Raw genomic sequence first — 57,340 nt, 5'->3', positions numbered from 1 at the left:
CGACATGGAAAATGCCGGAGCAATCTGGAAAGATGAAGCTGTTGTTGTCGATGGACATATCATTTCGGCTCGTCGTCCGCCTGATCTTCCTCCCTATGGCAAAGCATTCTGTGATGCACTTGCTGAAATGTAATCAAGCACACAAAAAAAGCCCTTCGCTCATGGCGAGGGCTTTTTTTGTATCATATTAACTGAAATAGAATAAAAGTGAATATATTAATTTAAAGGTATTTCCTATACATCAATATACATCAATGGATTCAAGAAGCATTGGATCCACTTTGTTCATCAGGATTTCCTGTTGAATCATTATAGATTTGTAAACGCTGCTCAATGTCTGCACTGGTTCTCAGGGCAAAACAATCACGCGCTGCTTCTTTCGCGTCCACCGCTGTTGTGTTCAGTACCCTGTGCTTCACCCGCAGCAGAGATTGAGGTGACATGCTGAGATTACGAATACCCAGCTCCAGCCAAAGTGGAACGGAACGTTCATCTCCTGCCATCTCCCCACACACACTAACCTCAATTCCAGCAGTGCGAGCAGCATCGACCGTTGCACGCAGCATTCTCAGGACTGCCGGATGATATGGATGATACATGTGAGCAATCTGTTCATTCATACGGTCTACAGCCAGTACGTACTGCACCAGATCATTTGTCCCGATGCTGAAGAAATCCGCTTCCTCGGCCAGCAGGTCGGCAATCATGACTGCTGCAGGCACTTCAATCATGATTCCTACTTTAATATGAGGATCATAAGCAATTTGACGCTCATCCAGATCCGCCATCGCTTCACGCAGAACCTCATTAGCCTGTCTGAGTTCTTCCACAGAGGAGATCATCGGATACATAATCTTGACGTTCCCTGCCGCACTGGCCCGTAGAATTGCTGTGAGCTGTGTCTTAAACAGATCCTTGCGGTCCAGGCTGATCCGGATGGCCCGATAACCCAAAAATGGATTATCCTCTTCAGGCAGTTCGAAATAATCGAGCTGTTTGTCACCACCGATATCCAGTGTGCGAATGACCACGGATTGACCTGCCGTCTTCTCCGCTACCAAACGATACACCTCATACTGTTCCTGCTCACCTGGGAAGGTAGCACGGTCCATGTACAAAAATTCCGTGCGGAACAGACCTACACCTTTTGCCCCGTGTTTGAGAGCCAGATCCAGCTCCTTCACGGAGCTGATGTTCGATGCCAGATGCAGCACTGCACCGTCCTTCGTGATCGCATCCACTGTAGCGAGTACCTGGAGCTGTTCCTTTTTCTTCAGCTGTTTGCTGCGAATCATGGTGTAGCGTTCAATTGTTTTGCGATCCGGTTCCGTAAATACCAACCCGTTATCACCATCCACCACTAACATATCCCCAGTGTCCACTGGCATGCCAACACTCGCTTCCAAGCCGGAAACGAGGGGGATGCCAAGCGCACGGGCCATAATTGCCGAATGCGATGTCTTGCCACCGATCAGGGTCACAATGCCCAGTACGTGACTGGGATTCAGATGTGCCAGCTGCGATGGAGACAGTTCCTTGGCTACAAGTATATAAGGTTGAGTATCCGAAGGGAGCGTAATCTCCGGGGCCCCCAACAGATGCTTCAACAATCGGTTACCGACATCCTTGATGTCGATCGCCCGTTCCTTCATATATTCATCATCCAGCAAATCAAACATGGTGACAAAGTGGTCAATGGCTTCTTTTACCGCCACTTCTGCCGCTTTGTACTGTCGTTCAATAATGCCGCGAATCTCGTTCATGAATACCGGATCTTCCAGGATAGCCAGATGTGCATCAAAGATGCTGGACTCTTCCGGACCTACGACTTCCTTGAACTCATTCTTGATAAATTCGATCTCATCCTTCGATGTCCGTATTCCCTCGTACAGCCGTTCGAATTCCTGGGCGAGATCCACCGAATCCATCTTCTGGTCCGGCAGATCCCATTCCCAACTGGGCAGGACAAATGCTTTGCCGATGGCTACGCCTGCAGCTCCGTTGATGCCTTGTATCTTCATTCTACCCCTCCAACGTTCCTGTCATAGAGCACCACGGACATGACGGATGCCTGACCTTTCTTAACTTGCTTAAATGGAGCAAAACTCCATGATTTGACACGATCCGGATTCGTGATCACCATCGGTGTAGTCAGCGATGCTGCCTCTGCCCGCAATACAGCCAGATCAAACTTGATCAACAACTGCCCAGGCTCGACGGTGTCTCCTTCCTGAACGAAAGCTTCAAAATGCCCCTTCAGCTGCGAGGTATCGATACCGATATGAAGCAGGACCTCAAGTCCTTCCCGAGTTGATATACCCAAAGCGTGCATGGTAGGATACAGGTGCATAATCGTTCCGTAGACTGGTGAGACCAGCTCTCCCTTTTCCGGAACAAAAGCCACCCCATCCCCAACCAGCTTTGCAGCAAAAATCTGGTCAGGCACTTCTTCAATTGGCAGCATTTTGCCTTGAACCGGTGCACAGAACAGGACTTGCGGCAAATCCCGCTCAAGCAGTTTGGCGATCTCTTCGCGAATCAATTCCGAATACGTGCCAAATACGACCTGGACGTTACCTCCACCGAGCTTGATCAGCCCCGCAGACCCCATACTCTTCATAGCTCCAGTGTCGATGAGACGGTCGTTGTGCACCGTCAGACGAAGCCGTGTAATACATGCCTCTACTTGAACGATGTTTTCCTTACCGCCTAATGCTTCCAGGATCAATGGTGCCTGGTAAGGAATATTCCCCACCCAATCCTCCAGCATGGAGCCTTCTTCCCGTCCTGGCGTTGGAATCTTGAACGTACGAATGGCCCAGCGGAACAGGAAGTAATAAACCAGCCCATATAGTATGCCAATCGGTATGAGCTTCCAAGCATTTTCTGATAGATGGAAGTTGAGTATGTAATCAATAATGCCAGCGGAATAAGAGAAGCCGTGCCTGATATCAAGCCAATAACCAATCCACATCGCAAGTCCCGACATGACGGCATGTACGATAAACAGATACGGTGCTGCAAACAAAAAGGCAAATTCAATCTGCTCGGATACACCTGTCAGAAAGCAAACCAGCGCAGAAGTGAGAAATGTCTTTTTGATCTTCGGTTTCAGATCTTCCCTTGCCTCCTGAATAATCGCAAAGGCAATGGCAGGTATGGCAAACATCATGATGGGAAACAAGCCTGCCATAAAGTAACCTGCGGTTGGATCGCCTGCAAAAAAGCGTGGCAGATCCCCCTGAACAATGTTACCGTCTGGCGTTTCATACGTCCCCAGCTGAAACCAGAACACATTGTTAAGCAAGTGGTGCAGTCCAAAAGCCACCAATACTCTGTATAGGACTCCGTAAATGAACAAACCAAAACCGCCGAGACTGTATTCCCAAGCGGCGATCGCATTCAGTCCATGCTGTAATATGGGGGCGAGCCACAGCATGAAACAGGAGAACAGCACCGAGCACAGCCCAACGATCAGTAATACAAACCTGGAGCCGCCAAAAAATTGCAATATCTCAGGCAGCTTGATGCTTTTGAACCGATTATGTGTCACCCCGGCCAGAGCGCCGAGAATAATTCCAATTAAAGAAGCTGGCTGTATGGTGCCATCCCCGAAATGGCGAGTCACCTGATCATATATAACGATACCAGCTAAAGCGGCAAGTCCCGCCTGTCCGGCCTGGTTGGAGAGTCCCAATGCTACACCGACAGCAAACATATACGGCAAAAAATAAAAAATACCGTGTCCGGCCACGGTAGACACTTCACCAACAACTTTCAATCCCCAAGCGTCCCAGGGCAAACTGCCAACACTCAGCAAGATTGCGGCTGCGGGCAGGACCATTGTAGGCAGCATTACCGCTCGTCCGAGCTGCTGCAAGGATCCGAGCCAATTCATGGCGACCTCTCCTTTCTATCCTAGATGGTAAGCTTTACGAAACGTTTTGTCAAAGCAAAACGGTAAGCTGCTGGAAATTTGCCGTAATCTCTTTAGATTTGTGACCAAACGGCCACCACAGATACGATCTGAAGGCAAGAAATCAGTTCAAACTGAAGGAGCGCCCGCAGCTCTAAACACAGAAAAATCCCGTTAACTTCAAGTTAACGGGATCCAGATCTATTCCATATTCGCTTAACCGCGTCCGGCACCGCGCAGAACGATGGAGTCCTCTACCTTAATGCAGCGATTCGTTACGGCCGTCATTCCGTTTTCAGCCGCAATCTGTACCGCCTCATCATTGTGAATGCCAAGCTGGAGCCACAATACGTTTGCTTTGATGGCTGCGGCTTCACGAGCTACTTCCGGTGTATATTCGCTGCGACGGAACACATTCACAATATCCACGGGCTCGGGAATATCTGCAAGGGTTGCATATACTTTCTCACCAAGGATCTCTCCCTGTGCTTGTGGATTAACCGGAATGATCCGATATCCTCTGCTCTGCATGGCTTCTGCAACCATGTAGGATGTCCGATCCGATTTGTCCGATAAGCCGACGACTGCGATGTTGCCTGCCTTGCGTAAAAGTTGCCCAATTTCTTCGCGAGTTGGGTTGTTAAATTCCATGTTCAAGCACCATCCTTTTCTGCTTAAAATGCGTGTCCAAAAAGACCAGTTTTCAGTACCGAGAAGATGGGATGAAGCTAGAAATGGAGTAGCGGAGCGTAGGGAAAACTACGTGAGCAACGGACATTTCGGCTGAATTCCATATTCGATGCTGATGATACCGCTAGGCATCCTTCGTAATCAAAAGCGGACTTTTTGAACAACCTCTTAAACGTGTTATTTTACTCTTTTACCCATTGAACCGAGGCGCCAAGCGCCTGCAAATGATCGAAATATTGTGGATACGACTTGGCTACGTGGTGTGCATCCCGAATACGAAGCGGCTCCTTGGAACGAAGGCCAACCACGGTCAATGCCATGATAACGCGATGATCGAAGTGAGCATTAATCTCTACGCCGCCTTCAACGCCTTCCGGACGTCCGTGAACGATAATCTCGGCCTGACGCTCTTCCACGTTAGCCCCTGCCTTGCGCAGCTCGTTCAGGTAATCCGTAATTCGGTCACATTCCTTGTAGCGCAGGTTCTCTACATTATAAAACCGTGAGGTACCTTCCGCAAATACAGCCGCGGCTACCATCGCCAAAACAGCGTCCGTCGCTGCATCTCCGTCAAATTCTACGGCTTTCAATTTTCCGTTACCTTGTACATGTACCACATCATTCTCATGCGTCAGCGGCACTTCCATCATGCGCAGAACGTCAACAATTGCACGCTCTCCCTGTTTGCTCTGTTCCATCAGGCGCAGAATCTTCACATCCGATTGAGTAACCGCCGCTGCAGCCAGAACTGCAGCCGAACCAGGGTAGTCTCCTTGAACGGTATATGTTTGCGGTTGATAAGCCTGACCACCAGGTACGCTGAAAGACATGTAATCATCGCTTGCATGAATAATGATTCCTGCCTGTTCAAGTACTTCGAGTGTTTGACCGATGACCACTTTGGACTTGAGGTCATTCAACACTTCAATGGTGCTGTCTTCTGCAAGAAGCGGAGTAACAAAAAGCAATGCGCTCAAATATTGGGAACTGACTGATCCGGACACACGGATATGTCCGCCTTTGGCATTACCGCCTTTGATCGTGATTGGCAGTCGTCCTTGTTCATGCTGCACTTCAACACCGAGCTGGCCAAGAGCATCAATCAGGTCATCATGCGGACGTTTACCGAGTGAATCTGGATAGGTATTCACAAAGGTAACTTCAGGGCAGAGCGCAGTTACGCCCATTAGGAAGCGAAGCACTGCACCTGCGTTGCCTACATTTAACTCGCGCACATCACGAGGATGGCTGCCGAAGCCTTGAATGACGATCTTGCTGTCATCTTCTTCTAGTACGGCTCCAAGATCACGGATACATCTGCGCATCGCATCACTATCTTCGCTGTGAGCCGGATAATGAATTGTGCTTGTACCTTCTGCCAGAGCTGCTGCGAGCAGGTAGCGGGTAGTGTAGTTTTTGGAGGAAAGGGCTCCAATTTCCCCATTCAGGGTAGGGGTAGGTTTAACGATTACGTCCATGGATGAAATTCTCCTTCATTGATCAGATTAAGCTGCTTAATATATCTGTTACATATAACACGTAGTCCATTCGCCAAATTGACATCCCCCACAAAGCTTGGGTATCATTATAGGCGTTAAGTCCATACAGAAAAGAGGACCTGAATCATGACTCAAATAGCTGAAATAGAAACATCCGAGCTGCGTCGCCGCCTGCAGGCGGGAGAGAAGCTTCAGTTGATAGACGTTCGTGAGGACGAGGAAGTCGCGCAAGGCATGATTGAAGGAGCCAAGCACATCCCGCTTGGACAAATTCCGGACAGATTGTCCGAAATTGAAAAATCCGGCGAGATCATTCTGATCTGCCGCAGCGGTTACCGCAGCGAGCGTGCCGCCGAGTATTTGCAACAGCTTGGTTATGCAGGCTGCACCAACATGGTTGGCGGCATGCTGCAATGGCTGCAGGAAGACTAAGTGATCTGGAGCAGGAATCCAACAAAGAGCTATCAGGAATCGCAACAGGCAATTCACCCTATAGCTTTTGGATTTCGCTCCGCTACAGTCAGTTTTAAACGGGCCAGATGGCCCGTTTTGTTATATTCCCACCAAACCATTGCCCCTTACCCTCTGCATCACAACTGTAACTGCCCCAATATTTGAGGTCATGCTAGACATCGAAATGCAGCGAACACAAGCTTAGACGCGGTAATGCGCTAAAATAAGACGGGACACTTCAGCTGCGGATAACTCAGTTGTATCCACTGTGTAATGGGCAAATTTATATGCGTCCTTCCGTTCCTCCAAAATGCTATGGATGCGCTCCTCCGCATTGCCAGCCAGAAGAGGACGTTTTTCATCCCCGCTCACGCGCTGTACAATGACTGCCGGATCAGCAGTCAGCGCAACAATCCAACCGTTCTTCGACATTACATCACAATTGTCAGAACGCAGTACCACACCGCCTCCGGTTGCGATCACCTGCGACTTCTTTTCCAGGACCGAACATAGCATGCGGCTCTCGGCATCACGGAAATACGACTCACCTTTGTCTGTGAACAATTCCGGAATCGTACAGCCTTCCTCTTTCTCCACCGCGGCGTCCACATCGATCAGCTTGTAACCCAGCTCACGGGCGAGCAGGTCAGCTACCGTTGATTTGCCGGTTCCCATCATGCCTATGAGAATAATATTGTTAGACTTGCTCAAGGGTGTACACTCCTTTATCTCAAGCATTTCATGAGCACTTTTGTCCTATCATAACACAGCCCTGCTAAGGGGGGAAGGCCACACATTGGGTCTGTTGGAAAACAGACTTATAATAAAAAATGACCCGGAAGCATCCGGCACACCGGAACTCCAGGCCATTCTTCAAGAAAGGGTGTCCCAAACTAGCATGGAAAGCACCCAACCTCATATTAAAGCTGTAGAAGCTTCGAATGAACAAATATATATTATTCCATCCAGTTGTGGTGGAAGCTTCCCTCTTTATCCACACGTTTGAAGGTATGAGCACCGAAGTAGTCACGCTGCGCTTGCAGCAGGTTTGCAGGCAAACGCTCTGTACGGTAGCTATCGTAGTAGGACAGTGCGCTGGAGAAGCCAGGTACCGGAATACCTTGTTGTACAGCAGCCGCTACAACTTCACGCCATGCATCCTGGTAGGATTCAACGATGTTTTGGAAATATGGATCCAGAAGCAGGTTTTTGAGTTCTGCATCTTTGTCATATGCTTCTTTGATGTTTTGCAGGAACTGCGAACGGATAATGCAGCCGCCGCGGAAGATCATGGCGATGTTACCGTATTTCAGATCCCAACCATACTCGTCGGAAGCCGCACGCATTTGGGCAAAGCCTTGTGCATAAGATACGATTTTACTTGCGAACAATGCTTTGCGTACACTCTCGATGAACGCTTTTTTATCGCCGGAGAATGCTTCAGCCTTCGGTCCGTTCAGGATTTTGCTCGCAGCTACACGCTCGTCCTTCATCGCGGACAGGAAACGGGAGAATACGGATTCTGTAATCATGGACAATGGTACGCCGAGATCCAGCGCGCTTTGGCTTGTCCATTTACCTGTTCCTTTTTGTCCTGCAGCATCCAGAATAACGTCAACCATTGGTTTGCCGGTTTCAGGATCGTATTTGGAGAAGATATCCGCCGTAATCTCGATCAGATAGCTGTCCAGTTCGCCTTGATTCCACTCTGTGAAGATTTCGTGCAACTCCTCAACGGAAACATTAAGGACGGATTTGAGGAGGTGATATGCTTCACCAATCAACTGCATATCTCCGTATTCAATACCGTTGTGCACCATTTTGACGTAATGTCCGGCTCCATCCGGTCCGATATATGTACAACAAGGATCATCGCCCACTTTGGCGGAGATGGCTGTCAGAATCGGTTCAACCAGCTTGTACGCACTTTCCTGTCCGCCCGGCATAATGGAAGGACCTTTCAACGCGCCTTCTTCACCACCGGATACACCGGTACCGATGAAGCGAATGCCTTTTTCCTCCAGCTCTTTGCTGCGACGTTGGGTATCAGGGAAGTAGGCGTTACCTCCGTCAATAATGATGTCGCCCTCATCCAGGTGAGGCAGTAATTGTTCAATGGTCGCATCAGTCGCTTTACCTGCTTGTACCATGATCAAAATTTTGCGCGGGGATTCCAGGGATGCCACGAACTCTTCAATGGAGAACGTGCCTGTGAGGTTTTTGCCTTCAGCTTCTTTCAGAAGATCATTGGTTTTCTCCGGGGAACGGTTAAATACCGAAACCGTGAAGCCTCTGCTTTCAATGTTAAGGGCCAAATTTTTGCCCATTACTGCAAGTCCAATGACACCGATCTGTTGTTTTGCCATCTGGGTCCTCCATCCTTTGCTCCAATTAATTTTATTGAAATTGACTCTCAACAATACCCCCATTTTAACGGTTTTACGCATGGAAGTGAACCCCGTACCCCTGCTGCGCAACGAGAAAACACCCCAAATGTCTGAGGTGTTCATCGTATTTTCATAAATACGGTCTTCGTGCTCAGCCTTCGAGCATCAGCATGTGCCCGGATAGACGTTTTAACGTCTCTCGGCAGTTGTCTGCTTTCTCTGTATTATCCATCTGAATGGCAGCGTACAGACGCTCCAGTTCATCATCAATTTCCATCCGCAGGAGCATGAGTCGCTCCTCCCCTTCTCGCGATAGAAACATCTCTTCCATCTCCTCCGCCGTCGGCGCGGGTTCCTTTTGAAAAATGACACGCTGTTTGAATCCGGAAACTTCCACGAGACGTATTACCTCTCCAAACAAAATGTTCTCCACCGTCATCTGCTGATCCTTGAAACGTTTAACGACAGCATGCCCGCGTGTATCCCCAATCAGCTTCTCGAGCCATTCCGCCAGCTTGGCGTCCTTAATGATGTAGTCACCTGTCATCTTGTAATTCCCGCTGCGTGTCTGTTGAAAACGGAGCTTTACCAGTTTGCGCCCGGTGCGGACAGACAGGATAAAAAAGGATTCATCCTCGCTCCAATATAGTGAATACCCTTCACGAATAAGGTCTTTGATCAAATTTTGGATATGCCGACGGTTGAACCGCAGCTCCAGATTGCAATATTCAACTTCATAACTCTTATTCACGGCACTCCCCTCCATTTGTACCGGATGTGTTCCGGTCCTCTTCTTCCTGTGCTTCTTTCTTCTTCCGTATCGGCTTACCCTATTTTATACTTCATTTTATGTAAGGGTACTTGGTTATTTGACTATTTTTCATCGAATACTGCAGGGGAATCGATGTTTCCGCGGATGCACAGGGGCAAGCCCCCGAATTTCATGATATAATGGATGCGAAATGGAGGAATACAGAAGAATTTCTCGGGTTTTAACAGCCACGATTTTGATGTATTTCAAATTCCCGGGTTAGAACCGCATATGGAATTGCTGATTGAATCCACCCAAAGATACGTGGGTAGCCTGGGCATCTTCCAATCCATAACATTTATAAACAGTTACCATGTTCTGAATGTGGTGGCTTGCATAAAGCAAAAGGAGTTCCAACACCGGATTCAACCCGGTATAGGAACTCCTTTTTATGTTCATTTGGCAGGGACTGTGCGATACGGTCTTCGCGATAATACGAAATGCACAACCGCGAGCCCCGCCATAACAACAGCACTTCCGATAAATGGAGCCGGGTGACTGATGTGATCCCATAACAACCCCGAAACGATGGGACCCACAACCATGCCGGACCCCTGAAGGGTGAGGAAAAATCCCCAGATGGCTCCTCGCTCCCCCTTCGGTATGAGCGTAGCCACGAATGTATTCCAGGCAGGTAAAATCATTGCATAACTAACCCCTACCATCATAACGATGCCAAACACAACTGGAATGGATGTAATTGACGCAAATGCAAACAGACTTGCAGAGGCGAGTAGGAAGCCCATATGCAGAAATATCGATGTCCCGAATCGATCCACCATCTTACCCACTGGGAGCAGAGCAATCACCGTTATTCCGCCGCCTGCGATTAACAGCAGACTATACAGGTTTGGCGAAATATGAAGGTCTGTTCGGGTATACAACGTAATAACCGGACTGAGGAGGCCTATAACAAAGGACTGCATAAACAGGGCAGGATATACCAGCGGATTGACATTAAGTGTGCTGCGCACCCGCTGCAGGGTCCCCTGTACACTGTTTTTGAGCCTGATTAACGGTGTAAGCAGATGGGGCTTCGGTGGGTATTTAACCGCTTTTCCGGTCGTTTCCGCTGCTGTATGCTGTTGTTCTTCCAACATCACCCGGCCCGGTAGAATCATGGCGACCAAAATAACGAGGACAGCACAGCCAAGAAGGACAAGAAATACGGTGCGATAATCGTGATCGGTACGCTCAAGCAACCAGTTCATGCCTATCGGTCCAAGTCCTGTTCCACCCAGAGCGGCCATTTCCAGCGCCCCCATCGCTGTTCCGTTTTTGTTTTGAGGTCCTGACAAGGCAGTCACCCCCGTCATGGCACAGGGCCAGAGCGGTGATGTTCCCACACCAAGAATCAGACAGGCCAGAGCCAGTCCAAATGCACTTTTGAAAAAAATAATCATGATTACCGCAATCAATGTACAGATCAGAGCCGTCACCATCGTTGCACGAAAACCGATGCGTTCTGCAGCCCAGCCCGATGGTGCCCTGAACAGATTGTCACCCAGGTATTGAAGAGCAAAGGCTACACCAATCACCCCTGCAGACAAGCCTAAAATATTATCCATATACACTGGCAGGACGGCCACCAGCAGTGCTCCTTTAATCACTTCAACCAAAAAAAGCGTTAGCCACATCGCAATAAAAAATGGTGATCGCAAAATTTTGGCTGGTTTGATGTCTGTCTGCATTTCTTATTCCCCTTTCGGTGTTCACCGGCCCATCTCCTATCCATACTGTAACCGTCAGGGATACGCCCAAATCTTAGCAATTTGAAAATTTGTCAAGCCTACCGCTTGCATTCGGTTCCTAATTTGCTATACTCATCTTTGTTTGACATTTTATCAGGAAAGGTTGTGACAGCACTGATGGATCACCGCCGTACGCCGCTGTTTACCGCTTTAAAAAACCACGCGGCACTCAATCCGGTGCAATTTCATATCCCGGGACATAAAAAAGGATTGGGAACGGATACCGAATTTCGTGAATTTATCGGCGATAACGCCCTCTCCATAGATTTGATCAACATCGCTCCGCTGGATGACCTTCATCAGCCAACCGGTGTCATTGAGGAAGCGCAGATTCTGGCAGCCGATGCATTCGGAGCCGATCATACCTATTTTAGTGTGCAAGGCACGAGTAGTGCAATCATGACCATGATTCTGTCGGTATGCGAACCGGGTGACAAAATTATTGTGCCCCGCAACGTGCATAAATCGGTCATGTCTGCCATTATTTTCTCAGGAGCGAAGCCTGTATTCGTATCTCCCGCACAGGATGCCAACCTCGGTATCGATCACGGCGTGACTACAGGTGCTGTACGACGTGCGCTTGAGCGTCATCCTGACGCCAAGGCATTGCTGGTTATTAATCCAACGTACTTCGGAGTATGTACAGACCTAAAAGAGATTGTTGAACTCGCACATAGCTACCAGGTGCCTGTACTTGTGGATGAAGCACATGGCGTACTCATTCATTTCCACGAGGAACTGCCGTTGTCTGCAATGGCTGCCGGAGCAGATATGGCTGCAACAAGTGTGCATAAACTCGGCGGTTCCATGACACAGAGTTCCGTGCTGAATCTGAATACCAAAAACGGATTCGTGAATCCGCAGCGTGTACAGACCATTCTCAGTATGCTGACTTCAACGTCCACTTCGTATATCTTGCTTGCTTCACTGGATACGTCAAGACGTAATCTGGCGCTGCACGGTCACGAAATGGCGCAAAAGGCCATTGATCTGGCCCAGTTCGCGAGACGTACCATTAATGACATCGACGGTTTGTATTGCTTCGGCAAAGAGCTGCTCGGTACGGAAGCAACCTTTAACTATGACCCAACCAAAGTAACCATTCATGTTCGTCATCTCGGCATCACAGGCTATGAGACCGAGAACTGGCTGCGTGAACACTACAATATTGAGGTCGAGCTCAGTGATATGTATAATATTCTGTGCCTGATCACTCCTGGCGATACGGATGAATCGGTGGACATTTTGCTGAACGCACTGCAGGATCTGTCCCGTACGTATTATCAGGTTAACCCTGCACATGAACTTGTGGTTAAGGTTCCGGATGTTCCACAATTGATGCTCACGCCGCGTGATGCATTCTACGGGGATACGGAGGTCATTCCTTTCAAGGAATCTGCAGGACGTATTATCTCTGAATTTATCTACGTATACCCGCCTGGAATTCCGATTCTTCTGCCGGGTGAGGTTATTACGCAAGAAAATATTGATTACATTATCGACCATGTAGAGGTCGGATTGCCTGTAAAAGGCCCTGAAGACCGCAGTGTCACCAATGTCAAAGTCATTGTAGAAGCAGATGCGATTTTCTAAGGAATTACTCTAACGATCTACCCTACCCCATGGGTAATGATATTGAAGGACCAAGCTCCGGCTTGGTCCTTTTTGTTGTTTCATTAGAGCGTGAAAACAAACAAAAGACCCCTTGAGATCAAGGAGCCCCGTTGTTCTAATGCATAAGAAAAATTACTCTTGTCCTGCAACGAGCTCGTTGTATGCCGCTTCAACGCGGTTCCACTCGGCTTCGTCTTCAATATTGTAGAGCACCATTTCCTCGTCTTCTTCTTCCATACGCAGAATGATGCCGTCAGCTTCAGGATTGTTACGTTCCAGCAGGAGCGCATAAACATGGTTTTCCACGTCAAACGTCTCCACCAAAACCATCTCCACGTCATTTCCGTTCTCGTCTGTCAGAGTCAGAAGAACTTCTTCATGCTCGTGGTCGTGGTCATGGTCGTGACCGCAGCCGCAGGCATCGCCGTGTTCATGTGTGTGATCGCTCATTGATATACCTCGCTTTGTAAATAGAAATTGTGTAACCTTGCATATCGTAACATGTTCGCAAGGCTAGGTCAATTTACTCAGCAACGTTATTTTTCGCTTCATTCGTTTAGTGCGGTAATGATTTTCTCTGCCACCAGAACGTAGTTACTGTTTGCATTTTCTTTAATATGAAAGCCCACCTGGTATTTGCCAGCACGACTGAAATCATACGTAAAATCGTAAGTCCGGAACCAGAAATTATCTTTCTGGGTTTTGAGCTCCTGGGACTGGATATCCTTCACCTGGCCACTCGGATTGGTAATTGTCACCTTCACTGCAGCCACATCCGTTGTTAAGCTGTCCACTTGAGAAAACACATTGAATTTCAATTTGCCAACGTTCACGTTGCCAAATACGGTGTCTCCCTTAAACAGAAAAATATGTACATTCGGCTTAATCACCGTTACTCGCTTGTTGCTGTTATCCCATTTGGCGATCCCCCCTGCTTCTCTCACAGGTACATAGGTCGTTCCATCGATCAGGTAACCTCCGTCAGCTGCTTCCTTGCCGTTAATGAGAACCCGAATCTTTTCGTTTACGGAATCCGCAAATAATAAAGACCCGCCGAGCAAGGAGAATACCGTGACACACAGCAATATTCTCTTCCATTTCATTCCGTCAATATTCCCTCCCCTGCTGCAAGCTGTTGTACATTTATACTGCAGGTTCAACTACAAAGTTGCGCTGTTTTTCATCATTTTTCATTTTTTATCCAGAAAATTTTCCACCCCTTGGAACGATCAAAAAGAGGCCCCTCTCCTTCGAGAACGCCTCTGTAGTATGGTTATTGTGAATGCGAGCTTATACGAATTATTTCTCGGAAACTTCAGCCTGGAAGGATACTAGGAAGACGTGTGCCGAGTCAGGATGCAAGGAACGCCTTTACCTACTGCTCCTGCCGTCCGCATGCGTGCAGCGTATTCCATGCCTCGTGTACAGGGTGTCTTGCACCGCTCGCACACATCTGAAGTGACCAATTTCATGGACACACGGAGTTTGTCACTCTTCAACGCTGATGCTTTTTTACCTTTTGCCTTTGCCATCCCGGATTCCCCATTTCCGCAAGTGCTTACTGATGTAGTGCATCATATGGGGATTCGCCCGGTTTGGTGTCAAAGCCGAACAACTATTCATAAGTAATGGTTAAATAAAACCACCGTTTACACGCAATGTCTGTCCGGTGACCCACTGCGATTCAGGGCTGACAAGAAAAGAGATGACACTTGCAATGTCCTCCGTTTCGCCCAAGCGACCAAATGCATTCATTTTACGCAGCCCTTCCAGCTGCTGTTCTGTCTTGCCAGCGGCAAACAGTTCCGTATTCACCGGACCAGGTGCCACTGCATTAATTGTAATCTGTTTGGGGCCAAATTCCTTCGCGAGCTGACGGGTAATTTGCTCCACTGCACCCTTGGTTCCGGCATATACACTGTATCCCGGAAACATCTGACCATTCACGGAGGTGGAGAAATTCACGATTCGCCCTTCGTTCTCCATCGTTTTTAGTGCTTGCTGACAGGCAAAGAACGTACCCTTTACATTAATGGCAAATTGCTGGTCAAACTCTTCTTCAGTAACGTCCGCCAAAGGTGTCGTTTTCATCACTCCAGCATTGTTGATCAGAATATCCACTTTGCCCAGCTGCTTCACCGTTTCGGCGAATAAGTGCTCCACGTGATTCTTTTGTGCCAGATCTGCGTGGATCGCGATCGCACGGACACCCTTTTGCCGAACTCGTTCTGCCACTTCTTCAGCCTTGTCTGGACTGCTCGCATAGTTGATGACGATGTCTGCGCCAAGCTCGGCGAGCTGCAGCGCTATGGTCCGTCCAATTCCACGCGATGAACCTGTGACGATGGCGACTTTACCTGATAACTTTGTCATGAGATTACTTCCTCCCTGTATTCAGATGAAATACACCTTGCTCAATCAGCAACCATACCTGCTCGAATTCCTCATGGATGGTCTCACTACGCCATTCATACGCATGTGCCGGATGATGAAAGCGAGCCGTTGCGTGTAAAATTCCTGCAGCGACCTTGTCCGGTTTCGGAAAACGCAGCTGCTGATCCTGCTGTATAATTTCGGTGAGATGTTGTGTTAACAGCTCCACATGTCTGTAAATGAGTTCTGCCGATTCCTGTGTAACCTTGGCATACATATCAAATAACTCTGTGTCTGATTCTGCATAGTGCCGTTTAAGTTGAATTAATGTTTCGATATATTTTTTGAGATGTTGTATTCCTTCACCAGTATCGGTCTGCACGCTTACGACCTTCGCAAGTGGAGCGATAATCTCATCTTCCAACCACTGTGCCGTTACCCCTTCGAGCAATTCCTTTTTGCTGGCATAATGCCTGTAGATGGTTCCATGGCTGACCCCAAGCAATTTGGCTACATCTGTAACAGAGGTTTTGGCAGCACCAAACCGCCTGATGGTTTCCTGCGTGGCTGTAATGATCTGCTCTTTGGTTAGAAATTCAGAAGACTTGTCTTTGGTCATATCCTTAAGATGGTTAGAACTAACCACCCACTAGTCACCTCCGTCGTATAGATAGATTATCACAGTTTATAACAAATGACAAATATTGATTTTTGTCATTTGTTATTTGTAATTTTAATGGTAAGCTTTTTCACACAGCAAAAAAGAGCCCCAGCACTGGACTCTTCATCGAATCGCTTATTTATTCAGAAAACATACTTGAACAGCAGGAATAGGACAACCAGAATTCCTCCAAGAATCAGCCAGTTACTGATTTCCCACCAAATACCTTTACCTCCACCAGATATAAGCTGTTGTTCACGCTCTTGGTGACGCTGACTGTGTGTTTCTGTCTCTGAGGCATGCGGTGGTTTGCTAAAATCCATCATATACATTCCCCTTTCCAGCAGCTATTTTCCGCCTTCAAGTTCCAGTATAACCCAGAATTGAGTTGAAGAATTAATGAATCTCCCATCGTGGATACGGTCATCTATTCAGCGGATAACTCATCCTCTGTAACCCACTTGTGATTTTTCACTGGATCTCCTCCAGTTGTCGGCGTGTAATCCACCATATACACTGTCGTCTGTGCAGCGGAATCAATGGTGGCTGTTGCCCCTTTCATACCAGTCATATGGTCGGCGTCCAATACAACCTCTACACCAACTTTATAGGGCTCGTCGCTGTGCTCCTTCACTTCCTCGTGGATTACCCACTTGTGATTCTTCACCAGTTCTCCCCCCGTTGTCGGTGTATACGTAACAGCATAAACGGTCGTTTCATATGCTCCAACAATTGTGGCTGTTGCCCCTTTCATACCGGTCATATGGTCGGCATTCATGATAACCTGGCTGCCAACCGGATACGTAGGATCCACCTTTTTCATAAGTCCTTGCGGCAGCTCGCCTGAATCCGAATGGTGCATTTCTCCTGTAGTGGCTGTATGACTGCTATTGTTCCCTCCGCTGCCATTGCTGTTATTCTGTTCCGCATTTTTACCGCAACCACTTACCATCAGACTTCCGGTGATCAGTAGAGATACTATCATCATTACGTACTTTTTCATGTCAGCACTCCTTTAAAATACGAATCTGGATATCTTATAATATACCCCATGTGGGTATATTTCAACCTTCGGACTCCAAGGTTACCCTTAGATCCCTATAATGAAAAACACCTTCAACTCTGTCCTATCCCTTTTTTTTTGCAATAGCAATGGGACAGACATTTGAAGGTGTTTATCATAAATCCAAATTCGTATTTATTATTACGCCATTTCCAGAGTTACATTTACATTGCCTCTGATTCCTTTGGAGTACGGGCAATAATCATGAGCAAGTTTGACAAATTTCTGTGCGGTCTCTTCATCCAAACCCTCAATTTTCACTTCCAGCTCAACTTCCAACTTCACTCCGTTGTCCGAAGGATCTGTCACAAGCATAACCGTTGCAGATACGGTGCTTCTCTCAATTTCCACGTTGTGTTTCTTCAATTGAAACTCCAAAGCAGAGTTAAAGCACGCACTGTATCCTGCTGCAAACAGCTGTTCCGGATTTGTAGCAGTAGTCACTTTACCACCGAGCTCCGGTGGTGCAGCTACATCCAACATAAAGACGTTATCTGGTGATTGCACAATCCCTTGGCGTCCACCTGTATTAATTACTGTTGTTTCATATAATGTTTTCATTTGTAATTTCTCCTCTTCATCATTAAATTTTATTTGATAAAACTGATCTTGTTTACTGGTTGTTTACAATTTGATTGTACACAATTTAATTGTGTTTGTAAACAATTATTTTGTTATAAAAAAAGAAGCCACCATTTTGGCGACTTCAACACTTTGTTTTCTTATTTTATTGCCTCTGAGCCTGATAAAAGTTTTATGCGAATCTTAAAAAACAAGAAAAAAGCCCTTGCTACGCAAGGACTTTTCGTTATGATCTGTAGTGGGCTCGAACCACTGACCCCTACCCTGTCAAGATAGTGCTCTCCCAGCTGAGCTAACAGATCATGATAACCTATTCTGTTCGAATGAAGTAACAGTATCATACCAAGTAAACGCGTACAATGTCAATGGTTTATTGGTTATATTTTGTTGAGATTGGAGCACACTAAGGAATGATTACCATTTCATTAAAGAGGTGACTTCCATGCCACACGCAAACTCCCATAAAACCCAGACCCATAGCAAAACATTGGGCTTCATTCTTCCCCTCACCATACTTATTCTGATCTCCGGCTGCAGCCTGGAACGGGACGAACATACCGTTCAATTTCAACAACTACAGCAACCGAATGTAACGGATGACCTGCCTGTTTGGCTCGATGTCTACTCGAAATCTGTTCATGAAGAGGTCTATTCACCTCAGGGAAACAGTGAACTTTTGCCCTGACACTATTGCCTTTTATCACTCATCCTCGTCCCACTTTCTGGAGTAGGCTTTTTTGGTTACGTAATATAACAAAGCAATCATTCCGGCAGACATCAAGAGTGTAATGGTCATAATTCCTGCCACGCCCATTCTCTTCGCCCCTCTTCCAATATGTTCCAGACTCAACTATACAGGAAAAGCAATTTTTTGTATAATGCAGTCTGATATGTCGCTCAAGAGCAGAAAGAAGGAATGGAATTGGCAGCCGAAATTAGTTATGTAACGACAGATGAACAACTCCAGCAAGCATTGGGCATCCGCCATGAGGTTTTTGTCATCGAGCAGCAGGTGCCTGCCGAGATTGAAATCGATCAATATGATGTCATCAGCCCTGATGTACATCATGTTTTATTAAATACCGACGGACAGGCTGTAGCTACAGGACGACTTATCTATTACAGCAAGGATACAGCCAAAATGCAGCGAATCGCTGTGCTTCAATCCCACCGTTCATTCGGTTATGGACGTGTACTCCTGCTAGCCATGGAAGAGCGAGCACGGGAGCTTGGCTTGACTTACTCTGTACTGGATGCGCAATGTCAGGCCCAGAAATTCTATGAGAAGCTCGGATATGAAGTGATTTCGGAGGAACCTTTTTATGATGCAGACATTCTGCATGTACGCATGAGAAAGAGCCTGTAAACCTCACCTTCGGTGAATCTACGTATTTACAAGTGTTCTACAATGTCATGCATACTTATCTTCAATTCGGACAGGCTAAAGGGGAACTCAAATTCTCATTTCCTCAGATAAGGAGAGTGTGACATTATGAATCAGACGACACGTGAGAGCTTCACAGCAGTACAAAAAAATGGTGACGGTGATCTGACTGGCTTTCAAACCTCATCTGGACGCATACTGGATTATCAGCAAGCGCTGGCAGAAGTACAGGCAGGAGCCATAGCGGGTGTGAATGTGTTTAAAGGCAAGGACGGGGAAATGTACATTCGTGGCGATGCGGACGGTGATCCGACCAACAATCTTGATCAACTCCCCACTTTCTGATATATGAACGCTGTGCAATAACGAAGCAAGCGCCAATCCGGCATCCGGGTTGGCGTTTTTATTTCGCAATTTTGTTTAGCTAGTATTCCAAAAAATATTTAACGGCATCTCCGGCAGGCTGATTCTTGCGAATCGGCTGCGGATCCTGTTCCCATGCCTGCAAGATTTGGATTCCTTCCAGGGTGGACTTATTCGTCCAGTTAATATGCTGCCTGCGCTCCAGTTCAAGCAAGGATTCGTGAATGAGAGCCCGGCTTCGCCCCGTCTTGTTCTCCAGCTCATCCATTCGAGGCATACGTCGTCGCTGCCCCGTATAATTAACGATAATTCGTAAAATCTTCCGTTCAAAATCGTTTAACATATGCCCGCCTCCCCGTCCTTATGTAGGATAGGACGCCATGCCAGAATACCTTGCTCCAGAAATGTCCGGGGTGATCCATCTGCTCCTGCGGACGCTCTGATTCTACCACCTCGCACACTGTTAATACGAATTTGACGCTGCGTAATATGTCCTGCACGATCCATGTACACGAGTTCCACCATCTGGCCAATATATTTTCCCAGCATAACCATCCCTCCAATAAGAACGTTTGTTTGTATTACCTATTATATGCGAACATAAGTTCTTTATTCAATAACTAAAAAAAGGATTTTATACAGCAAAAAACCAGGCTTGTCCCCGCTATCAGAGATGCCTGGCTTTTTTTATTTTTTAGTGTCGATCCGATTCACTGAACTGCACCTTTTTTAACTGCTGCGTAGACGGATTAAAATCTACATTGACATACACCGCAAACTCTTTGCCATCTTTGCCCCTCACCCATAACTTAAACTGCTCGCGGGATTGATTGGCTGTCAGCGATGTACGTCCAATATGCTTGTAATCCAGAATGTCCACATTATATTTGGTCTGCGTTTCTTTTACTGCGATGATTCCCCACTTCGCATAATCTGGAACGGGAGCCGCTGAACTCGTGGCTAGTCCCGACAAACTCAGCATAATCGTCATCAGTGTAACGATAAGTAATCTCATATTAATCACTCCTTGGGGCTTGTTTCCGTTAGCCTGCCCATGGGAGGTATATTTTACACCATCAGTTGAATGATTAACCTTATAGGTTGTTGCACCCAACGAATAATCTGAAGTATTGTTTGATGCCGATCCAAGGGAGGATTGAAGCTTATTCCCCAGTCACCTGACAATAAATGATTCGTAGGGTCCGGATTGGACGGTGTATTCAACCCATACTTCTTCTCTAAAGCTTCCCTCGTTTCTTGATCGACTTCGACTTGATGATGAACATAAGCAGAGACCTGCTCCACATGAAGAAGTAAAAGTATACCTATAGTAAAAACAGCAATAAGCCAACGTTTAAGCAAAAACTTGTCCTCCTTTTTCATTACCTTAGCGAAAATCCCCAGTTACACTGATTGTAACCCTAATACATCCCCGTTGGAAACTAGATCCTGAATAGGATATATACGTCTTTAGCCCCAAATATGCTGTCTGCGGTTTGATTCTCCCATTCTATGTGTAATAGCCCTTGATAGACTGAATTATGATCTGAACACCCATTTCGAGGAGGTTATATGTGAATGTTCAAACGAATGGATGAAATCTTGATTGAAATCCCCAATGTCGAGAAGCCCGATCCCAATGCAGCCGCATCCATACAGGAACTGCTGGGCGGCAAATTCGGAGAAATGTCAACGTTGAACAATTACCTCTACCAGTCGTTTAATTTTCGCTCCAAGGAAAAATTGAAGCCCTTCTACGACCTCGTCATGAGTATTACAGCCGAAGAATTGGGTCACGTGGAGCTGGTATCTCACGGGATAAACCAATGCCTCAGAGGTTCGACCGCTTACAAGGAACCCGATGATACACCACTTGGTTCCGTGAAGGATGCACGTCTATCCTATCATTACCTGGCGGGGGCCCAAGGCGCCATGCCTTTTGATTCTATGGGCAACCCGTGGACCGGTGCAAATGTGTTCAACAGTGGTAATCTGGTCGAGGATCTGCTGCATAACTTTTTCCTCGAATGCGGCGCACGTACACATAAAATGAAAGTATACGAAATGACAGACCACCCTGCTGCCCGGGAAGTGGTTGGGTTCCTGCTAGTACGCGGCGGCGTACACGTCGTTGCCTACGCCAAAGCGTTGGAAATTGCAACAGGCGTGAATGTGACCAAGCTGGTTCCTATTCCTTCATTGGACAACAAGGCTTTTACCGAGACCCGAAAATATGAAGAAAAAGGCGTACACACCAAGCTGTACACGTATAGCGATAAAGACTTTAACGCCATCGGCCAAATCTGGAAAGGAACACACCCTGAAGATGGACAACCACTTGAAGTCATTCAAGGTGTTCCGGAAGGCTTTCCGATTCCCGAAGCCCCTGCGGTGGAAGAAGAATTCGCCCCAGGCATTTCACATGAGGACTTCGCGGAAATTGCACGTCGTCTGAAAATGGCGGGGAATATTGCGGATTGATACAGCATGACCATGTCATAATATATAAAGCCCTCATTTGCTAGATAAGCAGATCTGAGGGCTTTTGTTTGTTTTATGTGCTTCATTCACTTTGTTGTTCTTGCACTGATTCCACTGGCTCCACATCCCGAACTTGGAGATCAATCTGCGCCTGATTATCATCCACTGACATGGCATCCCGCATGCGAACCGTCCAGATTCCTTTATCGGCATGAAACTCAACGTCTTCAATGACCGGCAAACTTATCTCTTTACCAACGGCTAAATAAATTCCGCCGCGAATGGCATCCGCTTCACTGATTTTCGCGCCGTCGGGTGTTGCCGCAGCATACTCTGCAATGGACTCTGCTCTTGCACGACCTGGATAAGGCTCATTTTCAGGACCTCCATCCGTCCACACCTCAACATAAGTACCAATCTGAGAATCAGGCACATTGGAGAACCATTTTGCCGGATAAAACTTGCTGGTTTCTCCATTCGTTCCAATTTCCTCATATTCAGGATTTACAACAAGGATGGAATCTTCTTTGCGATCCACCACATAGCCGGTAAACCCTTTCTCTCTCGGAGCATCCGTTTGCGGCTGTTGCCCTTCCTTCTGAGCCTGTACCGAACAACCTGTAAGAATTAAAATGATGAGCATCATAAGAACGATATTACGACTGGACACTTCCATTCCCCCTCTATAGGCAACATGTAGTGCAATCTATTTCTCTTATAGACGGCTTCCCACTACCCGATGTTGCAAAAGAAGAGCATGATTATCGATCAATTTCTTTGGGATCTTTTGTACGCATACCTTCCCCAAATGATCAAACCTGCGCAACACAGCAGAACACAGTATCCCCATGCAAAAAGCATGGCGATTCCCAGACCGATATTGGCATCCAGACGTTCATCGGTTAACTCGGTATAAAAAGCAAAGCCCAAGGGCACCGCCCCCACGATAAATAATACGGCCATCAAACCGCCCCAGCGTCTGAACACCGGCTTTTGATGTGATTGCGACAGTTTTTTAATGCCCCGATACAGGATGAACAGAAGCAAAATGAATATCAGCCACGTGCCAAGAATTTGTGCCATCTTGTCCGCCTCCTTCGAATATAATCCCAACTAACCATTGTAGAAGAATCATTTCCTGCTTATCCATTATATTTCGCCCTTCTCCGGTACATTAATCACATCCATATCCATTCAAACAAAAATGCCTTCGTCCGGCTCTATTCGAGCCAGATGAAGGCGTTTTGTTACCATGTGAAGAATTGCTCTATCTGGTTCTGCTCAAGAGATAGAGGAAGTATGGCGCACCGAGGATCGCAACCAGAATTCCCGCTGGAATCTCGGAAGGCTGCAGAATGACACGGCCCAGCGTATCCGCAATGAGAACAAGAAGAGAACCGACCAAAGCGGATGCAGGCAAAAGAAACTGATGTTTTGGACCCACAAGGCGTCTCGCCAGATGCGGTCCGATCAAACCTACAAAACCAATCCCACCACTGACTGATACACAAGACCCGGCAAGACCTACGGCAGCAGCCAGCAGGATGAGTCTTTCACGATTAACCGATGCACCTAGTCCACTGGCGGTCTGATCCCCAAGGTTCAGGACATTCAGCACACGAGCCTTATAGAGAACGACCGGAATAAGAATAATCAAAAATGGAAGCAATGCCGTTACGAACTTCCAGTTTGATCCCCAGATGCTGCCTGCCATCCATGTCGCCACAAACTGATACTTCTCCGGACTGAGACGAAGTGTAAGTACAATCATAGCAGAGCTGATCCCAGCAGCTACCCCAATTCCTGTCAGAAGCATACGGGTAGGCATGATGCCCTCTCCCTTTTTATACGAAAGGACATAGATGAGAAATGCAGCAAAACTGGATCCAATCAAGGCTAGAATCGGCAGCAAAAATACAGGGGCAGCCGTTGTTGTAGGGAAAAAGGATACAAATAACATAACGACGAGCCCGGCACCCGCATTAATCCCGAGTATCCCCGGGTCAGCCAGTGCGTTACGGGACACGCCCTGCAAAATACATCCGGACAAGGCAAGCCCGGCACCAACCATGATTGAAATTACGATCCGGGGCAAACGGAACTCAAACAGGATTAGCTCCTGCTTCGGTGTTCCCCCACCGAATAACGTACGCAGCACCTCAAAAGGGCTCAGCTTCGTGAACCCCGTATTCATGCTGATTATAAATGCGGCAATAATCAATGCACCAAGTACAATCATGACAATGGTGCTTTTCGTTCTCTTTTTACGCTCAGCACCAGTGAGAGTTGAGGATCCCATAATTACAGAGACCTCCTTTCTTTACGGGCCAGATAGAGGAAGAACGGTACCCCGATCAAGGCAACCAGAGCACCGATTGGCGTCTCGTATGGCGGATTGATCATCCGTGCAGCCAGATCGGCGAACACTAGCAGCAAGCTGCCCATGACAGCTGAACATGGAATGATCCAGCGATAATCAACCCCGACGATTTTACGTGTAAGGTGGGGGATGATAAGTCCAACGAAACCTACTGCACCAACCACGGATACGGCCGTACCCGCAAGAATAAGCACAACGATAAGACCAATCAGCTTAATCAGGCCAGTACGCTGTCCCAGTCCGACGGCAATCTCTTCGCCGAGACTAAGAAGCGTTATGGAGCGAGAAATAATCAAGCCTACAATGAGTGCAGCCAGGACCCAGGGGAACATGACCTCAAGTTGAGACCATTTTGTCCCCGCAACACCGCCTGCTGTCCAGAAGGCCAGATCCTGTCCAATTTTGAAATACAATGCAATCCCTTCACTCAGTGCTGACAACATGGCAGATACCGCTGCTCCCGCCAACACAAGTCTAAGAGGCGTAAGGCCCGATCTGGACGCTGCTCCGAATCCGTATACAAGGAGTACGCCAAGCCCTGCCCCGATAAAGGAATACATAATGATATACATGTACGGCATGCCAGGGAAAAAAGCGAAACACACAGCAAGGGCAAATCCCGCACCGGAATTCAGCCCAAGTAAGCCCGAATCCGCAAGTGGATTGCGGGTCATCCCCTGCATGATTGCACCCGCTACAGCGAAGCAGGCACCAACCATCGCTCCGCCAAGAATACGCGGCAATCGAATCTCCCAGATGATCTGATGAGGAGTAAGATCCGGGTTGAAGTTAAAGATAGCTTGCCAGACTACGCCGAGTTTAATATCTGCGGCACCAAAAGAAATGGACAAAGCCATACCCAGGGCGAGCAGCACGAGACCGCCAGTCAGGATCAAGGTAGCAGCCCAGGGACGAGTATGTATTTTGGCTGTCGGAGATTCCGTATTATGACTTGCCGATGAAGCCTTCGAACTCATATGCGCCCACCTTCGTTATGAGTGGAGTAGACAGATCCTATGTACATAACAATCACCTCTCTATTATTGCCGTTCTTGTAATGATATTGATTCTCATTCCCATACATCATTGTATGTCAACAATCTCTCGCTGGCAATGGACAAATGGGACAAGTTTATTGCATTAAACATTTTTTAGATCCAAAAAAAGCCACACCGAGCATAAGAGCTCAAGTGCAGCTTGTTTTTTTGATGTTAACGGCTATGTACTCCAGTCAATGCGGCCAGTACATCGGGAACATCCGTAATGATCGCTTCTACCCCCATCTGGATCAAAGCCTGCATCTCTGCAGGATCGTTTACGGTAAAAGGATGTGTCGAAATTCCATGAGCCTGCGCAGCAGCTACTTCCTCCTGTGTTACAGCCAGCTTATATGGATGCAGTGCTGATGCCTCCAGTTTGGCTGCATAGTCGTAAGGACGATAGAGTTTTTCCATGTACAGAAGTGCTGTCCGAATCTCGGGAGCAATCCGTTTACATTTCACCAAGGAAGCATGATTGAAACTGGAAAGGATCACTTGCTGTTCCAAATCCCAATTTCGAATGGCTTGCACAATCTTTTCCTCCATGCCCTTGTAACCGACAATTCCATTTTTCAGTTCCAGATTAAGCAGAATCCTTTTTCCCTGCACGAGATCAAACAACTCTTCCAGTGAAGGGATGCGCTCTTGGGCGAAATCGGAATGGAACCAGCTACCTGCGTCAAGTGTGCGCAATTGCTCGTATGTTGTGTCCTTAACCCAGCCGGAGGCACCTGCAGTCCGGTTCAATGTCTCATCATGAATCAGTACCAATCTGCCATCACTGGACATCTGAACATCCGTCTCAATACCCGTGGCTCCGAGCTGCAGACAACGGTTAAACGCAGCCATCGTATTCTCGGGGCAGACGGCGGAAGCTCCCCTATGTGCAATAATTTCAATCGCCATTACTCAGCACCTCCTGTATTCGAACATCGACTCTAGCATTTCCACTATACGACCAGTTTGTCAGCACCGTATTAACAGAACGTTTAATGCGTGTTCGATTCCATATTGGACGAAGATGGTTTGGGGAAGATGTCCATTCAGACTGGGGATTCACTCATTTTTGCGAACTCAATCTGCAAATCAACATAACATAGTATGAGCGATAGAAGTTCCGTACCCCGCCATAAGGAGGTTGACTATTGAAGCCCTTAAGGAACAAGCCCCTTGCCCCGCGCTCTCACATCTCCCAGTCACAGTCGGCTTCCAGGCATTCCAGTCCCTCTGTGCACATCAAAAACCAGTCTAGCAAAAAAACAGCGTCGAATCAGCGGAACACGAATTACATCTCTTCCAGAACCTTGGATCAGCTGGCTGTTGTCGCTGCCATTCTCTCCTTAATCGCAGCTGCCATAGGGCTATATATCGCCTGGAAATCACTGAGTATACCAGACGAGACCGCTGTTGTGGTATAGACCAGTGCAACTTGTAAAACAGCTCTGCATGCCAGACGGTTGACCCTGCTCCTAATTGTCATGCGGGAGCAGGGGTTGTTTATTTTACGTTCTAACCATTTCTTCGCAGGAAAATCAAAAAAACCGTTCCCCTGAAACGCCGACAGCTGCCGGCGTTTCTTTGGAAAGGCTGATTCCTCATCCGGTGCGCTTCAGAAGAAGCCGTCCCATCCGGGAATGGCTGACCGAATTACAGAATGAAGGTGCGGGAGATAATAACCAGCAGAATGAACAATACCAGAATTGCTCCTGTAGATGTCCATGCTCCGCCGCCGAAGCCTCCGCATCCATACCCGTAACCTGTGCCTTTGATTTCGCTCATGAGTGACACTCCCCTCTTAAGAAAGTACACTATAGACTATGTCTCAGGCCGCAACTTGCTTGGGCAGAACGGAATTTTTTCCGCGGATGCCGGTGGTTAATTCAACTCTAATCTCTTGGATTACTTTTGTTCATTAAGCTGAGTCCATTTCTGAGTTAACTGTGCAGGAACGTAAGCCGACATCTTCGCAAGCAGTTCGGCCGGTTCGGATTCAAGACTCCACAGGCTGAGATGAGAAGTATTCGAAAATCCTTCATGGACACTATGCTCCACCAGTTTCATCAAAGGTTCGTAATAACCATTTACGTTTAATAAACCAACCGGTTTGCGGTGAATACCGATTTGGGCCCAGCACAGCACTTCGAACAATTCCTCAAAGGTACCCATGCCACCAGGAAGTGCGATAAATCCATCAGACAGTTCCGCCATCGTTGCCTTCCGCTCATGCATCGTCCCTACTTCAATCAGCTGTGTAAGGCCCCCATGCACAATTTCTCCACGAAACAATCCGGTTGGCATAACACCAATGACTTCTCCGCCATTCTCCAGAGCTGCATCGGCCACCGCACCCATTAATCCCATGCATGACCCGCCATATACAAGGGAGAATCCGTTATCTGCAATCTGCTTGCCCAAGTTGATTGCCTGCTGTGTATAGTCCGGATGATTCCCAGGGTTGGAACCTGCAAAAACACATATACGTTTCAAAGGGCTTCACTCCTTCTTGTTGTCTATCTCATTAGTATATAACAAGAATGTCATTGCTATGTTACCCCCTCGTATTGCCTGGTGACAAAAAAAACCCGACCGTTTGCAGCCGGCCAGGTTCCCATGTTATTACACATCATTTAGAAGGGGTTGTTACATTTAATATAACGGCCGAAGATTAAATCTATATGATCTTTACATGAAATGAATATTAAATATAAAAGTCATATTAGCGTATGCCCCGCCTGGAACGCACCACAAACATATGCTTGTCCTTGCGAAGCAACCGGCCATCTGCAAGCTCGACCTGATCTTCATCATGACGAAGAATCGTGGTGGACAGCGCTACAATTTTGGCCCGCCGCCATATCATGACCTGTGATTTGAAATAGATCGCATTGTCAAACTGAATGGCCTTTTTCATCACATATCCGACCTTATGCACCTCAGAACGTGCTTTCTTCAAGGGAAGGCTCTCTTCGGGCAGAGGTCTGATCATTGCGATATTGTCGAACGACACCTTGATCCGCTTCGGTCCGATTCGTACACAATCCGATTCTTCATCCCACTCTACCAAAGTCCCCTTCAGTGGCTCTCGTATCCCCGTCGCCCGATATACTGCTACTTTTCGTCCAACCCAATGTCGCAATGTCCTCACCTCCGCTTATCTAGTTTTCCGGTATAGTCCAATCAATCGGTTGAATACCTTTGGAGGTCAGGAAATCGTTGGCTTTGGAGAATGGCCGACTGCCCAGAAAACCACGATGGGCTGCAAGTGGACTGGGGTGTGTTGATTCCAGCACCAGATGTTTGTCCCGGTTAATAAAGGCGCCCTTTTTCTGCGCATGACTGCCCCACAGCATGAACACCATCGGTTCCGAGCGTTCATTCAACGCACGAATCACCGCATCGGTGAACTTTTGCCAGCCCAGTCCCTGATGAGAATTCGGCTGGCCCTCGCGTACCGTAAGTACATTGTTAAGCAGCAGTACGCCTTGTTCTGCCCAGTGTACCAAGTACCCCTGTTTGGGGATTGGCAAGCCCAGATCTGCATGAAGTTCCTTATATATATTTAGTAGTGAAGGCGGAATGCGCACACCTGGCATGACCGAAAAGCTTAGTCCGTGTGCCTGTCCAGCTCCGTGATAAGGATCCTGACCCAGAATGACTGCTTTGACCTGATGATAAGGCGTCAGTTTGAGCGCCGAGAACAGATTCTCTTTGGACGGATATACCGTTTGCGTTTTGTACTCTTCTGCTAATGCATAACGTATATCGTTAAAATACTCCGATTCAATCTCTTCTCTAAGAACTGTGTCCCAATCGTTTTCAAACATATGTATGGGCTCCTTTCCCTGATGAAAACATACCCGTGCTGCCAAAACCTCTGGCTGCCCTTGTGTTGAGCCTGATTCAAGGCTCATAGACTATCCATCATTTTAACATACCTCCGGGCGGCAGGCCAGAAATGTGCTATAGCGGCATATCTGTTCAGGCTCTGACTGATATACTCTGAATATTCTTAAGCCATTTTCACGAGTTATAAACCAAAAAAACGAGCCCCCAGATGGCTAAACCAACCGGGGACCCGTTTTTTTTGTTCATGCATCCACTTTGCGAAAACCATGCACTACTTCTGCATTTAGTACTTGATTAAATCCAGCGTTTCGTCGAACAGGAAGCCTTGCTCTTCGATCTTGCTTTCATTGCCGACAACACAGCGATTTCCTTGTTCCAGGATTGCAGAAACGAGGGCAGCCGAATCGATGATATGGGCTTCCGTTGTGCCCAGCACTTCATCTCGTTCCTGTTGAAGATCTGCTTCGGTAACGTTCGACAAGTAGCATTCCAGTGAAAAGTTCCCTTCCGAATACGGTGTTCTAGGTGTATCCAGATCCTGAATGGCACCGATAATATATCTCGTCATTTCACGATCATCCGCTTTGAATTTTTGCAAATACTGCGGAATGTCTTCATAAACTTTATAGGTTTTCTCAAGATTAGGGTCCCTGTATGAGGCTAAATAGCTGTCTCCATTCCGTCTGAAACCGCTCATGCAGCCGTAGGCACCACCCTTGGCCCGAATATTGGTCCACAGATAGTCAAGTGACAAGATCCCCTGAAGAACCCGCAGCGAGCCTGTATACTGGAATCCCTTGGTAAGGAAGTTGCCTGTCTGAACAACATATTGCACTTCCGAAGGTGACTTGAAGCCCTCATTGTGATGAACCTCTTGGAATCCAGCGTGCTCCTTCGCCACATCATGTGTATACAGCTTGGATTTCAGGTCAGACACCTGCTGCTCCAACCCTTCATATCCTTTCTCATCTGCGGTATAGCTAACAAGCAGCAGCTCAGGTCTGAAAATCATGCCTGTCAATTCTTTAAGACGAGTGGCAAGCTCTTCTTTTCTCTCATCATAGTTCGCCTGAAGCTCTTCGAGCCATTGATAAAAAGCAATCCCGCTAACAGCTTCCCGGAAGGCAGCCACCGCTGAATGTTTGGCAGAGGATCTGCCCATGGCCGCAGAATGTCCACTGTTGATCAAGCTGCGCTGCAATTGTCCCTTCAGTTGGGAAATGATCTCATACAAGCGCTTCGAGTCGTCGAACCGGGAAGTCAGAATGATCTCTTTGATCATGTCAAACGCAAATCCCAGCTTGCTGTACAGAACCTTCGCCCCGAATTCGAAGTGAGCCCGGTACGCGTTGTACTGTTTCGCATCAGCGCTCGCCCCTACACTTGCACTGATTCCGCCTGAGTGGATATGGATTTCATTGGATAACTCGTTGAACGAGAAATTCTTCGTATCCACATAACCGAGCACACTTTTTAGCAGACCGGCATAAGGCAGCAGATGCTGCGGAATCTCTTTGACATCAAATAAAAGCTTCAGATAACCAATCCCGTTGGTGTATAGATTGTGATGCAGGATCGTTGTGCCCTCTACCGTGTTTAGGGTTTGGTACAGGGTGGATGCTTTGGGTTCGATATCTTCAATCGACAAGGTTGGAATAACCTGCTGTTGTTCTTTGGTCGAAGGCTCATTTTGATAATCCGCGAGCTCTTTCGTTTTTTGCACCAACTCTGCGATTTCGGTCTCATTCAGACTGGCCTGATAGGATTTCAGCCGGGTACGCAGCGCCTCTTCCTTCCGCTGATTCAACCCTTTGTCCGGAGTCACCGCAACAAATGAGGTATGTGTATTTTGCAGCAAATACTGCTCAATCAACTGCTCGAAGTATCCTTGATTCATTTTGGTTCGCAGCGTTGCAAATACGTCATTGGCCTCCAGGTGAGCGAATGGCGCCTGATCATCATAGAGCCAGCTCTGAAGTGTATAGAAGCCATAGATGAGTCCTTTCGGCATTCTTCCAAAATCGGCTTCACGATGGTTGAATTCATAAGAGTTAATCCCCGCAAGCAGAGCCTTGGGATCAATTCCTTCCTTAACTACACGCTGAAGCACTTCATTCACTGTATCCAAAAACACCTGTTTGCTCTCCAGGTTACTCTTCTTCAAACCAATGGTCAGTACAGGCTGATACAAGCTGTCGTCATACGAGCCATAGACTTCTTTGGCAATCCCCTTATCCAGCAGTGCCTGCTTCAGAACAGCTCCCGGCGCACTCAGGAGTGCATACTGCAAAATTTGAAAGGCAATATTCAGTTCCTGATCAAGAGTAGTCCCAATCACGGCATTATACGTCAAAAAGCTGTTATCCACTTCCGACTCGGTACTTCCCGCGGAATACGTTTTGACCACATCAACCCGCTCGCTGAAGGCTTCCTGTACCCCAATCTCCGAGTCAGTCTCAATACGATCGTACTGGTTCAGATAGGTTTCATCCAGCCATTTCAGCTTCTCTTCCATATCCATATCACCGTACAGGTATATGTAGCTGTTCGAAGGATGGTAGTATTTCGTATGGAAATCGAGCAAACCCTGGTAGGTCAAATCTGTGATCTCATCCGGAATGCCTCCAGACTCGCAGGAATAGGTTGTATCCGGGAAAAGTGAATTCAGGACGGCTCTGCGTACAACACGCTCCGGAGAGGAGAATGCCCCCTTCATCTCGTTGTACACCACACCGTTATATGTCAATTCATCCTCAGGCGAGGCCAGATTGTAGTTCCAGCCCTCTTGCAGGAATATTTTCTCGTTCTCATAAATGTTGGTATTCAGTACCGCATCCAGATAAATATCCATCAAGTTATGGAAGTCATGATCATTGCGGCTGGCGATCGGGTAGATCGTTTTGTCCGGGTACGTCATTGCATTCAGGAAGGTATTCAGTGAACCTTTCAACAGCTCCACAAAGGAATCCTTTGCAGGAAACTTCTTGGACCCACACAGCACGGAATGCTCCAAAATATGAGGTACACCCGTATTGTCACTCGGAGGTGTTTTAAACCCGATACTGAACACTTTATTGTCATCCTCATTGGATAAAACGACAATTCTGGCACCTGACTTTTTGTGTTCAAGCAGGTAACCATCTGATTTCAGTTCCTCCATCCTGCGTTCCTGTAAAACCTGGTAAGGCTGAAGTTGTTTCAACATATGCTGATCCTCCATCAAAAGAAATTTATTTTGCTTCCTTGAGTTCCGCAAGATAAAGGTAATTTATGCCTATGGATAGTATACACCATCGTTTCATGTCTTCCTAACTTACAGCCTGAGGCAACTAGACATCTCCTGATATGTATTATGTACAATTTCAGTTTATGAACCCGAAAGGTAGGATTTTCTATTCAATATACTCAAAAAGGGTATAAAAAAAATCGCATCGACAGCTTGTTCAACAAGCGTCATGCGATCTTCTTCATAAGGATGCCGAGGACCGGGATCGAACCGGTACGGTAGTCACCTACCGCAGGATTTTAAGTCGCAACGCTATGTTTACGCCTCTAAACCCGCATTCCTACGCTACTCTATCGTTAAATTGGCGTCCAAACACACGAGGACCCACCGTTCATTTATACGTTGTGATATCGTTTTACCCTTCCGCTACTGTGCGTTTGGGTCTCGTTTATTATACGAAATACTAAACGTAATAGCAAACGGGGATGCTACGTTGTGTTTACGTCATTACCGCGCTATACTAAGAACAAACGTTCTGCATGCGCAGACTAAAACGCCTTACAACGGAGGCCTGCCGCCCATGATCGATATCACTCTCGCTGACCACGCGCTAATCAAATCGCATATCATCCTCCCACGCGTCCTCACCGCATTCGAACGGGATATCGCGCTCATTAACGCTACGCTCAAGACGCCGGGCCCTTATGTCGACGCAATTGCGGAAGCTCAGCGCAAACTCACCGCAGACATCTACGAGGTGCGCAAGGGCTTCCGGACGCGCGGTATCAAAGTCTACGAAGAGGTATCGGACAGCGACGGCGTAGTGGCGCGCTATAAATGTCGCAGATATCAGGCGGAGATGCGGATACGGTGGTCGATGATGACGGCGGAGGCAGGCGTGTTGATGCGAAAGTATCTCGGATTGAATACGGATCAATACGTGGACCCGACGGTGCCTGAGCGGCTGCGCGGTCTATAACGCAGAAAAAGCGCCCACCTCCGAAGAGATGAGCGCTAAGTCTTGCGTTATGAAGTTACTAAATCGCCGTCAGCTGTTCGTGTGACGCGCGTTTTACATTTCGGGCACTTATAGCTTCCGTTCATAAGTCGGTACACCTTACCGCAATGCGGACAGCTTATCTTTTCTGCGCGAAAATATTGAATGTTCGTCCATACTGTTGCTATTGGGAGTACGATGAAAATCAGTATCAAAAATATAATTAGAAGCAACTGAATCCCTCCGTAGGTATGTATACGCGGCGTCCCGCGCTCTTATACGGTATTATACGTCATCGAGCGAAGAAACGCCGCAACTATTTTCCGTTAATTTCCCGATTTCTTAATTGCTTTAGCTCCGATATCATACAACTTACACGCGGCCAAACCCGTCATTACGCCCGTCATGATACCCTCAACTACGGTTTCAACCGGAATGTAAAAGAGACCCGCCACTAGGCCGAGTCCCATCGATAACATCGGAATGAACTTCACCGGTACATATAACTTCGCGAACTCTCCGATCGCAATAATCACCGCTACCACTACGCCAATTTCGTACATATTATGCGCCCTCCTTCGTAATCGTCACCGTTTTAGTCTTCGAATCCCACGTTACCTTCGCGCCCAATGCTTCGGCTACTGCACGCGCAGGTGTATACGTTGTGCCTGCGTCAAGCACGCCGTCCGTCACCTTTTTACCGTTCACAACTACGCTCACGATTACGTCTTTCTTCACGTCAGCATCCGCCACCTTTTCGTTTAATTTCGCTTGCACCGCCGCCTTAAACAAACCCCAACCGGTCCATGCGCCGCCATCGTACATTAAGCGCGGACAGATTTTGCGGGACCAGTCGTAGTGTCGACGCAATCTATCTACGCCCCACCCGCGCTCTTTCAGCATCGACGCAACGAGAGTCGCCGCGTTATCTAGCGTCTTTGCGTAGTTGCCGGACTCGCAGATCTCGATACCGATTGACGTACGGTTGCCGGAGCTCGCACCGCTACCGTCTCCGGAATGCCACGCGTTCTCATTAAGCGGAATACATTCGATAGCCTCGCGCTCATCAACTACGATGTGAAACGAAGCCTGACGCGCGTTGGTCGGATTTGTAAGCCATCCGCGCTCATTCGCCGCAGTAGAGTTCGCGTTGCCCGTATTGTGAATCGTAATAGTTGTTGCATTCATAACGTAGCCGGGCCGCCGGTTATACGCGGTCCCTTTCGGAATATAATCTTTGCGGTAATTCACGTTATCGCTCCCCTTTCATTACGGACTTGATCTCCGTTACATCAATCGCCAGAGTTTCGTATTGTGACGCCAATGTTTCGAAGCGCCCCGTCAGATCCTCGGCCAATCGCATTAGGCGCTCTTCCCTACGTAACGCGTCCGAATACATCTGATCCTCGCGTTCTTTGGCGGCGACTAGCATGCGTTCTTCCCGCGCCTTCCCATCGTCTTGTATGCGCGCCATCTGACGCCAAAGTAAGAAGCCAACAACGACGAATAGGACTGCGAACAGCCCCTCCTTTAACGCACTATTAAATATCGCTTGCTCCATCGTCGGCCCCCTTATCTAGCGCAGCCAATGCCATACCGATTTCGTGATCAAGTGCGCGGAGTATTTCCGCCTGGCCGTCCGGATAATGTGCGAGTATTTCTGAGATGACTGCGGTAATTTCCGGAACTGGTTGCGCCAGGTCGATCGTACATTCGAGTAATACACGTGACTTCATGCGCTGTTCCTCCGTTTCTGTGAACGCAAAAAAGGCCACGCCTGACGGCGAGACCTCTGCGTAATGTATTCGTTTATTTAAGCGCGGCGAGTGCGGCTTCGGCTTGCGCGATGTCTGCGTTAGCTTGCGCTATTCTCTCGTCGTACCCTGCGAGCTGCGATTCGCGTTCAGCAATTACCGCCTCATCCGCTTTTACTGACTTCAAACGGTCCACATCCGCTGCTACTTCCGCGCGTTCTTTGAGGTTTGGCGCGAGTATACGATCTTTTAAAATAGACAGTGTCTCTTGTAAGCTTTCCGCAGAACGCCCGGAGTACTTGTTTTCGGCAGTCGCTTCCGGTGATGCCGTTTGTTGTACATCCGTCGTAGTTACTGTAATTGTTTTTCCGCTCACTTTGATATCCGCTCCTAACGCCTCAGATATTCCGCGAACAGGTACGTTAGCCTTCCCGTCAATAATTGCGCCTTTATCCGCGAGCTTTTGGCCGTCAACAATAACGGTATACTCTCCGGAGACTTTCTTACCTACGAGTGACTTTACGCTATCCGCAAATGCGCCGGCAGATGTCGAAAGAACAAATCCGATCAAGATACCGCCGGCAATGTATGCTACTTTTTTCATGATTAATCCTCCGCGAATTGGTATATGGTTCTTATTTCCTATAATACCATTACGCGGCGGAAGTTGTGAAGGTACCGCCTCCAGATGTAGCATTCTGTGGGTTCCCGTGGTTGTGGTCAGGTACTGATACTGTATGCCTGTGGCTGAGAGATGCTTTCCCACTTAACGAGTTCCATATTGAATCTAACTCTGCCCTCAGACCTGAAATGTTTCCGATCCCGAGGTTAAGTCCGGTCACCGTACTCCTAAATTCCGCAGGTCCCGCGATAATTGGCGCGCCTTGTAACCGTATAGGGTTACCGGTGTTGTTCGATCCGATAAACACGTCGTTACTGAATACGGTAAGCTGCCCGTTATTCTGGTACGCGTTAATCTCACCGGCCACCGCGCCACCTGACCCGTAAAAGGATATCGCAGCGATTCCGCTATCAGATCCGGTATTAATTCTGATACGATTTGTACCGGCCGCGTCATAACTTCGGAGTCCTTGCGCGTCTAGCTCGATTCGACGGCCGCTTATTGCTGTGCGGATCAACGCGCCCGTTAGAATACCACCCGTGATTTGACCCTGCGCAGTGATGTCTCCGCTAAATACACCATCTTTCCAATTGGACGCATTAAGGTTAGATTCGAAAATGTTTGCGCTGTTCGCGGTCAAGCGGTTCATGGTAACATTACCTTGGAAATCCAAACGGAAAGGCGCGGAGCTAAAGACTGCGTGGCCGGCCGACATTCCCGCTGTTTGATTCAACAAGATTATGTTATTGCCACTACCAACGCTAAGAGACGAGAAGTTACCGATCTGCCCAATTATCCTCTCACCGTGAACACCGTCCGCGGTTATTGCGGCTCTTAGCGTATTCCATCCGTCAGTCGAGACGCCGACTCCAGCGGAAGTTAAGCGCACCTGACGGAGTGGATTCGTCTTGTCTTGCGCAAGAATACCGCCTTCGGGCGGATACACAAGCTCCGTCTTCGAGTTATCAATATCCGCAATCGCCTGTTTCGCGAACGACTCGAATACCTCCGTCCGGATTGTTCCCGCGCTCATAATATCGTTGACGATCCGTTTGGCTCGGTCGAGATCCGCAATGATGTCGCTGAAATCCCGCGTCATTACGTTAGCAACCGTAGCCTGCGTATGCTTATCGCGATCGAACGGATACTCGGTAAGCTCCGTTACGCGTGAGGTAATGTTCGCGAGGCCCATTTCCGGATCATAACAGTAGACGACGTCACCAAGCGAAACGGTCGATTCTGACGCGTCGATCTTGTGAATGTCCGCTGCACTTACGGAAAGCTCAAGCGCGGGCACCTCGTTATCCGCGAGAGCCTTACGCGTCTTCCGTACGAGTTCCGCGACATCTGTAATATTTTGCTCGATAATCTCTCCGTCATAGAACGCGATATCTGACGTAGCCCAGGCGCCGGCATATTGCGATACAAGGTAATTCGACTGCAGCACGCCGTTAACGATAGCGCCCGGAACTGACGCCAACCTTGCGCGCTCATCTGCTGTAAGAATGGTCGCAGGCTGTCCGATCCATGTGCGTCCGTCTTTCATCTGCGCGTACATACGTGTGACTAACGCACTTCCGTCGTCGCCGTACGAAGAGGATACGATGTTTTTATTAATCCGATACTGATGCCCGAAGTCGCCGCCGATCTTCTTACGCAAGTGAATGACGAAGTTATCCGGATCGACTTCCGCAACGTACATTGAGATTACCGCGTTCAACGCTTCGAGCGCGTTGGTACGGCCCCAATCCTTCACGTCGTATAAATCGAATGTATCGTCGATTGAGAACGTAAAGCGTCCGTTAGTGGCCGCGCTGATCGAATCGGTAAGCCGCGAAATATGAACGCCGTACGCCTCCGAAATATACGAAGAGTACGGCATCTTATAGTCAGCGAGTTTAAACATGACGTGAGAACACGATACTTGCGCAGTTAGCGTTTTACCTTCGCGATTACGTCTGCGTGAGTTGATGACGTAAAGTTGGCCGCGCTCGTCTTGAACGTGGCCTTTTAGCGCTATGAGCTCGCGGTATTCATCGGACGACATCGGTACATTAAACGTCAGTGTATAATCCGAGTTAATGCGGCGCTGGCGCTGGACATCGTACGCGGACGGTAAGACTCCGATGGGGTTGCGCGATTTATCGTATATGCGTAAGATTGCGACTCACCTCCTTTACTTGAACTGCAGCCGTTTCAGCTCTCTACGCATTAGGGCCATCTCCAAAAATTGACACTCATCAAATCTTATTCCCCACCTACTGCCTGCCCGTATTGCGGGGGAGACTATATTACCGGCTTCATCCACGATTTCTTCACTATCTCCCCACTCATCGAAGCAGAGAAGTCCGTAATGGGTAGCATCCAGCCCCTTAGCTTCAAAGACGTCTTTTATGTCTTGTGCTATGAGTCCTACATGCCACCGCGCCCCGTCTCCTTTACTCTGTACCGCATCGTTGAACTTAAATCTAGAGTATTGAACGTTAGACCAGGCATCCAGCACTTCGTCAGGAATATCTCCGATCTGCTGTTTCTCGTCTCTGTCAGAGGTGCTTATCGTTCCCGTAGCCGCGTAAACCTGCGTCCATCTGTTTGAGGTACCTCCGAGAGATACTAGATTGTCGCTATATGGACGCAGGGATGCTGAGGTAACTTCTGCAATGTTAGTCCCACCAACCCTCATTGACATAGATGCCCTAGAAGGTACCCACAAAACCTCTACTGCGCTCGTATTTCCGGCAGACCCTAGTGCTAAACTTGGCGAGGACGTACCGTCAGAAACTACGTGAATTTTCGAGGCTCCATCTCTATGGAACATGGCAACTGACGACGACTCTGCTGTGGCGGTAGAATTTACGACACCTCGTTTAAAATACTCAGTCATGCCGCTCACCTGACGCTCTTGCCTAAACTCTAATACGTTATTCGAACCTAAATCATTGACGGAAAAAGTGCCGTCTGAGTATAGGGCTTCTATTTTATTAAACGCACAGTTTGCATCCAGAGCGATGTCGCCGTTGGTCCAGTTACCTTCCGTACGGACGCCCGTAATAAGCCAACTATCCACCCGCTTTAGATTCATTGCACTCATTGCGGTTGTGGAATCACTAGAGCTCTCCATAGATACTCCGTACCACTGCCAATGATTAATTGCTGCGGAGCCTACAGTTCTCTCGGCATATATATGGTAATCCACCGTCCGCGTGGAAACCATCTGCATACGCCCTCCGATTACCGTATTTTCTGCTGCGTATCCCGTGCCGTTAACATATATGTGCCAACTTCGATTGCAACGATGCACATAGGGGTGGATGAAAGTGCAGTAAGCTACTCGACACGCTTCTCCAGGCGCCATATATATGCCCTTGTCGTGATGCGATGATTTTAATTCTACGAATACAGCGTTAGAGGCATTCACAAAACTGTATCCTACGCTATTAGCAGGTACTGCAGTGGTATTCTCTCTTGTTACGCTGAGGCCGTAGATGCTTTTTTGGAAGGCATTTGATGGTGTCCCAATCGCCACACCGATTTGCGCGGAGCTCCATAAAACAGCGCCAGTCCCTTGGACGTTGCAATTTTCAAAAACAACGGTTTGCGACGAATAGAATGTTGCCGCAGGAAAAAAAAGAACTCCGTTGTTAGCAGTACAATAGTCAGATGCGGCCTGTATTGCTTCGAAATCGTCGGTGACACCGTCCCCTACTGCCCCGTATGCAATGACATTTACCGCGTGCATCGTTTGGCCCGACAATTCATCCACCTTCGCTTGAGCTCCTGCAGGAGTCTCCGCGCCAATGTCCGTAGGCGTCAACGCGTTAAACTCGTCTCTCAACGCAACCAAGTCCGGAATCGGATCGGCACCATCGCTATTATGCGAAGATCCATGCGCGCCCGGCGTCGCCTCTCCTGTAGCCGTGACCGTCAGCGTCTTCGTTGTGGGATTCGTGGACACTGTAATTCCCGTTCCGCCGGCAATCGTCAATGTATCGGACTCCGCGCCAGCTATAACGTTATTCACTTGCGCGAATGCGTTCTGATTCGCTTCGGCTCCGGCTTCCAAGCCGTCCAATTTCTCGCGATCCGACGTGGATAGATGCGCGACGGTATCCGCTTCATGCTCGTCAAGGTTCGTTTGTACTGCGTCAACTTCCTCTTTACGTGCGATATCGTCCGGTGCACTTGGTGCAGATACTTTCGCCCGTCCCGCGCTGTCTCGTTGCATGATCTTTCCTGCGGTTGCGGCCGATGTTGATCCGTGCGCAGTCTGTGCTGCTACGTGCGTATCGTGTGCATCGAGCTCCGTTTTAATGGCGGAGTAATTTGCGTTATGCTTCGCGAGATTCGCCATATCGAGCTCTTTATTAATCGTTTGCGGATTAAATGCCATTGTCCGCGCTCCCTTCGTTAGTAGAGGTATTTGTAACGGAAGACGAACGCAAGTGATACCGCAAGTCCTGCGCCTCCGACCGTAATCGTCGTTGTTCCTGGATTCAACGCAAAAAAGACGCCATTACTCGATCCGTAGGCGTTGACTCCGTTTTTCTTAACCGTATATTTTTCGCAATTGATTTCCCACGTATCGGACGCGGTACTTGTTGCGTTGATTACTATCGTTTGGCTTCCGTCAGACAACGTAAGATTCGTAAACGCGCCGCTAACTTTAATCACGGGCGACTGCGGTAATGTTCCTTCGTTACGTACGGGCATCGTTCCTGCCCCGCTAAAGAACTGCGCGTAATCCGAATATACGTAGCCCTGCCCGTATGAGAGCCCCTGCCCGTATTCGTTTACCGCGGTATCCCGCAAAGACTGCGGCCACGGGTCGTTCATCTTGAGCGGAAGGCTAATCGTCCGACTTCCGGTTGCCTGCACGGAAAGAGTCCCGCTATAAACTACCGGATATCTCTTCGCGGGCAAATCGTGAAACTCGACGTATATCTGCGGACCGTGAACGCTCATCATTGCCGCCAGTTGCGCAAGTGCCGCGTGATAATCCTGCGCGAAGCAATAAAGCGTTACGTTTATTACGCGAGGACCGAACGTTGATCCGAAGTCAATTACGCCGTCTGATCCCGCGAGCTTAACCGTATTGTCCTCCGTTTCAGGAAGAACGGGCAGGCTCCGCTCGGTTAAAGCGAAGCCGATCGTTTCGAGGTCGATCTCGTTTATCTTAATGCCCCATTCCGTCATTAGCGCGTCTTCACCCCCTGCGTCTGTAATCGTTGAACAGCGCGTGCTCTCTCGTCATACATCATTTCGGTATCCGCGCGATCCGTAAGTGTAACGCCATTAACGGACATGTCGATTTGATTCACGACTTGCGTAGGTGCTGCGGTAGTATCCGAAGGGCCAGCCGCGATCATTCGGAAGACATTTCCGATCTGCTCCGGGTTAAGAACTATTTCGCCAGCATGCGCAATCACCGGAACAGCCGACCCTGCCGCGCCTTGGACAACGCCACCTTTAGCGAATTGCTGTAGCTTACCGGTATCCTTTCCGATGCCGTAAAGCTTACGGAGCTCCTCGTTACGTGCCGTCAGACGCGCCATCTCAGCCGTATCGCCCTTCGCCTTAGCCGCGTCCCATGCGTCCTTATTCGCGTTATATTCCGCAAGGTCAGACGATGAGCCTGCGCCAGCTACTCCGGTATTCAACGTAGCCATCTTCGCGTTATACTCGGTGACGAACGAATCCAGTGACGCGAGGATTGTTGCGTTGGCTTCCGCGTTAGCATTCGTACGGAACTCCGCAATGGCCGCCTCGATAAACTTAACGTCATCCGCGTGATTCTCGAACGCATCGTTAAGCGCGTCGTACTGGCGTTGTGTGGCGGATTTCTCTTCGTCAAAAGCCGTATTACGCGTATCCTTTTCGTCCTGAAGTGCGGCCTTCTGCGATTCGAGATCCCGTTTACGAAGTTCGCGGTCGTGTTCGAGTTCCATGCGCGCAAGCTCTTTAATCAAGTCTTCGCGTTCCTGGATACCTTCCGGACCGACTGCGGAGCCTAGTTCGTCGATACGCGCCAGTTTTTCGGAACGTTGCGTCTCATAGTCCGCGTCAGAGTTGTACTCCGCTTCCTTCGCGATCAATGCGTCAATAGCCGCGATCTTCTCGTCGACTTCCGCAACGTACGTCTTCTTACGCTCCTCAATCGCAGCGAGATCGGCCTTCAACGCGGCATCAATATTCGTCTTCTCCGTTTTCAGGAGTTGATCCGCAAGCTTCTCCGTTTCCGTGACGAGCTTCTTACGCAGATTGTATAGTTGGTCCTCCGCCTTCTCGTAATACTCCGAATCCTTCGCGTGACGATCGCGTACTCTCGTCCAGGCTGCGATCTTCATCTGCGTGATTTCGAGCTCGGATTTGCCGGCGGATTCCATTCGGCGTTCTTCCTTGCCGATCCACTTTTCGGACGCGCCATACGCATCTGCTACCGCTTGCTCATTCGCCTTAACGAGTTCCTTGCGCGCTTTGTACAGCTTCTCGTCCGCGTCCTTATATTCGTCAGAATCCTTCTTATAACGGTCACGAACGCGAGTAAGTGCGGCGATTTTCATTTCAGCGATGGCGACTTCGGACTTACCGGAATCCTCCATGCGGCGCTCCTCTTTATCGATCCATGTCATCGAGAAGTCATAGCGCGATTTAACGCTGTCCTCTTCCAGGCGCTTGAGCTGCAGATTAAGTGTGCGCGCGTCCTCGACCGTTTCCTTAAGATGCTGAGCGTGAGCTTTCTTAAGCTTCTCGTACGCCTTAATCTGCTGATCCGCTGACCAATCGTACATTTCCGCTTGGTAACGGATAGTTGCAAGATCGGCATTGTACGCGTCATCCCGTAGATCCTTTGCGACCTCTGCGGCGGACTTTCCGGTTTTGGCTTTCGAGGACTTCGCTTTCTTACCGGCGGCTTTCTTGGATTTGTCTTCTTTGAGACTAATTCCGGAGCTACCTTTAGCGGGAGCGTACGCTTCCCCGGAAGAAAGAGATTCTTTAGCACGCGAGATATCGAGTAGCGCCTGCTGCGCTTTTACCTGTTTGTCATAAAGCCCGTCGAGGATTTCGCTATCTCCGTTTACCATCCTCTCAAACGTTGGGTTAACGCTTATGCCGCCGATACCCGTAACGGTCTTCTTAGCGGGACCAGACTGAATACCTCCGACCGCGTTCATCGCACGTGCTAGGCTTTCGTAGTTACTGATCTGTGCTTTAACCGACGCCAAGTTTGCCCGAGCCATTGCCTCCATGTTACTGACGTACGCGTTCACAGCTTCCGCAGATTGATCAATGAATGACCTCTCTGCTGCAATATGCTCATCGATAATTCCGATATTCTGAATCCTTACTTGACCTGATTCATCCATAACGCGGTTCAGATCTGGATACTTTTTACGTAATTGATCGACCGTGCTGGCTAATTCCTGTTTTTGCGCGTCATCAAGTTGTTGTGCGGAGGATAGTTCATTGTAACGTGCGAGAAGTGCCTCGGACGCTTCTACTTGTCTGTACTTTGCAGTTACATCCGCTATCTCCGCCTCTTTCATCTTCAACAACGCCGGAGTCGATTCTTCAATAGTACGATTCAAAATATCAAGTTTGCTTGTCGCATCTTCCACGCCGTCATAGCCGAGTCCGCGCAGTTTGTCGTCCATATCCGCAAGCTGCTCGTTAATATCGATCATTTCGTCGAGAAGCGCAGGCGTTCCGAGTCCTTGTTCCTGCAGCGATTCGATTTCGTTCAGACGCGATTGTAACTGTGCGCGCTCCTCAAGAACCGTATTCAATTCCGCGGTCTGCTCCTGTAACGCCTGTACTTCGGAAACAGTACGGTCGAGCGGCGATTGAGACAACGTATTATTGAGTGCGCGTTGCGCTTCGTCATGTTGACGTACAGCATCCGCCGCCTCGCTATTACTCGAAATCAGCGCCGTCACTCCCGCGGCCACAAGTCCGAGCGTTACGGAAATTGCGAGCAGTATCGGGTTGCTAATCGTTAAAGCTTTTAACGCGATCGATAGAACGCCGATTGCTGTCGCAAGTGCGAGCGCTCCTGTTGACGCCGTAGCAAACGCGATGATAGCGTTCTGCAGTACCGGGTCCATATCGTTGAATCCGAGCAATAATGCGGAGATACCCTCGGCTGCTTTACGTACAACTGGCGCAAAGTTATCGCCGACCGTAATACCGACCGCTTCGAGCGCAGATTGCATCTCTTGGATTGCGCCGTTTAGCGTATCCATTTGCGTCTCTGCGATCTGTGCCGCCGTACCGCCCGCGTTATTAAGCGATTCGGTAAACGCGTTAAGATCGCCTTCGCCCGCCTTAATCAGCGTTAGGAATCCGGATGCTGCCTCCTGTCCCGCGACGATACTTGCGGCTTGAGCCCGCTGAGCTTCCGTTAAGTTAACGAAGCCCTTTTCGAACTGTCCGATAATATTCGCGAAGGGTAAGAAGTTACCGGCCGCATCCGTTACGGTTACGCCCAACTGCTTCATAACGTACGCGACATCATCCGTTGGACTTGCGAGCCTAAGCATGATTGCGCGGAGCTGCGTACCGGCCATCTCGCCTTGAATACCGGCGTCAGACAATTTCGCAACTGCTGCGGAAGCTTCTTCGATGGAAACTCCGAGGTTAGCTGCGATTGGTGCGACGTATTTCATCGCGTAACCAAGCTGCTCGATATTCGTATTCGAGTTCGTCATCGTCTTCGCCATTACGTCAACAACGCTACTGGTTTCGTCCGCTTCGAGCTGGAATCCCGTCAGGATATTCGAAGCGATATCCGCAGTACGGGCGAGTTCCATCTGTCCGGCCGCCGCGAGGTTAAGTACGCCAGGCATTGCTGCCATGATCTCGTTTGTCTTAAATCCCAATCGTTACATCGAGGCTCTTTATCCTCGACTCTCCGCGTTTCCCCGGAGTATCGGACTATATCTTCACCGTTGCCTCTACGCATTACGGTGCCTGGCGCTCGTGGGCGTTTCCTCATGTCCAAAGAGTTAGAGTACTCCGCCTAGTCTCTACACGTTCCTGTGATTTCTCAACAGGCTTCGCTCGGTATTAGCATCCCATCCAACGCAAATAAGGCAGAATCAACTCTGCCCTTTAATTTGAAATACTCTATTAATTGCGTTAGGTCGTTTTGTGTGTAGCCAAAGGAATCGTGAAACTCCTTATGACACTCGTCACACACCGTAACTCCGTTATACATTTCCGTTCTTAGGTCCGTGTGCTCGGCGAAATTATAAATGTGATGCGCAATTAGGTTACCTCCCTTACTGTCACCACAGCAGCGACAAGTAAAAGAGTCTCGCAAAAACACATTAGCTCGCCATGCAAAATATTCAGGGTACTTGCGCGCGTTGATACGATCCTCATCAGTTAACTCAGGGTTCCAGTTAGGGTGATTTTCTCCGGAATGAATTACCGAATTGTGACTATTCTTGCATCCAACGGAGCAGTACTTCCACTTTTTATCCTTAACTTGAGAAGGATACCTTTTGAAAGTTCCGCCACAGTAGTCACAAGAATAATCTCGCTTACCCTTTGGCTCTGTTTTGGGTCTTACCCAATTCCCGTAGCACTCATTGTTACAGAAAGTGTGCTTTCCTATTTGGGAAGGTTTTCTGAGAAACGTTTTACCGCACGACTCGCAGGTACATTCCAGACTGTTGAAGTTTGGATTTAATTCACCTGCAAAGTACTTTCCGATATTTGCTTTATAGCACTCGTTTGAACAAAAAATATACTTTTGAGTTTTTACTTTATATGGGCTCGCGCTTATCTCTTTAGAGCAACCGTCGCAGTTTCTATTCAAACTACCACCTTCGATCTATTAGAATAAGCGTTGGATGGATTAGCTTTCACCGAATTCACCAAGTGTTTTTAGAACGGCATTTCTGCCGAACTGACCCGAATTTAAGCCATTGCTAAAAAGGACTGCGCGTCAGCCGCCTGGCTTGACGTAAATACCGTAGTCGCACCGAGATCGATCGATTGCTGACGCAGCTTTTCGAACTCTTCGCCTGTTGCACCCGAAATCGCTTTAACCTTCGCCATTGACTGTTCGAAAGTAGCTGCGGTCTGTATCGCTTTTGTAATGACAACAGCCATCGCAGCAGACAACGCGGCATACGCAAGTCCGAGCTGCTTAACTTCCGCACTCGCACCGTTCGCTGACTTCGCGTTCTTTTCGAGTTCGTTAGTAATCTTCGTAATCTCCGCGCTACTTGCGCCTAACCGCTTCATCTCCGCGGTTACGGCTTCGATCTGCTTACGTAAGAGTTCCGGATTGGCCTTCCGTAAGCTTGCGTTGATCTTCTCGATCTGAGCTGCGGAAGCTCCCACTTCGGACAGCCGCGTATTCAGCGCAGAGAAAGAAGAGGACGCAGCTTTGCCGGCATCCCCGAGTTCCTTCGCTTTCGTTTTTGCGCGGTCGATCGCTTGGTTATAACCGCTGACATCTGCCGTAATCGTTGCGCGTATTCCTCCGACATCTACCGTACTAATCGCTATCACCTCTCCTTATCGTCCGTGCCGTAGCTGCCTCCGCATGGCTTCGAATCCTGATTCGTCAAACTCCGCTTTAGTTGCCGCGTTCATGCCGGCACGTTCCCGCAGGCTGCCTATGAGCTTCTTCATGTCGTCGCCGGTCGAATGTTGAACGGACAATGATGTCAGCCAATCCTCCGCATCGACTTTCCGCTTGGCTTCAAGCGCGGTAAAAACGTCCATGACGAAATAGCCCGTTTCAAACTCGACTTGCGTCTTGCCGAGACGGACTGCGCACTCTATGAAAAACTCGTCAATCGTTACTCTGCGTTCGGCGCGTCCGGAGTCTGACCCGCTGCCAGTCCCGCCAGGTTCAGGACGCCCCGCCCGTTTTTTAACAGTTCACCGAAATTGTTCGCCTTCGCTACCGCACCGTAGAACGCCACCAACTCGTCAATGGACGCGTTCTTTTCGATATACTCCTCGTCAATGCCCGTCAGGACGGCCGTCACGCGCACGATGTCGTCAAAGGACTCGCGGATCGCTGCAACGAAATAAGCCGCCTTGTCTCCGGGAGCAGCGGTCATTACACTCACGATGAGCTGCGGTACTGCGTGGATTGAATCGAACAGATCGCGCCATTGTGCAATCGTAATCTTACGTGGCGTTACCGTCCTGCCGCCGATCTTGTATTTGTTCGCGCCGATTAATCGCAATATTATCGCCTCCGTTAAAGTAAAAGCGGCCCCGAAGGACCGCGCGTTATTTATGGCGTTGCCGTGATGGTGCTGTCGCCCAGGATCGCTACCACGCCGTCTTCGTCCGGAGTCGACCGCAGTGTTACGTTGGTGATCCGTTCGTTTTCGTTGTCGTACGCGTAGCTCAGATCCGTTTCGGAGTACGCTTTAGGCAGCGTTACCCAATAGTTCGGATCGTTCAGTTTCGCGAGCGGTTTGATAACGGCTTGCTTCGCGGAATCAATCAGGTTGAGTCCTACGCCCGTTTTCAGTTCGATTTTCGAGTCGGTGCCGTCCGTTACGACGCTTGCACCTGTCATGATTTTCGGAATTACGGACAATTCGTACTCTGCGAACGGAATAGTTACGCTGCAGTTACGGCCGGTGATCCGTTTGCCGACGATTGTCTCGCCCGTTTGGTCCGTAAGCTGATCGCGGTAAGTTGTTTCGGTTGCGAACGTTACGCCGCCGATGGTTGTTTCGAACTTGACCATGTCCGCGCCTGTACCGTACTCAACGATAGCTGGACCGAGTTCGATCTTGGAAAAGTCTTGTGCCATTTATAGGTTCCTCCTCGAATTTGGACATACAAAAAGACGGCCCCGTATGGGAACCGCCTAGATTGTTGTCAGTGTGAAATTAAGGGAAAACATCGTTCGATCATTCGCATCTTTGCCGAGGTAAATCGGAGACGATTGGTTAGCGCGAGATTTAACCACGCGGGTACTTCCGAAGTAAAACTCGTTTTTACTCGCCAAGTCCTCAAATATTGCGCCAGCTATTTGCGTTGCCGTTGCCGGAGACTTAGCGCGTACTAAAACTTGAAACGCTGGCCTCCGCTTACTCGTCCATTCGCTTGGCTCATATCCGCCGCTCATACGCACATAGGCGCAATCATCCGGATTGCCTGACGCGAACTCGTTAGCAACGTAGGTAAACGGGACAGCCACGCGCAGGTAAGCCGTAATATCCGGCACTCCCAGAATCGCCATTACTCCGCCAGCCCCTTTCGGATCGCGTCCGCAATCATGCGTTGATACTTCGACGCGTTCTGCGTGAGCGGATCTTCGAGATACTTCGGCTTCGTTCCGGGCGTGGTCGGATTCTTAAACGTATCCATTTCGTGGACAATCAGCGCGTAGTTAACGCGGTCGCCACTACTGCCGCGCTCATTAACGGAATAGTACACTTCGCCAGTTACTCCGGTAGGACTTACGGTGACTCGTTTACCTGACGTCTCACGGAGCGTACCTTTATCGAGCGGAGCTTCTTCGCGCGAAATGCGCAACAGGTCGTCAATCGCGTCGTCCATTCCGATCTTGGCGGCCGCTTGAACGTTCTCTTTCGAAAAGTCCAGCCCCTTGAAGAACGCACCCATATCGAACTCAATCGACATTACACGTTCACCTCCGTTAAAAGCGGCTTACCGTTGAGCGCCCTCTTTACGCTGATTGCGATTGGCGTATACGTTGTCGTCCGCATATTCTCGTCTGTGTACGTGAGTCGGTCCGAAATATTTAACGAAGGCAACCGGTCGAAGAAGAACGCGCCAACACTGGCGACTTCCTCTCCGCGCTGATTGCGTACTAACTTGACCTCTTCGGAAAAGCGGCATTTCAACGTGTAATCATCGCCGTAGGACGGTTCGTTATAATCTGGATCATAGCTGAGGAATGGCGAGACGATGACGGTCTGACGCAAAGGAATAATCGCCATTACAACGTCACCCACTTCGTCGTCTTGCGCCCTATCTTAACGCCATTCTCCGCGCCAATAATATCGAGCGCAGAATCCGGTATCCACGCTTCCTCACCGTTCTTTGACCAGTCCTTGAACGTAAAGTTCGCGACGCCGGTCACGCCGAATGACGCGACTCCTTGTTGCTGCAACCGGTTCGTATCGTTAAATGCCGTTGCCAGTGCGTTAGCAAATTCGTATACCGCCGCGTCAGGTATCGTATACTTCGGATACTTGTTCGTAAGCACGAAGGAAGCGCGCGTAACAATTCGTTGTTTTTTCGCGTCTTCTGCTTCCGTCCAGTCCTCAATATCGATACAATTCGCGTTGATATAGTCGTTTGCATCCGTTACTGATATTGCCATCCGCCACACCTCCGTTTATTTTGCGGAGGACGTAGCGCTCGCTTTGCGCTTGGTGGTCGCCGGAGCTTTCGCGGGTTTATCTTCCGCGGGCTCTTCGTCCACTTGCGCAGGTTCCTCCGGTTTCTTTCCGTCGTCTACTCGCGTAATCCATAGCGGAGCCAACGAGTCAAGTAGCGCGATTTGTTTCGCGTCCTCCGTTTCGTACGTTCCAAATACCGTAAATTCAATGCCGCCGGAAATTACGTAATGCGGCGCGGCTTTATACTTCGCCACTTTGCGATCACCTCCGATTGTTTAAAGGGCGACCGAAGCCGCCCGCGTTCAATTTCGATTAGGATACGGTTGTGCTGATGTTTTCGAGGATCGCGATTTTCTCGCCGGCATTCTTAACGGTAACGCCGTATTCACCGCGGATTTGACGAGCCACGAAGTCAGCGCCTGGTACGGACGCGTCCATATCGTGTACAGCACGGCCATTCAACGGATCGATGGACAGGATGCTGCGGTCGAACATCGCGATTTTGTTTTTCGGGAAGTTCGGATCGACGATGACAGTCGCAACAGAACCGCCTACGATATCGGACACAAACGTTTGGATCTTGTGGCCGGTAGTTGTGTCAGTACGCTCAGTGCGGATAGTGTCGCTCGCGAATTTCGAGATTTGACGTGCACCAGCGGTATTCGTCAGGATCGTGTTTACGGAGCCTCCGCGTTGGTACACTTTCTCCGCCAAGTTGTTCAGCAACGTAGGTGTGATCTCTCCGCCGGCTGCATTCTCTTTAGCCGCGCCTTTCTTATCAGCGAAGTACAACAGACCGCCTGTCATACGCGGAGTTCCCGGAGCACCGTCGATACGGCGACCGTAGATCAACCAATCGTTAAGCTCGCGTTGCAACTCTTTCAGACGCAATTGAACTTGGTAGTTCAGTTCGTCGTCAACGTTGTAGGTGCGGACAGCTTGTTGCGTTTTGGATACGGCTGCGTAACGCTCGATGATTTGCGTAACGTTGTAATCCACGTAACGATCGTGACCTTCGTCAACGCCAGGCATTGCGCCTTCCAGTTGCGGACGCGCTACGATACGGATTTCGTCACCTGCGGCAATGTCTGCGGCAGTAGTTCCGTCGAATCCACGAACAACCGTGATAACGTCGCCAGCAACAGCGGTAACTTTAAAATACTCTTCGCCGACTACAGCTACGGCATTGACGCGGAATTTCAGACCGTCACCAGACGCGACAGTGATCGAAGTTGCAGATGCTACTGCAGCAGAAGCCGCAACCGCGCGGTTAGAGTTCAGAGAATCCGACATCCATTCGAACTTCGTTTGGTAAATCGGCTTAGTACCGAGACCAATCAAACCAAGCAACGTAGGTTCGTCATCGATAATTAGGGAGATACCTGCTTCGAGCTGGCGTACTTGGTCCTGGAAAGAGTAAGTTTTCAACATATGTTTGTTTCCTCCTTAAATTTGGGCATAGAAAAAGGACCTTGGAATTTTTCCAAAGCCCTGAATTACTTGCTTAATTTGTTTGACAATTCGATTACCTTCGCGAAATCCTTCGACTTCCTTGCATCGCTCAATTGTTGTTCGAGCGTCCTGCGTTCGTCATCTCCCGGATTAGGCTTCGTATCACCGATCGGCTGCGGTTTCTTCGGCGCATCCACGAGATACGGTTTATTCGTTAACAGCGCCTTAACTGCGTCCTCTACGCCGACTGGGTTCCCGTTTTCATCTACGCTAACTGACGTCTTGTCAGCGAGTAAGAGAACGTCATCGAGCGCGTCAGCACGCACGTTCAATTCGCGAGCTACCGCTTTGAACTCCGCTTTAATAAGGCGTTGGTTAGCGGCTGATAATGCGGCCTCTTTCGCCTGCTCCGCTTGTTGTGCGCGTTCCAGAGCTTCGGCCTTTTCGGCTTCGAGGCGTTCAGTTACGGACAACTCCGCTCTTTTGCGCTCCTCTTCAGCCTTTTCGTTTTCGGTAACCTTCCGTTTCAACTCTTCGTAATCCGCGTACTTACTTCGTTCTCTTTTCAGACGGTCCGCGATCATACGATCAACCTCGTCCTGATTAAACGCCTTTGGCTGCGGATCAGCCTGCAGGTCTTGCGGATCGGATTGCGGATCAGGGTCGCCCTCTGCGAACAGTTGCAAGTTTAGCGGGTACTTACGTTGAATATCGGTCATAATCGTATCCTCCCGGTTAGAGCCCGTCGGCTATAGCTTCCGTCAGTTTAACGACGTATCGTAGGTCGTGCGTGGATCAGTAGTTAACCAGCGCGTTAAAAATTGCACTCGCTAGGTCTTGGTGACCGTAGTCGTTCATGTGGATATCGTCACTTGCGATGAATTGAAGCGTATTTTTGGCGAAATTAAAGTCTGCATGCCAGCGTCCAAACGTATCCAAGAAGGCGATGTCGTTCTCTTCAGCGAGCTCTTTATACACGCCGACATACGCTTCCAACGGGATAGTCTGAGATATACCTCGAAGGCCAGCCGGCATGAGTACAACGTCTCCGAATTGCTTTGCCCGAGTGATCAGCGTTTGAGTCTGTTCTTTGAATGTCGCAAGTGGCGTCTGCGAGTTAAAATCGTTAGATGAGTAGCAAATAAGCGTTAACGCCGGAGCCCATGCGTCGATTTCCGCGTACAAAAAGTTCTCGCCTAGTGCTGCGGAAGTTTTTGATCCGGTTACCCCAATCGCGTTTACCCTAACGCCTGCGGTTGCTGCCTTACCCTCGTACGCGCCGATTATCGTTAGCCCGTGAGATGCGGAAGTAACTGCCGTAACAGTGATTACCGCTGTATGCGCGCCGTCCGCCAATCCTGACGCAACGGCAAATGCTTTAGCTGCCGAAGCTGTCCCCACCGTGGTAAACGTCTGCGCGGTGCCTCCGTCGATTGCCACCGAGAAGCTTGCGCCAAAAGTTCCAGTTACGAGCATAAGTGTTAAAGACGTTCCACTGAATGACAGAGTCGCGGTGCTACCTACCGTTGACGATTTTTTCGCTTGAGCTCCAATAATTCCGTAGTTAGCTAGGGCGGCCCATGTACCTGCGAAGGTCCAAAACTTGTCGTAGTGTTGCGGAATGAATCCGCGGCCTACATCCCCGTATTTACTTGCGAGCTGACTGCGTAGGCGTCCGCTAAAACTTTTTACTAGCGAGTTCTGAGTAATCGCCAGATTCCCCGCAACGCCTCCGCCTCCGGAACCGACTCCAACTACGGAGCTACTTCCGATTACGTTGAGATTAGCGATGATATCGCCGTTTGCTACTTTGGCTAGTGCTGAACGCCATCGTGACAAACCTGTTTCTCCGTTGTACAGAAAGCCCTGCTTCTTTCCTGCATCGCCACCACTCTCTTGAAAATCCTGAATAATGTCCCCAAGCTTAACGTCATTAGCTGCGGGGCTGATCAGATTCAATCGTTCTTTGTCGCGATCTGATATTGCCATCTAAATACCTCCCCTAATATTTTCCGGACTACGGACCGGAGATAGTACGTGACGGCAACGAGGGTGAAATATTTCGCGACGAGGTAGATCGCCTACATACGGATAATCTCCGGGAGCATCCGGTACTAACTTGACGATGCGGCCTTCCCAGTTACGACACGCATCTCGTGCGCCATGACTTGATATCTGCGCGTAATATGTTTCGCGTCCGATCGCCTCGTTTATCGTTGCGTCTCGGTGCGCGGAATTAAGTTTCGTACGTGTTACTGTATCAACGTAGACTTCCGGCTTCCAACGCCGTCCTGCCGCGTCAATAATGCCGGTGTCTGTCGCCTGGCCGAGTGTCTTACGGATGCCGGCGAGCGTGTCAGCGTTGATCGTACGGCGACCGTTAATGCCTGACGCCATGTTAGCGCGAAAGGATTCCGCAGTTGCTTGGCGAACGGCCTGGCGGACTCGGCGGTCGATGTTCTGCGTAACAGCCAATAAATCCGCCTGAGTATCCGCAATAGCCGACGCAACCATTTCGCGGTTGATCCGGTTAAACTTAACGATCTTCTCCGCTTCGGCTAACGTATTGGCGACGCCGAGTCCGACGATTGCCCGCGCCACTCCGTCCGTTGCAGCTTTCGGAACATACTCCGCAACCCAGGCGGCCGACTCTGCGTTTATGTCACGCAAAATAGCCGCAATCTCAGCGAGAGCGGCCTTTGCATGTGCGCGTGATATATCGGAAACGTCCAAGCGTGATAATTCCGTTGCGATTGCGAGGATTCCACGTTTGTAGGCGTCGACGAGACGGTTGATATCGCGGTCATAGTTCGGATCAGGAATCCGCGCCATTATACGACTACCTCTTCGTTAAATATCGTGCTGTCGACGGTGCCGTTAACGCGTTTCTCGTCTTCGTCAATCCTGCGCAACATTTCCTCCGCGAGCTTATCATCAACTCCGTCGAGGTACTTAACTGCGTCGCTAACGGACATGGTCGGTTTGGCTCCGGTCCGGATGCTCGCAACCTCTGCGGCTTCTTTCTCGTCACGCGGCAGGCCATCGCGCCAATTAATGCGCGGATAAACAGGTTCGTACGGTTCGAAATCCTGCACGCCGTCATTCGCGAAGTTTTCGAGCTGCATTGCGGTCCAGATTGCGTCGCGAAGCGCTTTATCAACATGCGCGCGTATCCGGTTGACTTTCGCCAGGATCGGCATGAACCGCGCTTTGATTGCGCCGGAGTCCGTGTGCGACGTACCGGTGCCTCCTTTATCCGCGGCTAACGTTGTACCGAACAACCATTGCGGCGTTTCGCTCATTTGATAAACGAGACCGAGCAGAATATCGAGCTCTTTAAACGCGCCGTCAAGCTGCGAGTTCCACGTCATGTATCCGGGCACTACGTCATCTTTACTAACCTCGATATATTTTCCGCCCATACGTACGGTGTTTTCGTCGTTCTCGTCGACTTCCGGTCCGTACGCTGTCGGGTCGCTATGTTTCCAAAGGATATAATCGATCTGTACGAGACGGTCATTAATCGCGGCCAGCACGCTCTCGAGCTTTTCGATTCCGCTGATACCTTCCCAACGGTCGTCGACGCTCTTATACGGAATGTGATGTACGAGTAGCCGGTCAGTTCCCGTCGGGACAACGTCAACCTCTCGTCCGGTATCGACTTTATCTCCGATCGTAAACGTCGCAATCGGCGCTCCCCATTCGGTATTAACGGACTTATCTTCGAGTTTATATCGTTCATAAATGATGTAGCCGGGAACATGCCGCTCAACTTCGAGGTACGGCGTATAGCTTCGGTCGATTCCGGATATAAACCGCACTACGCGACCATTCGTTTCCTCAACCCAATCGATCCACGCGATATTGAACGCTTTGAACTTCTTGCGCGAACCTTTCGATATCTCCGGAAAGACGATATTCGCCGGCACCGCTTCGATAATCGGTTCGAGCGTAGTGTCTGGCGCTGGTAAACCGAGCTCTTCCGTCTCACTGACGTCTGCACGCGTTCCGAAGTACGTTTTGAGGTACGAGTCGCCGCGGTAGCCTCCGCCGATGACGAGTTCGTGCGTGGCTTGAACTAAATCGTTCTCTTCAACGATGGAATCAAGCCGTTCCTGCTCGCGGCTTCCTGCGCCTGTTCCACTTTCGAATGTCGGAGGCTCGCCCGTAAGCAAATCCGCAGGCTTCGTAAGCAAAATGTCCATCAAGTTAACCGCGATGAACAACGTCTGAAGTTGCGGCGCGTGTGGCGTATCCTGCAGAAGTGACGATGCGCGATCGTAAATCTCCGGATGACGTCCGTCAAAGATGATTCGTCCGCGTTTATATCGAGCCAGACGTGGGATGTCGCATTCTGGCGGGTATTGCTCTCCTGTTGTAAATAACTTCGTCAATTCGCGTCCTCCTTCCGTTACATCCATTTTGGCTTATTCTTAACTCTCTTTTTGCCTGATTTCGCAATACTAATAGCTTGCTCAAGGGCATCCGGCAAGTCGTCGTGGCTTCCGGTGCCGTAATATTCGAACTGCTCGAGCAACAACGTATGTTTTCGTGAAAACTGAATAGCGTTGCTCTCGATATCCGGGATCAGCGCTTCAATTCGGAGTTCTTTACGGCTCCTCTGATGTATCTCCTTAACGCGAGTGCCCGCCGGATATCCCGCAGCTCTCAGCGCTTCTTTTAGCTTTTGTACGAAGAACTCTTGCGCCGCCTGCGCCTCTGCCGCGATCGCATTCGGTTGATACCGCAGTACCTTTTCGACAATGACGCGGATAAACTCGTCAGGCTTGACGCGCTCCCCATACGCATCGATTACGTACTTCGTTCCGTTCTTCTTATGTCGCGCGATCGTAACAATTGCGGAATAGTCGCCGCGTTGTTTCCCCATCGCAAAGTCAACGCCCATGTAAACGTCAAATACGTTAGCAGGCGGAGGATACTGCGTCAAAAGCTCGCGTACATCCTCGTTGTCCCAATACGTAAACGACTCCGGATTGAATATCATCGATTCCTCATCGACGGGATTATTCATATACTCCGTGTTGAACGCCTTCGCTCCGTTATCCCACTTCCACGTCATCAACTTCCATATCGGCTGTGCTTCCGGCCACAGCACGACAGCTCCGCGGTCCATCTCTTCGCGGTTTGCTTCGTAAAGGGCTCGTGCATCTTTAGCGCGCTCATCTTTCGGACGGTCCGGATCTTTATAGACGAGGTGGCACGCTTCCCACAAGTCCATCCTCGCCGGCCATTCGATGATTGCACGATAGACGCGCGATTTGAAGTCCGAACGGTTGTATAAAACGTCAACAAGGAGCGCTTCGTGATGGACCGTTGTTCCCATATAGATAAACGCAGTCTTTTTGCCGCGCGGATCTCCGAGAGGTACGACAGTCTGCGCGAACCAGTCCTTTAGCTTCTTCCGCAGTTCCGGAGTCGCCGCGTTAGACTTGATGTCCTCCAAGTCGTCACATACGATCAAGTCCGGCCGCACGCCGTTCCAGTTACGTCCACGGAGCGCCTGGCCCGTTGATGCCGCCTCTACCTTCGTAAGTAGCCGTTTAGTGCCGTCTTCGCGCGGCTCCCATGCGATAAACTCCGAGCTGTTGTCCTTCGGATTCTCTTGTTGCTTCGGACTTAGCAAAGGACCGAAATCCGCACGTAACTTCGCGTTACTCTTAAGCTGCATCGCAATCCAATCGAGGTTCGCGGACGATACCGCAGGCGTCTCCGAGATGATGATCTCGTATTTACGCTTCCTGTACGTAATCTCCCGTATCGGCATCGCTTTTGATAAATACGTGGATTTCGCGTGAGAACGGGGCGCCGCCTCCGCTACCTTATCGTTTGTATGAACGTTGCTTACATCGTCCATTAGCGCGCAAATCTCACGGTGAAATGCAGGCGCTTCGTCGTACTCCGTAATATCGAAGCCGTCCCAATTTCCGTCGTTGCCTGGATTCCGCGCTTCTGAGAAGTACTCAAGCGCAAATTCGATCAGATTCGTTTCACAGCGGTGAATCCGTTCCAGCCGTTCATATTCCGCAAGCTGTGCGTCAATATCCGCCGCGTCTTCCGCTGAAAGGTCAGCGATATCTACGCCTTCGAGCACGTCAAGTAACGCGGTCAGCTCGTTAAGTTTCGCTGCGCGTTCGTCCCGTCCGATCCATTTTCCGTTAGTCCATGCGATAGATATCGCCTCCTTTCGTAGTTACGTGGAATTTACGTGGATTTAGAGTGTTTAAGCGTTGGCCCTGACGGATACACTCGGAATAGGTGAAACGCGCTATTAGCACGGTGATTTTACGGTAAAATCCATACGGCATCATGCGCCATTGTCGGACGGAGCACCTGACGGAACCATTCGTCGTCATCGCGCAGTTTAGTTAGCGAGATAACTGCGCTTGGTCTGCGTCCGTTATGGTTGAGTCCGCAGAAGAGATGTCCGCGTTGATACGCTTGGATTTTAGTTGCGCGGGTAGCTTGCGGTAATGCCTCGTTCAATGCGTCAGCCTCTTCGCGAGTTTCCGTAATGATCAACGTGTACATTCGCACCCTCCTCCGTAAAGTCCAAACGTTATTTTTGATACGCGGATTGTAAATGTGCCTGATGAGGCGGTCGGCGAAGGGGGCCTTGGGGGTC

General features: G+C 49.2%; 64 protein-coding genes, 1 tRNA gene and 1 pseudogene (1 of these 66 running past the window's edge). 9 read left to right on the top strand and 57 right to left on the bottom strand.

From position 1 onward, the window contains the following. Window positions 1-133, top strand: partial view of a type 1 glutamine amidotransferase domain-containing protein gene (locus MH144_RS12470; RefSeq protein WP_239300214.1) — the 3' portion only. 398 nt of this gene lie to the left of the window's left edge; the window shows 133 of its 531 coding nt (coding positions 399-531); its start codon lies beyond the left edge, outside the window; it ends in the stop codon at window positions 131-133. Between the two features lie 127 nt (window positions 134-260). Here MH144_RS12470 and ptsP read toward each other — a convergent pair whose 3' ends face one another. From ptsP to aroA, 4 genes are all read right to left on the bottom strand, one after another. Beyond that, window positions 261-2,021, bottom strand: coding sequence for a phosphoenolpyruvate--protein phosphotransferase (gene ptsP / locus MH144_RS12465; protein ID WP_239300212.1), 1,761 nt, complete (start codon window positions 2,019-2,021; stop codon window positions 261-263). Beyond that, window positions 2,018-3,898, bottom strand: a complete 1,881-nt coding sequence (locus MH144_RS12460) for a glucose PTS transporter subunit IIA (protein ID WP_239300210.1) — start codon at window positions 3,896-3,898, stop codon at window positions 2,018-2,020. Before MH144_RS12460 ends, ptsP begins: the two co-directional genes overlap by 4 nt. Before the next feature lie 234 nt (window positions 3,899-4,132). Beyond that, window positions 4,133-4,567, bottom strand: a complete 435-nt coding sequence (locus MH144_RS12455; protein WP_095290193.1) for a CoA-binding protein — start codon at window positions 4,565-4,567, stop codon at window positions 4,133-4,135. A 221-nt stretch (window positions 4,568-4,788) separates the two neighbouring features. Further along, window positions 4,789-6,084 (bottom strand): 3-phosphoshikimate 1-carboxyvinyltransferase, encoded by a 1,296-nt coding sequence (aroA, locus tag MH144_RS12450; protein ID WP_239300208.1) that lies wholly within the window; start codon window positions 6,082-6,084, stop codon window positions 4,789-4,791. 147 nt (window positions 6,085-6,231) lie between these two features. Here aroA and MH144_RS12445 point away from each other — a divergent pair, with 147 nt between their 5' ends. Continuing rightward, complete coding sequence (locus MH144_RS12445) at window positions 6,232-6,537, top strand: rhodanese-like domain-containing protein (protein WP_239300206.1); 306 nt, start codon at window positions 6,232-6,234, stop codon at window positions 6,535-6,537. A gap of 222 nt (window positions 6,538-6,759) precedes the next feature. Here MH144_RS12445 and MH144_RS12440 read toward each other — a convergent pair whose 3' ends face one another. The 4 genes from MH144_RS12440 to MH144_RS12425 form a co-directional block, all read right to left on the bottom strand. After that, a complete protein-coding gene (locus tag MH144_RS12440) occupies window positions 6,760-7,269 on the bottom strand; it encodes a shikimate kinase (protein WP_239300204.1) in 510 nt (169 codons plus the stop codon). A 245-nt stretch (window positions 7,270-7,514) separates the two neighbouring features. Beyond that, the gene (gndA, locus tag MH144_RS12435) at window positions 7,515-8,924 is read right to left on the bottom strand and encodes an NADP-dependent phosphogluconate dehydrogenase (RefSeq protein WP_239300202.1); all 1,410 of its coding nucleotides are present in this window, start codon (window positions 8,922-8,924) and stop codon (window positions 7,515-7,517) included. A gap of 172 nt (window positions 8,925-9,096) precedes the next feature. Continuing rightward, window positions 9,097-9,696, bottom strand: coding sequence for a hypothetical protein (locus MH144_RS12430; protein WP_239300200.1), 600 nt, complete (start codon window positions 9,694-9,696; stop codon window positions 9,097-9,099). A 455-nt stretch (window positions 9,697-10,151) separates the two neighbouring features. Then, the gene (locus MH144_RS12425; protein WP_239300198.1) at window positions 10,152-11,447 is read right to left on the bottom strand and encodes an MFS transporter; all 1,296 of its coding nucleotides are present in this window, start codon (window positions 11,445-11,447) and stop codon (window positions 10,152-10,154) included. A gap of 177 nt (window positions 11,448-11,624) precedes the next feature. On the opposite strand from MH144_RS12425, the gene MH144_RS12420 reads away from it, so the two are divergent. Beyond that, window positions 11,625-13,100 (top strand): aminotransferase class I/II-fold pyridoxal phosphate-dependent enzyme, encoded by a 1,476-nt coding sequence (locus tag MH144_RS12420; RefSeq protein ID WP_095290184.1) that lies wholly within the window; start codon window positions 11,625-11,627, stop codon window positions 13,098-13,100. 153 nt (window positions 13,101-13,253) lie between these two features. Here MH144_RS12420 and MH144_RS12415 read toward each other — a convergent pair whose 3' ends face one another. From MH144_RS12415 to MH144_RS12375, 9 genes are all read right to left on the bottom strand, one after another. Next, a complete protein-coding gene (locus tag MH144_RS12415) occupies window positions 13,254-13,571 on the bottom strand; it encodes a DUF1292 domain-containing protein (RefSeq protein WP_095290091.1) in 318 nt (105 codons plus the stop codon). 98 nt (window positions 13,572-13,669) lie between these two features. Beyond that, window positions 13,670-14,224 carry a copper amine oxidase gene (locus tag MH144_RS12410; protein WP_183521784.1) on the bottom strand — a complete coding sequence of 185 codons (555 nt, stop codon included), beginning with the start codon at window positions 14,222-14,224 and terminating at the stop codon, window positions 13,670-13,672. Window positions 14,225-14,452: 228 nt separating this feature from the next. Beyond that, on the bottom strand, window positions 14,453-14,653 hold the full coding sequence (locus MH144_RS12405; RefSeq protein ID WP_239300196.1) for a hypothetical protein: 201 nt from the start codon (window positions 14,651-14,653) through the stop codon (window positions 14,453-14,455). Window positions 14,654-14,753: 100 nt separating this feature from the next. Continuing rightward, complete coding sequence (locus MH144_RS12400) at window positions 14,754-15,494, bottom strand: SDR family oxidoreductase (protein WP_239300194.1); 741 nt, start codon at window positions 15,492-15,494, stop codon at window positions 14,754-14,756. A 4-nt stretch (window positions 15,495-15,498) separates the two neighbouring features. Next, window positions 15,499-16,113, bottom strand: coding sequence for a TetR/AcrR family transcriptional regulator (locus MH144_RS12395; RefSeq protein ID WP_239300667.1), 615 nt, complete (start codon window positions 16,111-16,113; stop codon window positions 15,499-15,501). A 185-nt stretch (window positions 16,114-16,298) separates the two neighbouring features. After that, window positions 16,299-16,478, bottom strand: coding sequence for a hypothetical protein (locus tag MH144_RS12390; RefSeq protein WP_141236703.1), 180 nt, complete (start codon window positions 16,476-16,478; stop codon window positions 16,299-16,301). 104 nt (window positions 16,479-16,582) lie between these two features. After that, complete coding sequence (locus tag MH144_RS12385; RefSeq protein ID WP_239300192.1) at window positions 16,583-17,158, bottom strand: YdhK family protein; 576 nt, start codon at window positions 17,156-17,158, stop codon at window positions 16,583-16,585. A 201-nt stretch (window positions 17,159-17,359) separates the two neighbouring features. Continuing rightward, the gene (locus MH144_RS12380; protein ID WP_095290080.1) at window positions 17,360-17,779 is read right to left on the bottom strand and encodes an organic hydroperoxide resistance protein; all 420 of its coding nucleotides are present in this window, start codon (window positions 17,777-17,779) and stop codon (window positions 17,360-17,362) included. A 250-nt stretch (window positions 17,780-18,029) separates the two neighbouring features. Then, window positions 18,030-18,102, bottom strand: a tRNA-Val gene (locus MH144_RS12375). Between the two features lie 140 nt (window positions 18,103-18,242). Between MH144_RS12375 and MH144_RS12370 the strand changes: the two genes are divergently transcribed. From MH144_RS12370 to MH144_RS12360, 3 genes are all read left to right on the top strand, one after another. After that, a complete protein-coding gene (locus tag MH144_RS12370; protein WP_239300190.1) occupies window positions 18,243-18,485 on the top strand; it encodes a hypothetical protein in 243 nt (80 codons plus the stop codon). A 237-nt stretch (window positions 18,486-18,722) separates the two neighbouring features. Further along, window positions 18,723-19,166 carry a GNAT family N-acetyltransferase gene (locus tag MH144_RS12365; protein WP_239300188.1) on the top strand — a complete coding sequence of 148 codons (444 nt, stop codon included), beginning with the start codon at window positions 18,723-18,725 and terminating at the stop codon, window positions 19,164-19,166. A gap of 126 nt (window positions 19,167-19,292) precedes the next feature. Further along, a complete protein-coding gene (locus MH144_RS12360) occupies window positions 19,293-19,529 on the top strand; it encodes a DUF3892 domain-containing protein (RefSeq protein WP_095359408.1) in 237 nt (78 codons plus the stop codon). A gap of 79 nt (window positions 19,530-19,608) precedes the next feature. Here the strand turns inward: MH144_RS12360 and MH144_RS12355 are convergent, their stop codons facing one another. From MH144_RS12355 to MH144_RS12340, 4 genes are all read right to left on the bottom strand, one after another. Then, window positions 19,609-19,890 carry a hypothetical protein gene (locus MH144_RS12355; protein WP_239300186.1) on the bottom strand — a complete coding sequence of 94 codons (282 nt, stop codon included), beginning with the start codon at window positions 19,888-19,890 and terminating at the stop codon, window positions 19,609-19,611. After that, entirely contained in the window at window positions 19,884-20,096 is a 213-nt protein-coding gene (locus tag MH144_RS12350) for a hypothetical protein (protein ID WP_095290075.1), read from the bottom strand. The genes MH144_RS12355 and MH144_RS12350 overlap by 7 nt, the downstream gene beginning before the upstream one ends. A 145-nt stretch (window positions 20,097-20,241) precedes the next feature. Continuing rightward, window positions 20,242-20,562: a DUF3889 domain-containing protein gene (locus MH144_RS12345; RefSeq protein ID WP_239300184.1), complete on the bottom strand. Its 321-nt coding sequence runs from the start codon at window positions 20,560-20,562 to the stop codon at window positions 20,242-20,244. 53 nt (window positions 20,563-20,615) lie between these two features. Next, window positions 20,616-20,909, bottom strand: a complete 294-nt coding sequence (locus tag MH144_RS12340; protein WP_239300182.1) for a hypothetical protein — start codon at window positions 20,907-20,909, stop codon at window positions 20,616-20,618. A gap of 216 nt (window positions 20,910-21,125) precedes the next feature. On the opposite strand from MH144_RS12340, the gene MH144_RS12335 reads away from it, so the two are divergent. Next, window positions 21,126-22,028, top strand: coding sequence for a manganese catalase family protein (locus MH144_RS12335; protein WP_239300180.1), 903 nt, complete (start codon window positions 21,126-21,128; stop codon window positions 22,026-22,028). Window positions 22,029-22,110: 82 nt separating this feature from the next. On the opposite strand, the gene MH144_RS12330 is transcribed toward MH144_RS12335, so the two are convergent. The 5 genes from MH144_RS12330 to MH144_RS12310 all read right to left on the bottom strand — a co-directional run bounded on the left by MH144_RS12330 (window position 22,111) and on the right by MH144_RS12310 (window position 26,354). Then, window positions 22,111-22,698, bottom strand: a complete 588-nt coding sequence (locus tag MH144_RS12330) for a DUF3221 domain-containing protein (RefSeq protein WP_239300178.1) — start codon at window positions 22,696-22,698, stop codon at window positions 22,111-22,113. Between the two features lie 98 nt (window positions 22,699-22,796). Next, window positions 22,797-23,111, bottom strand: a complete 315-nt coding sequence (locus tag MH144_RS12325; protein ID WP_239300176.1) for a hypothetical protein — start codon at window positions 23,109-23,111, stop codon at window positions 22,797-22,799. A gap of 184 nt (window positions 23,112-23,295) precedes the next feature. Beyond that, complete coding sequence (locus MH144_RS12320; RefSeq protein ID WP_239300174.1) at window positions 23,296-24,327, bottom strand: FecCD family ABC transporter permease; 1,032 nt, start codon at window positions 24,325-24,327, stop codon at window positions 23,296-23,298. A 2-nt stretch (window positions 24,328-24,329) separates the two neighbouring features. Next, window positions 24,330-25,385 carry a FecCD family ABC transporter permease gene (locus tag MH144_RS12315; RefSeq protein ID WP_239300172.1) on the bottom strand — a complete coding sequence of 352 codons (1,056 nt, stop codon included), beginning with the start codon at window positions 25,383-25,385 and terminating at the stop codon, window positions 24,330-24,332. A gap of 234 nt (window positions 25,386-25,619) precedes the next feature. Then, window positions 25,620-26,354: a glycerophosphodiester phosphodiesterase gene (locus MH144_RS12310; RefSeq protein ID WP_239300170.1), complete on the bottom strand. Its 735-nt coding sequence runs from the start codon at window positions 26,352-26,354 to the stop codon at window positions 25,620-25,622. A gap of 239 nt (window positions 26,355-26,593) precedes the next feature. On the opposite strand from MH144_RS12310, the gene MH144_RS12305 reads away from it, so the two are divergent. Continuing rightward, window positions 26,594-26,866 carry a hypothetical protein gene (locus tag MH144_RS12305; RefSeq protein ID WP_239300168.1) on the top strand — a complete coding sequence of 91 codons (273 nt, stop codon included), beginning with the start codon at window positions 26,594-26,596 and terminating at the stop codon, window positions 26,864-26,866. A 229-nt stretch (window positions 26,867-27,095) separates the two neighbouring features. Here the strand turns inward: MH144_RS12305 and MH144_RS12300 are convergent, their stop codons facing one another. The 5 genes from MH144_RS12300 to MH144_RS12280 all read right to left on the bottom strand — a co-directional run bounded on the left by MH144_RS12300 (window position 27,096) and on the right by MH144_RS12280 (window position 32,499). Next, window positions 27,096-27,227 carry a YjcZ family sporulation protein gene (locus MH144_RS12300; protein WP_239300166.1) on the bottom strand — a complete coding sequence of 44 codons (132 nt, stop codon included), beginning with the start codon at window positions 27,225-27,227 and terminating at the stop codon, window positions 27,096-27,098. A gap of 120 nt (window positions 27,228-27,347) precedes the next feature. Further along, window positions 27,348-27,935, bottom strand: a complete 588-nt coding sequence (locus MH144_RS12295; protein ID WP_127537821.1) for an LOG family protein — start codon at window positions 27,933-27,935, stop codon at window positions 27,348-27,350. 229 nt (window positions 27,936-28,164) lie between these two features. Next, window positions 28,165-28,584 (bottom strand): hypothetical protein, encoded by a 420-nt coding sequence (locus tag MH144_RS12290; protein WP_239300164.1) that lies wholly within the window; start codon window positions 28,582-28,584, stop codon window positions 28,165-28,167. 19 nt (window positions 28,585-28,603) lie between these two features. After that, window positions 28,604-29,272 carry a uracil-DNA glycosylase gene (gene ung / locus MH144_RS12285; protein ID WP_239300162.1) on the bottom strand — a complete coding sequence of 223 codons (669 nt, stop codon included), beginning with the start codon at window positions 29,270-29,272 and terminating at the stop codon, window positions 28,604-28,606. Window positions 29,273-29,577: 305 nt separating this feature from the next. Then, the gene (locus MH144_RS12280; protein WP_239300160.1) at window positions 29,578-32,499 is read right to left on the bottom strand and encodes an insulinase family protein; all 2,922 of its coding nucleotides are present in this window, start codon (window positions 32,497-32,499) and stop codon (window positions 29,578-29,580) included. Window positions 32,500-33,100: 601 nt separating this feature from the next. On the opposite strand from MH144_RS12280, the gene MH144_RS12275 reads away from it, so the two are divergent. Then, window positions 33,101-33,499, top strand: coding sequence for a YhjD family protein (locus MH144_RS12275; RefSeq protein ID WP_239300158.1), 399 nt, complete (start codon window positions 33,101-33,103; stop codon window positions 33,497-33,499). Between the two features lie 47 nt (window positions 33,500-33,546). Here MH144_RS12275 and MH144_RS31095 read toward each other — a convergent pair whose 3' ends face one another. The 26 genes and pseudogenes from MH144_RS31095 to MH144_RS12155 all read right to left on the bottom strand — a co-directional run bounded on the left by MH144_RS31095 (window position 33,547) and on the right by MH144_RS12155 (window position 57,246). Next, window positions 33,547-33,750, bottom strand: a complete 204-nt coding sequence (locus MH144_RS31095; protein WP_418041139.1) for a DUF2614 family zinc ribbon-containing protein — start codon at window positions 33,748-33,750, stop codon at window positions 33,547-33,549. 93 nt (window positions 33,751-33,843) lie between these two features. Then, a complete protein-coding gene (locus tag MH144_RS12270; protein WP_239300156.1) occupies window positions 33,844-34,080 on the bottom strand; it encodes a hypothetical protein in 237 nt (78 codons plus the stop codon). Window position 34,081: 1 nt separating this feature from the next. Then, the gene (locus MH144_RS12265; RefSeq protein WP_239300665.1) at window positions 34,082-34,705 is read right to left on the bottom strand and encodes an N-acetylmuramoyl-L-alanine amidase; all 624 of its coding nucleotides are present in this window, start codon (window positions 34,703-34,705) and stop codon (window positions 34,082-34,084) included. A 64-nt stretch (window positions 34,706-34,769) separates the two neighbouring features. After that, window positions 34,770-34,991 carry a hypothetical protein gene (locus MH144_RS12260; protein WP_239300154.1) on the bottom strand — a complete coding sequence of 74 codons (222 nt, stop codon included), beginning with the start codon at window positions 34,989-34,991 and terminating at the stop codon, window positions 34,770-34,772. An 18-nt stretch (window positions 34,992-35,009) separates the two neighbouring features. Beyond that, window positions 35,010-35,078 (bottom strand): annotated as a pseudogene (locus tag MH144_RS31090) (BhlA/UviB family holin-like peptide); the annotation flags it as partial. Next, window positions 35,059-35,253: a hypothetical protein gene (locus MH144_RS12255; protein ID WP_239300152.1), complete on the bottom strand. Its 195-nt coding sequence runs from the start codon at window positions 35,251-35,253 to the stop codon at window positions 35,059-35,061. The gene MH144_RS12255 and the pseudogene MH144_RS31090, both read right to left, overlap by 20 nt. A gap of 73 nt (window positions 35,254-35,326) precedes the next feature. Then, a complete protein-coding gene (locus tag MH144_RS12250; protein WP_239300150.1) occupies window positions 35,327-35,875 on the bottom strand; it encodes a stalk domain-containing protein in 549 nt (182 codons plus the stop codon). A 49-nt stretch (window positions 35,876-35,924) separates the two neighbouring features. Continuing rightward, on the bottom strand, window positions 35,925-38,045 hold the full coding sequence (locus MH144_RS12245; protein WP_343226059.1) for a phage tail protein: 2,121 nt from the start codon (window positions 38,043-38,045) through the stop codon (window positions 35,925-35,927). 24 nt (window positions 38,046-38,069) lie between these two features. After that, window positions 38,070-40,283: a tail fiber domain-containing protein gene (locus MH144_RS12240; protein ID WP_239300148.1), complete on the bottom strand. Its 2,214-nt coding sequence runs from the start codon at window positions 40,281-40,283 to the stop codon at window positions 38,070-38,072. A 17-nt stretch (window positions 40,284-40,300) separates the two neighbouring features. After that, window positions 40,301-41,086 (bottom strand): phage tail domain-containing protein, encoded by a 786-nt coding sequence (locus MH144_RS12235; RefSeq protein ID WP_239300146.1) that lies wholly within the window; start codon window positions 41,084-41,086, stop codon window positions 40,301-40,303. Further along, window positions 41,086-44,769 (bottom strand): phage tail tape measure protein, encoded by a 3,684-nt coding sequence (locus MH144_RS12230; protein WP_275440069.1) that lies wholly within the window; start codon window positions 44,767-44,769, stop codon window positions 41,086-41,088. The genes MH144_RS12235 and MH144_RS12230 overlap by 1 nt, the downstream gene beginning before the upstream one ends. 1,045 nt (window positions 44,770-45,814) lie before the next feature. Then, window positions 45,815-46,414, bottom strand: coding sequence for a phage tail tape measure protein (locus MH144_RS30980; protein ID WP_239300142.1), 600 nt, complete (start codon window positions 46,412-46,414; stop codon window positions 45,815-45,817). 293 nt (window positions 46,415-46,707) lie between these two features. After that, a complete protein-coding gene (locus MH144_RS12220) occupies window positions 46,708-47,103 on the bottom strand; it encodes a hypothetical protein (protein WP_239300140.1) in 396 nt (131 codons plus the stop codon). Between the two features lie 50 nt (window positions 47,104-47,153). Then, the gene (locus MH144_RS12215) at window positions 47,154-47,684 is read right to left on the bottom strand and encodes a hypothetical protein (protein ID WP_239300138.1); all 531 of its coding nucleotides are present in this window, start codon (window positions 47,682-47,684) and stop codon (window positions 47,154-47,156) included. A 57-nt stretch (window positions 47,685-47,741) separates the two neighbouring features. Continuing rightward, window positions 47,742-48,074 (bottom strand): phage tail terminator protein, encoded by a 333-nt coding sequence (locus MH144_RS12210; RefSeq protein ID WP_239300136.1) that lies wholly within the window; start codon window positions 48,072-48,074, stop codon window positions 47,742-47,744. Between the two features lie 41 nt (window positions 48,075-48,115). Further along, complete coding sequence (locus tag MH144_RS12205) at window positions 48,116-48,412, bottom strand: hypothetical protein (protein WP_239300134.1); 297 nt, start codon at window positions 48,410-48,412, stop codon at window positions 48,116-48,118. Window positions 48,413-48,519: 107 nt separating this feature from the next. Next, on the bottom strand, window positions 48,520-48,840 hold the full coding sequence (locus tag MH144_RS12200; protein ID WP_239300132.1) for a hypothetical protein: 321 nt from the start codon (window positions 48,838-48,840) through the stop codon (window positions 48,520-48,522). Further along, the gene (locus tag MH144_RS12195) at window positions 48,840-49,226 is read right to left on the bottom strand and encodes a hypothetical protein (protein ID WP_239300130.1); all 387 of its coding nucleotides are present in this window, start codon (window positions 49,224-49,226) and stop codon (window positions 48,840-48,842) included. Before MH144_RS12195 ends, MH144_RS12200 begins: the two co-directional genes overlap by 1 nt. A gap of 15 nt (window positions 49,227-49,241) precedes the next feature. Further along, complete coding sequence (locus MH144_RS12190; protein WP_239300128.1) at window positions 49,242-49,388, bottom strand: hypothetical protein; 147 nt, start codon at window positions 49,386-49,388, stop codon at window positions 49,242-49,244. 169 nt (window positions 49,389-49,557) lie between these two features. Then, window positions 49,558-50,676 carry an SU10 major capsid protein gene (locus MH144_RS12185; RefSeq protein WP_239300126.1) on the bottom strand — a complete coding sequence of 373 codons (1,119 nt, stop codon included), beginning with the start codon at window positions 50,674-50,676 and terminating at the stop codon, window positions 49,558-49,560. Window positions 50,677-50,741: 65 nt separating this feature from the next. Next, window positions 50,742-51,416 carry a phage scaffolding protein gene (locus MH144_RS12180; RefSeq protein WP_239300124.1) on the bottom strand — a complete coding sequence of 225 codons (675 nt, stop codon included), beginning with the start codon at window positions 51,414-51,416 and terminating at the stop codon, window positions 50,742-50,744. A 76-nt stretch (window positions 51,417-51,492) separates the two neighbouring features. Beyond that, a complete protein-coding gene (locus tag MH144_RS12175; RefSeq protein WP_239300122.1) occupies window positions 51,493-52,686 on the bottom strand; it encodes an SGNH/GDSL hydrolase family protein in 1,194 nt (397 codons plus the stop codon). Continuing rightward, window positions 52,687-53,529, bottom strand: coding sequence for a phage minor capsid protein (locus MH144_RS12170; protein ID WP_239300120.1), 843 nt, complete (start codon window positions 53,527-53,529; stop codon window positions 52,687-52,689). Next, window positions 53,529-55,091 (bottom strand): phage portal protein, encoded by a 1,563-nt coding sequence (locus MH144_RS12165; protein WP_239300118.1) that lies wholly within the window; start codon window positions 55,089-55,091, stop codon window positions 53,529-53,531. The genes MH144_RS12170 and MH144_RS12165 overlap by 1 nt, the downstream gene beginning before the upstream one ends. A 17-nt stretch (window positions 55,092-55,108) precedes the next feature. After that, window positions 55,109-56,809, bottom strand: coding sequence for a phage terminase large subunit (gene terL, locus MH144_RS12160; RefSeq protein WP_343226052.1), 1,701 nt, complete (start codon window positions 56,807-56,809; stop codon window positions 55,109-55,111). Window positions 56,810-57,000: 191 nt separating this feature from the next. Beyond that, a complete protein-coding gene (locus tag MH144_RS12155; RefSeq protein ID WP_239300116.1) occupies window positions 57,001-57,246 on the bottom strand; it encodes a hypothetical protein in 246 nt (81 codons plus the stop codon). Window positions 57,247-57,340: the final 94 nt, after the last annotated feature.

This window comes from Paenibacillus sp. ACRRY, assembly GCF_022346995.1.
Taxonomy (GTDB): Bacteria; Bacillota; Bacilli; order Paenibacillales; family Paenibacillaceae; genus Paenibacillus.
The sequence above is the reverse complement of the archived record's forward strand: the minus strand, read 5'-3'. Positions and strand labels throughout refer to the sequence as shown.

Bases quoted from the DNA above. Each gene is read 5' to 3' on its own strand.
- ptsP (WP_239300212.1), bottom strand. From the start codon at position 2,021: ATGAAGATACAAGGCATCAACGGAGCTGCAGGCGTAGCCATCGGCAAA.
- MH144_RS12460 (WP_239300210.1), bottom strand. From the start codon at position 3,898: ATGAATTGGCTCGGATCCTTGCAGCAGCTCGGACGAGCGGTAATGCTG.
- MH144_RS12455 (WP_095290193.1), bottom strand. From the start codon at position 4,567: ATGGAATTTAACAACCCAACTCGCGAAGAAATTGGGCAACTTTTACGC.
- aroA (WP_239300208.1), bottom strand. From the start codon at position 6,084: ATGGACGTAATCGTTAAACCTACCCCTACCCTGAATGGGGAAATTGGA.
- MH144_RS12445 (WP_239300206.1), top strand. From the start codon at position 6,232: ATGACTCAAATAGCTGAAATAGAAACATCCGAGCTGCGTCGCCGCCTG.
- gndA (WP_239300202.1), bottom strand. From the start codon at position 8,924: ATGGCAAAACAACAGATCGGTGTCATTGGACTTGCAGTAATGGGCAAA.
- MH144_RS12425 (WP_239300198.1), bottom strand. From the start codon at position 11,447: ATGCAGACAGACATCAAACCAGCCAAAATTTTGCGATCACCATTTTTT.
- MH144_RS12420 (WP_095290184.1), top strand. From the start codon at position 11,625: ATGGATCACCGCCGTACGCCGCTGTTTACCGCTTTAAAAAACCACGCG.
- MH144_RS12415 (WP_095290091.1), bottom strand. From the start codon at position 13,571: ATGAGCGATCACACACATGAACACGGCGATGCCTGCGGCTGCGGTCAC.
- MH144_RS12410 (WP_183521784.1), bottom strand. From the start codon at position 14,224: ATGAAATGGAAGAGAATATTGCTGTGTGTCACGGTATTCTCCTTGCTC.
- MH144_RS12405 (WP_239300196.1), bottom strand. From the start codon at position 14,653: ATGGCAAAGGCAAAAGGTAAAAAAGCATCAGCGTTGAAGAGTGACAAA.
- MH144_RS12400 (WP_239300194.1), bottom strand. From the start codon at position 15,494: ATGACAAAGTTATCAGGTAAAGTCGCCATCGTCACAGGTTCATCGCGT.
- MH144_RS12395 (WP_239300667.1), bottom strand. From the start codon at position 16,113: ATGACCAAAGACAAGTCTTCTGAATTTCTAACCAAAGAGCAGATCATT.
- MH144_RS12390 (WP_141236703.1), bottom strand. From the start codon at position 16,478: ATGGATTTTAGCAAACCACCGCATGCCTCAGAGACAGAAACACACAGT.
- MH144_RS12385 (WP_239300192.1), bottom strand. From the start codon at position 17,158: ATGAAAAAGTACGTAATGATGATAGTATCTCTACTGATCACCGGAAGT.
- MH144_RS12380 (WP_095290080.1), bottom strand. From the start codon at position 17,779: ATGAAAACATTATATGAAACAACAGTAATTAATACAGGTGGACGCCAA.
- MH144_RS12370 (WP_239300190.1), top strand. From the start codon at position 18,243: ATGCCACACGCAAACTCCCATAAAACCCAGACCCATAGCAAAACATTG.
- MH144_RS12360 (WP_095359408.1), top strand. From the start codon at position 19,293: ATGAATCAGACGACACGTGAGAGCTTCACAGCAGTACAAAAAAATGGT.
- MH144_RS12355 (WP_239300186.1), bottom strand. From the start codon at position 19,890: ATGTTAAACGATTTTGAACGGAAGATTTTACGAATTATCGTTAATTAT.
- MH144_RS12350 (WP_095290075.1), bottom strand. From the start codon at position 20,096: ATGCTGGGAAAATATATTGGCCAGATGGTGGAACTCGTGTACATGGAT.
- MH144_RS12345 (WP_239300184.1), bottom strand. From the start codon at position 20,562: ATGAGATTACTTATCGTTACACTGATGACGATTATGCTGAGTTTGTCG.
- MH144_RS12335 (WP_239300180.1), top strand. From the start codon at position 21,126: ATGTTCAAACGAATGGATGAAATCTTGATTGAAATCCCCAATGTCGAG.
- MH144_RS12325 (WP_239300176.1), bottom strand. From the start codon at position 23,111: ATGGCACAAATTCTTGGCACGTGGCTGATATTCATTTTGCTTCTGTTC.
- MH144_RS12320 (WP_239300174.1), bottom strand. From the start codon at position 24,327: ATGGGATCCTCAACTCTCACTGGTGCTGAGCGTAAAAAGAGAACGAAA.
- MH144_RS12315 (WP_239300172.1), bottom strand. From the start codon at position 25,385: ATGAGTTCGAAGGCTTCATCGGCAAGTCATAATACGGAATCTCCGACA.
- MH144_RS12310 (WP_239300170.1), bottom strand. From the start codon at position 26,354: ATGGCGATTGAAATTATTGCACATAGGGGAGCTTCCGCCGTCTGCCCC.
- MH144_RS12300 (WP_239300166.1), bottom strand. From the start codon at position 27,227: ATGAGCGAAATCAAAGGCACAGGTTACGGGTATGGATGCGGAGGCTTC.
- ung (WP_239300162.1), bottom strand. From the start codon at position 29,272: ATGTTTGAAAACGATTGGGACACAGTTCTTAGAGAAGAGATTGAATCG.
- MH144_RS12280 (WP_239300160.1), bottom strand. From the start codon at position 32,499: ATGTTGAAACAACTTCAGCCTTACCAGGTTTTACAGGAACGCAGGATG.
- MH144_RS12275 (WP_239300158.1), top strand. From the start codon at position 33,101: ATGATCGATATCACTCTCGCTGACCACGCGCTAATCAAATCGCATATC.
- MH144_RS12270 (WP_239300156.1), bottom strand. From the start codon at position 34,080: ATGTACGAAATTGGCGTAGTGGTAGCGGTGATTATTGCGATCGGAGAG.
- MH144_RS12265 (WP_239300665.1), bottom strand. From the start codon at position 34,705: ATGAATGCAACAACTATTACGATTCACAATACGGGCAACGCGAACTCT.
- MH144_RS12260 (WP_239300154.1), bottom strand. From the start codon at position 34,991: ATGGCGCGCATACAAGACGATGGGAAGGCGCGGGAAGAACGCATGCTA.
- MH144_RS12255 (WP_239300152.1), bottom strand. From the start codon at position 35,253: ATGAAGTCACGTGTATTACTCGAATGTACGATCGACCTGGCGCAACCA.
- MH144_RS12250 (WP_239300150.1), bottom strand. From the start codon at position 35,875: ATGAAAAAAGTAGCATACATTGCCGGCGGTATCTTGATCGGATTTGTT.
- MH144_RS12240 (WP_239300148.1), bottom strand. From the start codon at position 40,283: ATGGCATTTAATCCGCAAACGATTAATAAAGAGCTCGATATGGCGAAT.
- MH144_RS12235 (WP_239300146.1), bottom strand. From the start codon at position 41,086: ATGACGGAATGGGGCATTAAGATAAACGAGATCGACCTCGAAACGATC.
- MH144_RS12215 (WP_239300138.1), bottom strand. From the start codon at position 47,684: ATGGCACAAGACTTTTCCAAGATCGAACTCGGTCCAGCTATCGTTGAG.
- MH144_RS12200 (WP_239300132.1), bottom strand. From the start codon at position 48,840: ATGGCGATTATTCCTTTGCGTCAGACCGTCATCGTCTCGCCATTCCTC.
- MH144_RS12195 (WP_239300130.1), bottom strand. From the start codon at position 49,226: ATGGCAATATCAGTAACGGATGCAAACGACTATATCAACGCGAATTGT.
- MH144_RS12185 (WP_239300126.1), bottom strand. From the start codon at position 50,676: ATGTTGAAAACTTACTCTTTCCAGGACCAAGTACGCCAGCTCGAAGCA.
- MH144_RS12180 (WP_239300124.1), bottom strand. From the start codon at position 51,416: ATGACCGATATTCAACGTAAGTACCCGCTAAACTTGCAACTGTTCGCA.
- MH144_RS12175 (WP_239300122.1), bottom strand. From the start codon at position 52,686: ATGGCAATATCAGATCGCGACAAAGAACGATTGAATCTGATCAGCCCC.
- MH144_RS12170 (WP_239300120.1), bottom strand. From the start codon at position 53,529: ATGGCGCGGATTCCTGATCCGAACTATGACCGCGATATCAACCGTCTC.
- MH144_RS12155 (WP_239300116.1), bottom strand. From the start codon at position 57,246: ATGTACACGTTGATCATTACGGAAACTCGCGAAGAGGCTGACGCATTG.